The following is a 56824-nucleotide window of genomic DNA, read 5'->3' on the forward strand; positions in this document are numbered from 1 at the left end:
GTCCACACAACCGCCCATGATCGACGGTGGCTGCACCCGTTCACACACCACACCAAGCCCCAGCTCAGCCAAGGTCAACATCCCCGGCTGGAGTACTAGTTGCGGACTGAATGTCCACGTCAGGCTCACGTAGCGCTGAGTAGTTCGCAGATGCGGGGCATCCGCGGCGAAAAATGGCTTTGTGGTGCTTCGCATCTGCGGACGGTGTCTCGATTTCTGCGATAGCTCTCCCGCCTGCTACTGCCTAGTTGCACCGATACCGGTGCCTTTAAGGTGAATGGGTCGGCTGAGTGGCGGATTAGGAAGCGATATTTCGCGTACCGGCGAAGTCTCGGTTGCTGTTGGTGAGGGAGCCTGGGTCGAGCTTAGGCTTGGCGGTCTCACCCGTAGCGTTATAGCCTGATCGTAGGTGTCGACAGCGAAACGGTAGTCCTCGAAGGGACTCGCCGCTGCTGGCGTTCTGAGGTCAAGTCACGCCTTCGGGCCGACGTGCCGGTCGAGGGCGGCCACTGCCTCCCGGCGCGCCACCGACAGGGAGTTGCGGCGGTTCATCCGCCAGGCGATGCCGAGCCGGTCGAGCGCCTGCTGACAGAGGCCCATGATGTCGGCGGACTCGTTGGCGAACATGTAGCGCGGATAGACGTAGCGCTTGCCGCGCACGACCACCTGATTGGCGAAACGGCAGCCGTCGGAGTGGAACAGGCCGCGCAGGAAGTCGCCCGGATGGGCCTCGACGATGGGTCGCTGCCAGTCGGTCAGGACGATCGGCCGCTCGTGCTTCTTGCCGGGCCCGTGCTGCGGTAGTAGGCACGGCCAGTGCTTGCCGTAGCTCTGCACATTGACGCAGCCCGGTTTGGAGACCCGCTGCACCTTTTCGGCCAGCACCGCTCGCATGGCGTCGTCGCACGCTTCGATCAGGCCCGGCCAGCAGTCGCTGCAGGCGATCCGGAGTACCGGCACCCGGGCCTTGGTGACGAGGTGCCCGTCGCCGAGGTAGAGGCCGAGGAGATAGGCGTAGGCCGCCGGGTCTGCCGGAGCGTGCATGTCGTCACGACAGCGGAAGCATCGCAGTGCGGTGCCCTGCTGCTTCGGCACCGGCCGATCCTTGCACCAGTGGCGGACCGTCGGATAGGAGAGCCCCACGGTCCGCGCCACCTCGGCGACGGTGGCGCCGTCGAGGTAGAGACGCCGCGCCCGGGCGCGCAGTTCGGGTGGATGCACAGCCCTATGGTCGAACGCCTGTATGACATTTCTGGTGCCCTCGGTGGGATTCGAACCCACACTGTATGGAGTTTGAATCCATTGCCTGCTGCCAGTTGGGCTACGAGGGCGCTCCGTGATTCGGCCTCGACAGCCTACCCGCTAGGCTGAGGGCGGCGACACCCGGCAGGGCGGGTGTCGGGCTCGAACCGGTGGGAGTGGCTCGTGGGCGAGATGCAGGCGGACGCCGAGCGCAAGCGCGTTCTGATCGCCGAGGACGAGGCGCTCATCCGGCTGGACCTGGCCGAGATGCTTGTCGAAGAGGGCTACGAGGTGGTCGGCGAGGCCGGTGACGGCGAGACCGCCGTCAAGCTCGCCGAGGAGCTCAAGCCGGATCTGGTCATCCTCGACATCAAGATGCCGATCATGGACGGGCTGGCCGCCGCCGAGCGGATCGCCGGCGCGCGCATCGCCCCGGTGATCATCCTGACCGCGTTCAGCCAGCGTGACCTGGTGGAGCGGGCGCGGGCGGCCGGCGCGATGGCGTACCTGGTCAAGCCGTTCCAGAAGAGCGACCTGGTGCCGGCGGTGGAGATCGCGCTGTCCCGCTACTCCGAGATCGCCGCGCTGGAGTCGGAGGTCGCCGGTCTCACCGACCGGCTGGAGATCCGCAAGACCGTCGAGCGCGCCAAGGGTGCGCTGATGACCACGTACGGGATGACCGAGCCGCAGGCGTTCAAGTGGATCCAGCGCACCGCGATGGACCACCGGATGACCATGAAGGAGGTCGCCGAGCGGATCCTCGCGGAGACCGCCGGCGGCGAGGTGGAGCAGCCCGCGTCCTGACCTCCCGCGGAGGCGTCCGATCGATAGGATCGGATCCATGCCTTCCGCGCGCGCCCGGCCGGTCCTCGTCGCCGTCGTCGCCGCGCTGCTCCTGGTGGCCTGCCACGCGACTCCGCGACCGCTGCCCGAGCCCGCCCCCGTACGACCGCAGTGGCAGTCCGTCGATCTGGCCCTTCCCGCCGGCGCCACCGGACGTCCGGTGCTGCGCGACGTCGCGCGGTGCGCCGGCCGGTGGTACGTGGTGGGCGGGCTGGTCGATCCGGCGGGGGAGACCCGCCCGGCTGCGTGGTCCTCATCGGACGGCGTGACCTGGTCGCCGATTCCGGTGCGCGCGCAGACGTTCTACGGCCGCCAGCACGTGCTCTACGCGGTGGCGTGCCGCGACGACGGGATGGCGGCGCTGGGCGCGAAGACCGGTGGCGTGCACGGCAATCCGCGTACCGGAACGTGGGTGTGGCGTCCGGGTGGGCCGTTGCGGGAGATTCCGGCGGCGTTCGAGTTGTTCGGCGGCCCGCGCGCGGTGAGCGCGTCGCGGCTGGCGGCGGGTCCGGCCGGCTGGCTGGTCGCCGGGGCGCGCGCGGACGGTGCGGCGGTGTGGTCGTCGCCGGACGCGGAGGGGTTCGTCCTGCGCGAGGGGGTCGCGGAGCTGGCCGGCGACGGCCGGGGCCGGACGGCGGCGTACGACGTGGCGGCTGTGGGGCCGGGCTGGCTGGTGGTGGGGTCGTTGCTGCCGCCCGGCGGTACGTCCCGGACGCCGCTTTCGTGGTTCTCGGCCGACGGCCGGGTGTGGCGGCGGGTGGCTCTGCCGATGCCGGCGGGTACCTCCGGGGCGGCGGAGCGGGTGGTGCCGGCCGACGGCGGGCCGGTGGCGGTCGGCCCGGTGGGTGACCGCTTCGCCGTGTGGCGCGGGTGCGACGACTGCGGCTCGCCGTCCGCCGGTTCGGCGGGTGCGGCGCAGGGGTGGCGGCGGGTCGGCGGGTTCGGCTCGGCGGGCCCCGGGGTGTCGTCGGTGGACGCGCTCGCGGCGTCCGGTGGGCGGCTCGTCGCGGTGACCGGGGACGGGGGTCAGCGACGGCTCTGGATGTCGCGTGACGGCGGTGCGTCGTGGCTTCCGGTGATCACGCCGGTGCCGGTGCCGGACGGGGGCGACGCGGCGCTGACGGTGGCCGTCCGCGACGACGGGCTGCTCGTGGTCGCCGACGACGGAAAAACATCCCGTGCCTGGTGGGGGGCGTTGTCCGCCGTCGATCGGTAGCGGGTGGGGAGGGCCTGGCCCGTTACCGAGGAATAGTCGGTGAAAGCCTTTGCCCGCCTTCGCTTCTTACGCCGATGGGCTTGAATCCGCCACGGCGTGTAACGGTTCGGTCAACCCCGCTTTCCAGGTCTTACGCCACCGCTCGCGGTGGGATAACGTCCCGGCCCAGACCGGCGACGACGGTCTTGGTTCGTCCACCCCGCAAGGGCCAATCAGCGGCGGGTGGTTCGGATCATGGACGGAGGAGGGTTCGGGCCTTGAGGCAGAAGCTCGCACGCGTGATCGGCGGGGTCGCCATGCTGGCGCTCGTCGCCGGTGGCACCGCTTGTTCCAGCGGCAGCGACGATGAGGGTTCCGGGGGCAGCGCCTGCGGGAGCAAGATCGCTTTCTTCGGCGCGCTGACCGGTAGCTCGGCCGCGCTGGGCATCAACGAGAAGAACGGCGTCAAGCTGGCCGTCGACAAGTACAACAAGGAGAACCCGGACTGCAAGGTCGAGCTCGCCGAGCTCGACTCGCAGGGCAGCCCGGACCAGGCGCCGGGTCTGGCCCAGAAGGCGATCGACGACACCAAGATCCTGGGTGTCGTGGGTCCGGCCTACTCGGGTGAGTCCGAGGCCGCCGGCCCGCTGTTCAACGAGGCCGGTCTGGTCACCATCACCCCCTCCGCGACCAACCCGACCCTGGCCACCAAGGGCTGGAAGACGTTCTTCCGTGCGGTCGGCAACGACCTGAGCCAGGGCCCCGCCGCCGGCGTCTACATGAAGAACGTGCTCAAGGCCGACCGGGTCTACGTCATCGACGACCAGTCCGCCTACGGTGCCGGCCTGGCCGACGAGGTCAAGAAGGTGCTCGGCCCCGCGGTCGTGGGCAGCGACAAGGTCCAGGGCGAGGGCAAGCAGGTCGAGTTCTCCGGTGTGGTCACCAAGGTCAAGGCCGCCAACGTGAAGGCGGTCTTCTACGGCGGCTACTACCAGGAGGCCGGCCTGATCCGTAAGCAGCTCACCGCTGCCGGCGTCACCGCTCCGCTGGTCGCCGGTGACGGCGTGAACGACGGCGCCTACATCACCTCCGCCGGCCAGGCGGCTGCCGAGGGCACCATCCTCACCTGCCCCTGCCAGCCGTCCACCGAGGCGCGCGGCACCTTCGCCGCCGACTTCAAGGCGCTCAACGGCACCGACCCGGGCACCTACAGCGACACCGCGTTCGACGCGGCGAACATCCTGCTGGCCGGCATCAAGGCCGGTAAGACCACCCGTGCCGACCTGCTGGAGTTCGTCAAGGGCTACAACGGCGAGGGCGTGGCGTCCACCTACAAGTTCGTCGAGGGCGGCGAGCTCGACCCGGCGCAGGTCAAGGTCTGGGCGTTCAAGGTGCAGGGCGGCAAGGTCGTCCCGGACCAGGAGATCCCCAAGTCCTGATCGGTCGATCGCTGGGCTGGCGATTGAGTTGTGATCGCGGGTGCGGCCGGGAGCTGGCTCCCGGCCGCACCCTCTTTTTCTCTTGAGCGACGGAGCGTCCCTCCCTTGGACTTCGACGGATTGTTCTCCAACTTCGGGGAACTCACCACGACCGGCTTGACGCAGGGCGCCATCTACGCCCTGGTCGCGCTCGGCTACACGCTTGTCTACGGCGTGCTCAGGCTTATCAACTTCGCCCACTCCGAGGTCTTCATCGCCGGCGCCTTCGCCGCGATCTGGACCTGGAACGGCTTCGGACTCGACCAGAACTCGCAGGTCAGCGGCATCGGCTCGATCCTGTTCTACCTGCTGGTGGCGATGATCGTGGCGGCCATCGCCTCGGCGGGCACGGCGACTGTGATCGAACGGGTGGCGTACCGGCCGCTGCGGAAGCGCAACGCGCCGCCGCTGGCGTTCCTCATCACCGCGATCGGCGCCTCGATCGCCATCTCCGAGGCGTTCGGCGTCTACACCCGGCGTCTGCCGGAGGGCGCGCCCCGGCTGGTCAGCTCGGAGCCGCTGTTCCACATCGCCGGCGTGCCGATCGACGCGGTGCAGCTGCTCACGATCGGGTCCGCGCTGGTGATGATGTTCGCGCTGGACCAGTTCATCAACCGCAGCCGTACCGGCCGTGGCATCCGCGCGGTCGCCCAGGACGCCAACACGGCGGCCCTGATGGGCGTCAACAAGGACCGCATCATCCTGATGGTCTTCATCGCCGGTGGCACCATGGCCGGTGTCGCGGGCCTGCTCTACGACGTGCGGATCCAGACGCTGACCTACAGCGTCGGCTTCCTGCTGGGCCTCAAGGCGTTCACCGCGGCGGTGCTCGGTGGTATCGGCAACCTGCGCGGCGCGTTGGTCGGCGGCTTGCTGCTCGGCGTCGTGGAGAACTACGCCTCGGGCCTGTTCGGTAGTCAGTGGAAGGACTTCGCCGCGTTCGCGGTGCTGGTCGTGCTGCTGATGTTCCGGCCGACCGGTCTGCTGGGCGAATCACTGGGGAGGGCACGCGCATGACGACCACCATCGACCCGCCGGAGCGGCGGGAGACGGCGGCGGACAAGCTGCGGCAGGGTCGGCACGCGATCTCGGAGCGCTGGCATCACGCACCGCGCTGGGTGCGCTGGGTGCTGCTGGCCGCGGTCATCGTGTTCTTCTACGCGCTGCCGAACAAGGAGTTCTACCAGTACCTCGGGCCGATCCCGACGCCCGGGGCGAACTTCACCCAGGTGCTGTTCACGGTCTCGATCTACGTGCTGCTGGCGGTCGGGCTCAACATCGTGGTCGGCTTCGCCGGCCTGCTCGACCTCGGCTACTTCGGCTTCTTCGCCGTCGGCGCGTACACGGTCGCGGTGCTGACCTCGCCGAGCAGCAACCTCAAGACGCTGTGGCCGTGGCTGCTGGTGGTGCCGATCGCGATCGGCCTGACCATGGTCTCGGGCGTCATGCTGGGTACGCCGACGCTGCGCCTGCGCGGTGACTACCTGGCGCTGGTGACGCTCGGCTTCGCCGAGATGATCCGGATCGCAGCGGTCAGTTCCGAGTTCCTGAGGGGACAGCGGGGCTTCAGCGAGATCCCGCACCCGCCCGGCCAGTACGCCGACGGCCGGCCGTGGTTCGGCGTGCTCGACGCCCGCCCGTACTACTGGCTGGTGCTCACGCTGATCATCCTGGTGGTGATCGGGGTGCGGAACCTGACCCACAGCCGGGTCGGCCGGGCCTGGATCTCGATCCGCGAGGACGAGGACGCGGCCCAGCTGATGGGTGTGCCGACGTTCAAGTTCAAGCTGTGGGCGTTCGCCTCCGGCGCGGCCATCGCCGGCCTGGCCGGCGCGTTGTTCGCCGGTAAGCAGAACTTCGTCAACTCGCAGAACTTCGAGTTGCTCAACTCGATCATCATCCTGGCCGCTGTCATCTTCGGCGGCTCGGGCAACATCGTCGGTGCGATCGTCGGCGGTGGCCTGGTGGCGTACATGATCGAGCGGTTCCGTGGCATCGAGCTGTTCGGCATCGAGCTGTACGAGTACCGGTTCCTCTTCTTCGGCCTGGTGCTCGTGGTGATGATGATCTTCCGGCCGCAGGGCCTGATCCCGAACCGGCGACGAGCGGCGGAGTTCAAGGACCGCCGCAAGGAGGTGATCGTCGGTGAGTGACACCGAGCAGACCCCGGCCGTTCCGGCCCAGGCGGCGGCCCCCGCCGTCGAGACGGTCAACGAGCGGGAGCCGTTGCTGGAGGTCGACCACGTCACGCTGCGCTTCGGCGGTGTGGTGGCCCTCAACGACGTGGACTTCACCCTCTACAAGGGTGAGATCCTCGGTCTCATCGGCCCGAACGGCGCCGGCAAGACCACCTGCTTCAACGCGATGACCGGCATCTACCAGCCCACCGAGGGGCAGATCCGGTTCCTGGGCCAGAAGATCAGTGGCAAGAAGCGCCACCAGATCACCCGCATGGGCATGGCCCGTACGTTCCAGAACATCCGTCTCTTCCCGGAGATGACCGCGCTGGAGAACGTCCAGGTCGGCGCGGACGCGCACCACAAGACCAGCGTGATCTCCGCCCTGCTGCGCCTGCCGCGGCACTGGAAGGAGGAGCGCGAGGGCCGGGAGAAGGCCGAGCGCCTGCTGGAGTTCGTCGGCATCCGCAACCGGATGCACGAGTTCGCCCGCAACCTGTCCTACGGCGAGCAGCGCCGGCTGGAGATCGCCCGCGCGCTGGCCACCGACCCGAAGCTGCTCTGCCTGGACGAGCCGGCCGCCGGCTTCAACCCGGCGGAGAAGGAAGAGCTGCTCCAGCTCATCCGGCAGATCCGGGACCAGGGCGTGACGGTGCTGCTGATCGAGCACGACATGCGCCTGGTGATGGGCGTGACCGACCGGATCGTGGTCCTGGAGTTCGGAAAGAAGATCGCCGAAGGGCTGCCCGCCGAGGTGCGGGACAACCCGAAGGTGGTCGCGGCGTACCTGGGGGTGCCGGACGATGCTGCTTGAGATCGAGGACGTGAGCCTGCTCTACGGGCGGATCCAGGCGCTGCACGGCATCAGCCTGACCGTGGACGAAGGGGAGATCGTCGCGCTGATCGGCGCGAACGGCGCCGGCAAGTCCACCACCATGCGGGCGATCTCCGGCATCCGGCCGGTCGCCTCCGGCCGGATCAAGTTCGCCGGTGAGGACATCACCAAGCTCCGGGCCGACCTGCGGGTGCGGCGCGGGCTGTGCCAGGCGCCCGAGGGCCGGGGCATCTTCCCCGGCATGTCGGTGCTGGAGAACCTGGACATGGGCGCGTACACCCGGCGCGACAAGGCCGGCATCGCGCAGGACCTGGCCCGGGTGCTGGAGCTGTTCCCGCGGCTGGCCGAGCGGCGCAAGCAGCCCGGCGGCACGCTCTCCGGCGGTGAGCAGCAGATGCTCGCGGTCGGCCGGGCGCTGATGAGCCGGCCGAAGCTGCTGCTGCTCGACGAGCCGTCGATGGGTCTCGCGCCGATGCTGATCCAGCAGATCTTCACGATCATCACGGAGATCAACCAGCAGGGCACCACAATCCTGCTGGTGGAGCAGAACGCCCAGCAGGCGCTGGCGCGGGCCCACCGGGCGTACGTGCTGGAGACCGGCCGGATCGTCAAGAGCGGTTCCGGCGCGGACCTGCTGCACGACCCCTCGGTCAAAGAGGCCTACCTCGGCGTGGCCTGACCGACCCCTCGCAAAAGGAGTACAGCCATGTTCCACCCCAACCCCGGACGGCGGGCGGCGCTCGGCGTCGCCGGTGCGGCCGTCCTGCTGCTCTCCCTCGCCGCGTGCGGCGAGAAGGAGAACTCGGCCGAGCCGGGCTCCGGCCCGTCGGTGTCCGCCACGGCCGACTCCACCCTGGCCGCGAAGGTGCCGGACGCCATCAAGGCCGACGGCGTGATCAAGGTCGGCACCGACTCGACCTACGCCCCGGCCGAGTTCCTCGACGCCGACGGCAAGACCGTGGTCGGCTTCGACGTGGAGCTGTTCAACGCGGTGGCGCAGAAGCTGGGTCTCAAGGCCGAGTACGAGTCGGCGCCGTTCGACGCGATCCTGCCCGGCGTGGGTTCGGGCAAGTACGAGGTCGGCGTCTCGTCGTTCACCATCAACCCCGACCGTCTCAAGACCGTCAACATGGTGAGCTACTACTCGGCGGGCACCCAGTGGGCGACCAAGAAGGGCAACCCGGCCGGGGTCGACCCGGAGAACGCCTGCGGCAAGAAGATCGCCGTGCAGGTCGGTACGGTCCAGCTCGACGACATCACCGCCCGGTCGAAGAAGTGCACCGACGCCGGCAAGCCGGCCATCAAGATCGACCAGTACCAGGCGCAGAGCGACGCCACCGCCGCCGTGGGCAGCGGCAAGAACGACGCCATGCTGGCCGACTCCCCGGTCGGCGCGTACGCGGTGAAGCAGAGCAACGGCCAGCTGGAGGTGCTCGGCGACATCTACGAGTCGGCGCCGTACGGCTACGCGGTGAACAAGGACCAGCAGGCGTTCGCCGAGGTGCTCAAGGAGGCCGTGCAGGCGGTCATCGCCGACGGCAGCTACAAGGCCGCGCTCGCCAAGTGGGGTGTCGAGGGTGGCGCCATCACCAACGCTGAACTGAACCCGTCGGTCTGACCATGTCGGTCGACACATCCGGACGGGCACGGCCAGAACCGATCAAGGCCGTGCCCGTGCGGCACCCCGGGCGCTGGGTCGGCGTGGCGGTCATCGCCGTGCTGGTCGCGATGTTCGTGCACATGCTGGTCACGAACTCCGCGTTCCAGTGGTCGTTCATGGTGGACGAGATGTTCCGCCCGCCGATCATCGAAGGGCTGCGCGGCACCATCCTGCTGCTGATCACGTCGATGGTGATCGGCATCGGCCTGGGCATCGTCATCGCGATCATGCGGCTGTCGCCCAACCCGGTGCTGCGTGGCGTGGCCTGGGTGTACACCTGGTTCTTCCGGGCGGTGCCCCGGCTGGTGCTGGCGATCCTCTTCGGCAACCTCGGCATCCTCTGGTCGCGGCTGGAGTTCGGCCTGCCGTTCGACCGGCAGATCGGCGCCCTGTTCGGGCTGCACGACTTCGAGGCCCGGCTGTTCGGGTTCAGCGCGGTGGACATCCTCACCGGCTTCGTCGCCGGCATGCTGGCGCTGGGCCTGTCCGAGGCCGCGTACATGGCCGAGATCGTCCGGGCCGGCATCCAGTCGGTTGACGAGGGGCAGACCGAGGCGGCTCAGGCGCTGGGCATGAGCCGGGCGCAGATCCTGCGGCGGATCGTGTTGCCACAGGCGATGCGGGTGATCATCCCGCCGACCGGCAACGAGACCATCGCGATGCTCAAGGACACCTCCCTGGTGGCCTTCGTGCCGGTGTCGATGGAGCTGTTCTTCCAGCTCAAGGCCGTCGGTTCCCGGACCTTCCAGCCCTTCCCGATGTACGTCGCCGCAACCCTGTGGTACCTGCTGCTGACCAGCGTCCTGTTGGTGGGGCAGTACTACCTGGAGCGGCACTACTCCAAGGGGTTCGGACGCAGCGGGCGGGCTCGGCAGCGGCTACGAGGGCTCGCCGCGGAGAGCGGCAGCACCACGAGTGGGACGGCGCAATGACGGATATGACCGCTTCCCCGCAGACGCCGACCGCCGAGCCCGGGCTGATGGTGCGGGCCGAGCAGGTGCACAAGTCGTTCGGGCCGCTGGAGGTGCTCAAGGGCATCGACCTGGAGGTCCGCTCCGGCGAGGTGTGCTGCCTGCTCGGGCCCTCCGGCTCCGGCAAGTCGACGTTCCTGCGCTGCATCAACCACCTGGAGAAGATCGACGCCGGCCGGATCTGGGTGGACGGCGACCTGATCGGCTACCGGGAGCGCGGCGGCAAGCTGTACGAGATGCGGGACAAGGACGTCGCCGCGCAGCGCCGTGCCATCGGCATGGTGTTCCAGCGGTTCAACCTGTTCCCGCACATGACGGTGCTCCAGAACGTCATGGAGGCGCCGGTGCTGCTGCGCCAGGCCAAGAAGGCGCAGGCCCGCGAGCACGCCGCGCAGTTGCTGGACCGGGTGGGCCTGGGCGACAAGCTCGGCGCGTACCCCGGTCAGCTCTCCGGCGGCCAGCAGCAGCGGGTGGCGATCGCCCGGGCGCTGGCCATGCGGCCGAAGCTGATGCTGTTCGACGAGCCGACCAGCGCGCTCGACCCGGAGCTGGTGGGCGAGGTGCTGGACACGATGAAGGACCTGGCCCGCGACGGCATGACGATGATCGTGGTGACCCACGAGATCGGCTTCGCCCGCGAGGTGGGCGACCACCTCGTGTTCATGGACGGCGGCGTCGTGGTCGAGCAGGGCGACCCGCGCGAGGTGATCTCGGCGCCGAAGCACGAGCGGACCAAGGCGTTCCTGGCCAAGGTTCTCTGACCTCGGCCTCCGGTGCGGCGCGCGCCGCACCGGAGGCCGGAGTTGTCGGGCGTACGGACTAGAGTCGCAGCCGTGACAGCTACGACGCCGCGCCTGCTCCTCGTCGACGGACACTCCCTGGCATACCGGGCGTTCTTCGCCCTGCCTGTGGAGAACTTCTCCACCACCACGGGGCAGCCGACCAACGCCGTCTACGGCTTCACCTCGATGCTGATCAACGTGCTGCGCGACGAGCAGCCGACGCACATCGTCGTGGCGTTCGACGTCTCCCGCCGCTCCTTCCGCACCGACAGGTACGCGGAGTACAAGGCCGGCCGCAGCGAGACCCCGACCGACTTCAAGGGCCAGGTCAGCCTGGTCAAGGAGGTCCTCGCCGCGCTGCGCGTGCCGGTGGTCGAGAAGGAGGGCTACGAGGCCGACGACGTCATCGCCACGCTCGCCTGCCAGGCCCGCGACCAGGGCATGGACGTGCTGATCACCACCGGCGACCGGGACGCGTTCCAGCTCGTCGGCGAGCGGGTGACGGTGCTCTACCCGCGCAAGGGCGTCTCCGACCTGGCCCGGATGGACCCGGCCGCGGTCGAGGCGAAGTACGGCGTCACCCCGGACCGCTACCGCGACCTGGCCGCGCTGGTCGGCGAGACCAGCGACAACCTGCCGGGCGTGCCCGGCGTCGGCCCGAAGACCGCCGCCAAGTGGATCAACCTGTACGGCGGCGTCGAGGGCGTGGTGGCCCGCGCCGACGAGATCAAGGGCAAGGCCGGCGACAGCCTGCGCGAGCGGCTGGCCGACGTGATCCGCAACTACGAGATCAACTGCCTGGTCTCCGACCTGGATCTGCCGGTCCGCCCCGAGGACGCCCGCTGGCAGGGCTGGGACCGCGAAGCGGTGCACCAGGTCTTCGACACGCTCCAGTTCCGCATCCTGCGTGACCGGCTCTACCAATACCTGGAAGCGGTCGAGCCGGAGGCCGAGGCGGGCTTCGATCTCGCAGGCGAGGTGCTCACCGAGCCGGGCGCGCTCGCGGGCTGGCTCGGCACGCACGCCCCGGCGGGCGCACCGGTCGGCCTGGCGGTCACGCTCGACACCGGCCCCAACCGCCGGCACACCGCCACGGTCACCGCGATGGCGCTGGCCACCGCCGCCGGCGCGGGCGCCTGGTTCGACCCGAGCCGGCTGGACGCCGACGACGAGGCCGCGCTGGCCGGTTGGCTGGCCGACGCGGAGCGCCCGAAGGTGCTGCACGACAGCAAGCCGGCGGTGCTGGCGTTCGCCGCGCACGGCTGGGAGCTGCACGGCATCGCCCGCGACACGCAGATCGCCGCCTACCTGGCCCGCCCCGACCAGCGCTCCTACGACCTGACCGACCTGGCGCTGCGCTACCTGCACCGGGAGCTGCGCGTCGACGCGCCGGAGACCGGTCAGCTCACTCTCGACGGGCTCGGCGACGAGGGCGTGGCCGAGCAGAACCTCATGCTCCAGGCCCGCGCCACGCTCGACCTGGCCGACGCGATCGACGCCGAGCTGTCCCGCGACGGCGAGCAGTCGGCCCGGCTGATGGCCGGCGTGGAGCTGCCGCTGATGCGGGTGCTCGCCACCATGGAGCGCACCGGCATCGCCGCCGACACCGACTACCTCTCCGAGCTGGAGGCGCACTTCGCCGCCGAGGTGAAGGCCGCCGCCCAGGGCGCGTACGAGGTGGTCGGCCGGGAGTTCAACCTCGGGTCGCCGAAGCAGTTGCAGGAGATCCTCTTCACCGAGCTGGGCCTGCCCAAGACCAAGCGGATCAAGACCGGCTACACCACCGACGCCGACGCACTCCAGTGGCTGTTCGCGCAGACCGAGCACCCGCTTCTGCACCACCTGCTGCGGCACCGTGACGTCGCGAAGCTCAAGTCGACTGTCGACGGGCTGCTCAAGTCCGTCTCCGACGACGGCCGCATCCACACCACGTTCAACCAGACCGTGGCGGCGACCGGGCGGCTGTCCTCCACCGAGCCGAACCTGCAGAACATCCCGATCCGCACCGAGGAGGGGCGGCGGATCCGGCGCGCGTTCGTGGTCGGCGAGGGCTACGAGTGCCTGCTCACCGCCGACTACAGCCAGATCGAGATGCGGATCATGGCGCATCTGTCCTCGGACGACGCGCTGATCGAGGCGTTCAACTCCGGGCACGACTTCCACGCCGCCACCGCGTCCTCGGTCTTCACTGTCGAGGTCGGCGACGTGACCGCCGACCAGCGCCGCAAGATCAAGGCCATGAACTACGGCCTGGCGTACGGGCTCAGCGCGTTCGGCCTGTCCCAGCAGCTCGGCATCAGCGCCGAGGAGGCGCGCGGGCTGATGGAGAACTACTTCGCCGGGTTCGGCGGGGTCCGCGACTACCTCCAGGAGGTGGTGGCCCGCGCCCGCCAGGACGGCTACACCTCCACCATCCTGGGCCGCCGCCGCTACCTGCCCGACCTGGTCAGCGACAATCGGCAGCGCCGCGAGATGGCCGAGCGGATGGCGCTCAACGCCCCGATCCAGGGTTCGGCGGCCGACATCATCAAGGTCGCGATGCTGCACGTCGACAGCGCGCTGCGCGACGCCGGGCTGCGGTCGCGGATGCTGCTGCAGGTGCACGACGAGCTGGTCTTCGAGGTCGCCCCGGGCGAGCGGGAGACGCTGGAGGCGCTGGTGCGCAAGCAGATGGGCGAGGCGTACCCGCTGTCGGTGCCGCTGGAGGTCTCGGTGGGCGACGGCCGCGACTGGAACAGCGCCGACCACTGACGCCACCGCCGCCCCACCCGCGCCGGCCACCGCCGCCCGCCCGCCCACTCACCCGCCCCGGCGTTGATCAAGGAGTTCAGAGGCCGAGCAGGACGGGCATCGCGTTGACCGCGCCGTGCACCACGAGCAGCGGCCACATCCGGCGGTACCGCGACCACAGGTAGCCGAGGAACAGCCCGGCAACCCCCTGGTTCACGATCACCGACGCCAGGTCGACGGCGGGCCGGCCGCTGCCCTGGATGGCCACGTGCCAGGCCGCCCACACCAGCGACGCGAGCACGATCGCCGGCCAGCGTCCCAGCAGCGACTCCCACCGGGTCTGCAGCCACCGCCGGTAGAAGACCTCCTCCAGCAGCGCGTTCACCGCGAAGGCCACCAGCAGCGTGACGGCCAGCTCGACCGGCGTGACGGTCCGCCCCCAGTCGCTCGCCGGCACGGCCAGCGGCGTCGCGTAACTGAGCACCAGCCACACCGCCACCGGCAGCGCCGGACCCCACCGGTGGGCGGCGTCCGCCGGGGCCGGGCCCGGCCGCCACCGCGGCGGCCACCGGCGCGCGACCAGGAACACCACGGTGGGCACGCCGAGCAGCAGCGCCAGCTTCAACACGGTGTACGCGGGTTCGCCGCCCAGCAGCGGCATGACGGCGGCGAACGCGATCCCGGCCAGCAGCAGCGGCACCGCCTCGCGGTAGGGCGCGACCGGGTCCGGCCACCTCGGGTCGGGTGCGGGCGGGATCAGCCGGATCAGCGCGATCCCGGCCAGCGCCGGTATCCACCGGCTCCACATCGGTACGGTGCCGTCGTGGTCGGCGCTGTACCGGATGCCGGTGTTCCCGGTCACCACCAGGAGGAGCGCCGCGACGGCGACGAGCCCGAGGCCCGCCACGAGGACCACCCGCCCGGCACGGGGATGACGGCCGGCGGTCGGGACGTCTGTCGTCATCGCCGGCACGGTACCAACGCGCGGCTAACGGACCGGGCGGCTCAGCCCTTGAGCGGGTCGTGACCCCAGTTCATCAGCGACCAGCGCCACCTGGTGTCCCGGACGTCGCCTGCGGGCCGCTGCGCCAGGTGGCGGTGGACGTACCCGATCACCTTGCGCATGTGCTTGTAGTCGGCGGCGGTGAGGTCGGCGCGCTTGCGGCGCAGCAGGTCGACGATGCGCCGGCCGGAGTCGTGGCCGACCGACTCGCCGCCCTGGGTGCCCTTCTTGTGCCAGCCGACGTGCTTGGACTCCTCGCTCTCCAGCCAGCGGGACAGCTCGCCCGGCTTCATGTTCACCGCGTCGGTGAACTCCCGGTACGTCTGCTGCGGGTCCTCAGCGCGACTCATGGCGAAGCACCTCCGGGCGGTGGGCCACGTCGCGGCCCGAGTCGTCGTTGGTGATCCGGTACTGCGGTTGCTCGGGCGAGGCGTTCACCGTGTGCCCGCGTACGTGGGTGCGCTCGGTCAGCTTCTCCTTGACGACGCCGTACGCCCGGCCGCTGTGGCTGGCCCAGGAGACGTGGTCGCCGGTGCGGAACTCGTTCTCGGCCATGCCGCCCGGTTACCCGCGGCGGGTACCGAGTAACGGCGTGCTCAGGGCCGGATCTCCGCGATCGGCAGCTTGATCGCGAAGGGCTCGGACAGCTCGATCACCTCGCTGCTGTCGTCCACCAGCTCGTACTGCCGCTCGCCGCCGGGGCCGATCCGGTCACCGAGCCGGTACGCGTAGAGGTGCACCGGATCCTGCTCGATCCGCCAGTAGAACGGGATCCCCGCGGCGGCGTACTCGCCCGGCTTGGCGAACCGGTCGACCCGCCGGGTGCCGGGGGAGACGATCTCGACGGCCAGGACGACGTCCGCCGGTCGCAGGAGGGACCTGTCGCTCGGCAGCCCGGCGTGGTGGAGCAGGACGTCCGGTTGGCGGCTGGTGTTGGGGCTGAGCCCGACCCCGACGGCTTGGGACGCCCGCAGGTGAACCGGTGCGTGCGATCGAAGCCAGAGCCACAGCAGGCTGGAGATTGTCTGGTGGCCCAGGGTGGGGGAGGGTGTCACCTGGAAGACTCCGTCGACGAGTTCGACGCGGGGGGCGTCGTCCGGCAGGGTGAGCAGATCCTCCAGCGTGTAGTCCGCACGCTGCTGCCGCATCGGGTCCGGACACCAGGGGCCAGGTGATGTCGGGATGGGCTCGGCGCTCATGCGGCGAGCGTACCGCCGGGTGCCGGAGCCCGTGTCGCACCGGACGTGCGACGCGCTCAGTCCGCCGGCTTCTCCGCGACGAAGATCGCCGTGCCGGGGAACAGCCGCCCGCGCAACGGGCTCCACTGCCCCCAGATCCCCTCGTGCCCGGCCGGCCACTCCGGCTCCACCAGGTCCAGCAGGCGGAACCCGGCGCCGACCAGCTCCCGGATCCGGTCGCCGAGGGTGCGGTGCTGCTCGACGTACGTGGCCACCCCGTGCTCGTCCTGCTCGACGTAGGGGGAGCGGTCGAAGTACGAGTGCACGGCGGTCAGCCCGCCCTCGCCCGGGTCGTCCAGGAAGATCCAGCGCATGGGGTGGGTGACCGAGAAGACCCACCGGCCGCCGGGGCGCAGCACCCGGGCCACCTCGCGCATCGCCGCCGCCGAGTCGTCCACGAACGGGATCGCGCCGAACGCGGTGCAGACGGTGTCGAACGCGGCGTCGGCGAACGGCAGGGCGAGCGCGTCGGCCTGCACCAGCGGCACGCGTACCCCGGTGCGCCCGGCGGCCTCGGCGGCGTGCCGCAACATGCCGGCGGACAGGTCCAGCGCGACCGGCCGGGCGCCCTGGGCGGCGAGCCAGCGGGCGGCGGCGGCCGCCCCGGCGCCGAGTTCGAGGATCCGCCGCCCGGCGACCTCGCCGAGCAGCCGGGCGTCGGCCTCGCGCAGGCCCTCCGGGCACCAGACGAAGTCGGCGTCGCCGAGGAACGCGCCGTGCTCGGCCTGGTACGCGTCGGCGTCGGTGTCCCACCATCCGCGGTTCGCGCGGCGGATCTCCCCGGCGTCGACCCGTCGGCGGGTCACCCTGTCGTCGTCCACGGGTTCACGCTAGGTCCGGCGGCCCGGACCCGGTGCGGTGGGGTGGTGGCTGGGGCGGATGTGACGGACGAGACAGCTGTGGCACCTTACCGCGCAAAATCTCCGCTTTCGCAGCGGATGAGTTCGCGCGGACCCGGGAGGGCTTGCACGCTGTGGTAATGCAGCGGGTAGGCTAGACGATGCGCTCGCGGATCGTGTGCCTCGGCAGGGAGCAGGTGCGCGGTCACCGGAGCCACTAATGATCTTCTCGCGTCGATCGTTCGGTGTGCCCGGCGACGGATCCGTTGGCGCGGCAGAGTCACCGCGACACCCATGCCCGCTGTGACAACCCATCCGACCGGAGCAACCGCCCACATGACGAGCAGCATCGAGGCCACCTCGAGCGCCAACAAGGTCACCCACGACGACCTCGGCTCTGAGGAAGCTTTCCTCGCCGCGATCGACGAGACCATCAAGTACTTCAACGACGGCGACATTGTCGAAGGCACCGTCGTCAAGGTCGATCGGGACGAGGTCCTGCTCGACATCGGCTACAAGACCGAGGGTGTCATCCCCTCTCGGGAGTTGTCGATCAAGCACGACGTGGACCCGGCCGAGGTCGTTTCGGTGGGTGACCACATCGAGGCCCTCGTCCTCCAGAAGGAGGACAAGGAGGGTCGGCTGATCCTCTCCAAGAAGCGGGCGCAGTACGAGCGGGCCTGGGGCACGATCGAGAAGATCAAGGACGAGGACGGCGTCGTCCGCGGTTCGGTCATCGAGGTCGTCAAGGGTGGTCTCATCCTCGACATCGGCCTGCGTGGCTTCCTGCCCGCGTCGCTCGTCGAGATGCGGCGTGTGCGTGACCTGCAGCCGTACGTCGGCCGCGAGCTCGAAGCCAAGATCATCGAGCTGGACAAGAACCGCAACAACGTGGTCCTGTCCCGCCGTGCCTGGCTGGAGCAGACGCAGTCCGAGGTGCGCACCGAGTTCCTCAACAAGCTCCAGAAGGGGCAGGTCCGCAAGGGCGTCGTCTCCTCGATCGTCAACTTCGGCGCGTTCGTCGACCTGGGCGGCGTGGATGGCCTCGTGCACGTCTCCGAGCTGTCCTGGAAGCACATCGACCACCCGTCCGAGGTCGTCGAGGTGGGCCAGGAGGTCGAGGTCGAGGTCCTGGACGTCGACCTGGACCGCGAGCGGGTCTCGCTGTCGCTGAAGGCGACGCAGGAGGACCCGTGGCGTCAGTTCGCCCGCACCCACGCGATCCAGCAGATCGTGCCGGGTAAGGTCACCAAGCTGGTGCCGTTCGGTGCGTTCGTCCGCGTGGACGACGGCATCGAGGGCCTGGTCCACATCTCCGAGCTGGCCGAGCGCCACGTGGAGATCCCGGAGCAGGTCGTGCAGGTCGGCTCCGAGGTCATGGTCAAGGTCATCGACATCGACCTGGAGCGCCGCCGGATCTCGCTGTCGCTCAAGCAGGCCAACGAGGGCTTCGTCGAGGGCGAGGAGCACTTCGACCCGACCCTCTACGGCATGGCCGCGACGTACGACGACCAGGGCAACTACATCTACCCGGAGGGCTTCGACCCGGAGACGGGCGAGTGGCTCGAGGGCTACGACAAGCAGCGCGAGACCTGGGAGCAGCAGTACGCCGAGGCGCGTCAGCGCTGGGAGGCCCACACCAAGCAGGTGCAGACCTCCCGCGCCGCCGACGCCGAGGCCGCCGCCAACCCGGCTCCGGCCACCACCGGCACCACCACCTCGACCTCGGCCCCGAGCCGTCAGGCCGAGGAGCCGGCCGGCACGCTCGCGACCGACGAGGCGCTCGCCGCGCTGCGGGAGAAGCTCGCCGGCGGCAAGTGACCGGACGCTGACGCCTGTTCGTCCCACCGGACGAGCCGGCGACTGCCTCTGACGACGGGCCCCGTCCCCGCGTTCCGCACCAGCGGAGCGCCGGGGGCGGGGCCCGCGTCGTACGCCGGGAGGGTTTGGCATGCGGACGGCAGATCCGGTTGACTGTCCGGGTGCTGAAGGTGGGGCTGACCGGCGGAATCGGATCGGGCAAGAGCGCGGTGGCGAGCCGGCTCGCCACGCTGGGCGCGGTGATCGTCGACTCGGACCGCATCGCCCGCGAGATCGTCGCGCCCGGCACCGACGGGCTGGCCGAGGTCGTCGCCGCCTTCTCCGAGAAGGTCCTGGACGCCGACGGGGCGCTGGACCGGGCCGCCCTCGGCGCGCTGGTCTTCGGCGACGAGGCGGCCCGCCGCACGCTCGAAGGGATCACCCACCCCCGGGTACGCGCGCGCAGCGCCGAGCTGGCCGCCGCCGCCCCCGCCGACGCGATCGTGGTGAACGACGTACCGCTGCTGGCCGAGGTGGGACTCGCGCCGACGTACCACCTGGTGGTCGTGGTGCAGACGGCCGTGCCGACCCGGATGGCCCGGCTGACCCGCGACCGGGGCATGGCCCCGGCGGAGGCCGAGCGGCGCATCGCCGCGCAGGCCGACGACGCCACCCGCCGTGCGATCGCCGACGTGCTCCTGACCAACGACGGCACGCTCACCGACCTGCACGCCGCCGTGGACGCCCTCTGGCGGGACCGCCTGTCGCCCTACGAGCGCAACGTCCGCGAACGCCGCGCCGTCCCGCCCGACCCGGCGGCGCTCGCCGGACCGGACCCGACCTGGCCCGAGCAGTACGCCCGGCTGGCCGCCCGGATCCGCCACGCGGCCGGCGGTGAGATCCGGGTCGACCACGTCGGCTCCACCGCCGTGCCGGGACTCGCCGCGCCGGACGTGATCGACATCCAGGTGACTGTGTCCTCGCTGAACGAGGCGGACGGGCCGCTCGCGCAGCGGCTGGCCGAGGCGGGTTTCCCGCGGCTGCCGGGCGAGTGGTGGGACGCCCCGCGACAGCCGGAGCCGGTGCGCTGGGCCAAGCGGCTGCACGGCGGCGCGGACCCGGCGCGTCCGGTGCGCCTGCACCTGCGGGAGGCCGGTTCGCCCGGCTGGCGGTACGCGCTGCTGATGCGCGACCACCTGCGCGCCGACCCGGCGCGGCGGGCCGACTACCTCCAGGTGAAGCGGGAGCTGGCGGCCGCCGCGCCGGAGCACGCCGCCTGGGGCACGGTGACCGATCCCTGGTTCGACGAGGAGCACCTGCGCGCCGAGGAGTGGGCCGCGCAGACCGGCTGGCGGCCCTGACCGGGCCGTCCCGGCGGCGCCGGTTCGGCGGACCGCGGAGGCCGCGCCGGTTCAGCGCGACGTCGAGGCCGACGATCCGCCGCTGCCCGCCGTACGACCCGGCGTGAGGTCCAGCCGGATCCACACGCCCGGCCCGGTCCGCAGCTCCATCCGGTGCGGCACACCGCCCCGGTCCAGCCACAGGCGTCTGCCGCCCGGCACCTCGAACACGTCGACCGTCCGGTCGCCCAGCCGGTCCTCCCGGACCCGGACGGTGTCACCGGCGGGCGCGCGCCGGGCCGCCCGCAGCGCCGCGTCGAGCAGCCGGTCCAGGTCGTCGCCGGGCGGGCGCGCGGGGGCCGCGAGCAGCGCGGCCGGCACCGGTGCCGGGGGAGTGGCGGGCCCGTCGGGGGACCGCTGTACCTCGGCCACCCGTCCCGGCCGGACCCACCGGAGGGTACGCCTGCCGCTGCCCTCCTCGGTCACCGCGAGGTACGCCGACGGGCTCGTCCAGTCCACCGTGCCGGTGGCCCGCAGGTTCGCCGACGGGGCGAGCGGAGCGGCCACCGTCACCGCCGCGCCGCGCAGTGCCCGGAGCCGGGCGGGCAGCGCGGCCAGCCGGGCGACTTCGTCATCGGTGAGCGCCCGGGGCTGCCCGGGCCGGCCGCCGAGGGCGTCCACCGGATGCAGTGTGGGCCGGTCGGCGCGGGTCAGGTCGACGGTGACGGGTGTGCCGTCGGCCAGCCGGCCGGTGAGCCGGTGCAGCCGGGCGTCGGCGTCCACCCACAGCGTCGGCCGCGGGTCACCAGGCGGTGCGAGGGATGCCTGGAGCACGTCCACCGGGATGCCGCCGACCCGGTCGGCGCGTAGCCACCGGCCGTCGGCGGCGGGCCTGTCGACCCGGTCGGCGCCGAGCCCGATCAGCAGGTCGCGTACCGCGCCGAGGCCGTGCCCGCCGGCCGGGGACCGCATCCGCCACCGGTCCGCCGGCGGCACCAGCGGGGGCCGGGCCGGGGTGGGCAGCGCGCCGGGGTCGGGCCGCACCAGCAGCGCGGACGCGGTGGCCTGGACCAGGCCCCTGTCGTCGCCCGCGCCCGGGCCGCCGACGTCCAGATAGACCAGGGGGCGGGCCCAGTCGACCCAGCCGACCAGTTCGGTACGGGCGCCGCCGGCGCCGACCGTGACCCGGACGCCGGCGCGTACGTCGCGCAGGTTGGTGACCCGCAGCGCGGCCACCCGGTCGGCCTCGGCGGCGTTGAGCGGGCGCGCCGTCCCGGTGTCGTCGCCGCCGGGTACCCAGGTCAGCAGCCCGGCGACGAGCGTCGCGGCGGAGAGCGCGGCGGCTGCCACGAGCGCGGCGAGCGCGATCCGGCGCCGGTCCGGCCCGTCCGGCGGGTCGTCGGCGCCGTCCAGTTCCGGGTCGCCGCCCGGCCGGGTGGTGAGTGTGGGACGGCGGCCGGCGAGCGGGTCGGCGCGGCGGCGCCGGCCGGCCACGGTGGCGGGCCGGGTCGGTGCGCCGGTGCGGCCGCGGCGGTGGCCGCGACCCGGTTCCCGGGGTACGGCCTGGTCGCCGTCGCCACGTGCGGAGAGCCGGTGCGGGCGGCTCACGCCGCGCTGGCGGCCCGGCTCGTCGGCGGGCGGGGGCGTGCCGGTGTCGGGCTCGCGTCGCGGCCGGCGGTCGGGAGAGGTCCCCACGAGTGGAGAACGCGAGAGCGGGGTTTCGGTGACGAGCAGGGGCGCTCGCGGCGGCCGGTCAGCGCTGCGCGCGACCACCGTCGGCGCGCACGCCGGTCGTCCCGGGTGCTGCGGCCCTGGCGCCGGGGGCGACCGGCCCGCGAGGGGCGATCACCGGCCCGGTCGGCCGCCGCGAGCGGCCTACGGTACGAGGGTAGACCGGTGAGATGAGCCACACAATGGGAATATCGAAGCCGATCAGGGACGGTCGGTGGTCGTGGCCGGAAGTGTCGGACCGCGGGCGTACGGTTGGTGTCATGGCGCTCGACATTCCCCGGCTCGACGGCCGCTTCCAGGTCGTCAGTGAGTTCCAGCCGGCCGGTGACCAGCCGGCTGCCATCGACGAGCTTGAGCGTCGCGTGCGGCGCGGCGACCGCAACACGGTGCTGCTCGGCGCGACCGGCACGGGCAAGAGCGCCACCACGGCGTGGCTGGTCGAGCGGCTCCAGCGGCCGACCCTGGTGCTCGCCCCCAACAAGACCCTCGCCGCCCAGCTCGCGAAGGAGTTCGGCGAGCTGATGCCGCACAACGCGGTCGAATACTTCGTCTCCTACTACGACTACTACCAGCCCGAGGCCTACATCCCGCAGACCGACACCTACATCGAGAAGGACTCCTCGATCAACGAGGAGGTGGAGCGGCTGCGGCACTCGGCCACGATGTCGCTGCTCACCCGGCGGGACGTCATCGTGGTCGCCACCGTCTCGGCGATCTACGGCCTGGGCACGCCGGAGGAATACCTCGACCGGGCCGTGCGGGTCAAGGTCGGGCAGGAGCTGGACCGTGACCAGCTGCTGCGCCGGCTGGTCGACATTCAATACGCGCGCAACGACATGGCCTTCCAGCGCGGCACCTTCCGGGTCCGCGGCGACACGCTGGAGATCATCCCGGCGTACGAGGAGCTGGCGGTCCGGATCGAGCTGTTCGGTGACGAGATCGAGAAGCTCTACTACCTCAACCCGCTGACCGGTGACGTGGTCCGTGAGGTCGACAGCCTGATGATCTTCCCGGCCACGCACTACGCCGCCGGTCCCGAGCGGATGGAACGGGCGATCCGCGACATCGAGGCCGAGCTGGGCGAGCGGCTGGCCGAGCTGGAACGGCAGGGCAAGCTGCTGGAGGCCCAGCGGCTGCGCATGCGCACCACCTACGACATCGAGATGATGCGCCAGGTGGGCTTCTGCTCCGGCATCGAGAACTACTCCATGCACATCGACGGCCGGCTGCCGGGCAGCCCGCCGCACTGCCTGCTCGACTACTTCCCCGACGACTTCCTCACGGTGGTCGACGAGTCGCACGTGACCATCCCGCAGATCGGCGGCATGTACGAGGGTGACGCCTCCCGCAAGCGGATGCTCATCGACCACGGCTTCCGGCTCCCCAGCGCCGCCGACAACCGGCCGCTGCGCTTCGACGAGTTCCTGGAGCGGGTGGGCCAGATGGTCTTCCTTTCCGCCACCCCCGGCCCGTGGGAGCTGGAGCAGGCGCAGGGCGAGTTCGTCGAGCAGGTGATCCGGCCCACCGGCCTGATCGACCCCGAGGTGGTGGTCAAGCCGACCAAGGGGCAGATCGACGACCTCATGCACGAGATCAAGCTGCGTACCGAGCGGGACGAGCGGGTGCTCGTCACCACGCTCACCAAGAAGATGGCCGAGGACCTCTCCGACTACCTGCTGGAGAACGGCATCCGGGTGCGCTACCTGCACTCCGAGGTCGACACCCTGCGCCGTGTCGAGCTGCTGCGCGAGCTGCGCAAGGGCGACTACGACGTGCTGGTCGGCATCAACCTGCTCCGGGAGGGTCTCGACCTGCCCGAGGTCTCGCTCGTGGCGATCCTCGACGCCGACAAGGAGGGCTTCCTGCGCAGCGGCCGGTCGCTGATCCAGACCATCGGTCGCGCGGCCCGTAACGTCTCCGGCCAGGTCCACATGTACGCCGACAAGATCACGCCGTCGATGGCGGACGCGATCGACGAGACCAACCGGCGCCGGGCCAAGCAGATCGCGCACAACGAGGCGAACGGCATCAAGCCGGAGCCGCTGCGCAAGAAGATCCACGACATCCTCGACGACATCTACCGCGAGGCGGAGGACACCGAGAACAGCAACGTCGGCGGGGCGGTGCGGCAGTTGTCGCGGGGCAAGGCGCCGGTCAAGGAGACCCGCAGCCGCCGGGGCGCGGCGGCCACCCCGTCGCGGGAGGGGATGGCCCGGGCCGACCTGGCCAACCTCATCCAGGAGCTCAACGACCAGATGCTCGCCGCCGCGCGCGAGCTGCAGTTCGAGCTGGCCGCGCGGATCCGCGACGAGGTGGCCGACCTCAAGAAGGAGCTGCGCGGGATGGACGCCGCAGGGGTCCGGTGACCGGCGTGACGGCCGAGGCGGCGCGATGCTGACCGAGGCCGTCATCGGGCGGCCCGACCCGCGGCTGCGCCAGTGGGTGGACCGCTACCTCGGCTACCGCGAGGACGCGCCCGTCCCGCTCGTACGCCGGGAGGTGGCGGGCGCGTTCGTGGTGCTGATCCTCGGCTGGGGCGACCCCCTCGACGTGACCGACCCGCGTGCCCCCGGTGAGGGCGCGTATGCCGCCAACGCCTTCCTGGCCGGCCCGTTCGACGGCTGGTGCGCCACCCGGACGGCCGGAACCGGCACCGGGGTGCAGGTGCTGCTCACCGCCCCGGCGGCACGCCGCCTGCTCGGGCTGCCCCTGGCCGAGCTGACCAACCGGGCGGTGCCTCTCGACGCGGTGGCGGGCTGGCTGGCCCGGCTGCGCGACGAGCTGGCCGGCGAGCCGGGCTGGCCGGAGCGCTTCGCCCGGCTCGACGCCGCCCTGGCCGCACGGCTGGCGGCGACCGCGCCGCTGGACCCGCACCTGCTGGCGGCCTGGCGGCGTCTGGACGGCAGCGGGGGAGCGGTCGGCGTGACCACGCTCGCCGGGGAACTGGGCTGGTCCCGCCGCCACCTGTCGGTCCGGTTCCGGCGGGAGTTCGGCCTGCCGCCGAAGACCGTCGCCCGCCTGCTGCGCTTCGAGCGGGCGTACGCGAGCCTGGGCCGGACGCTGCTCACCGCGGACGCCGCCGTGCCGGACGACTCCGGGTGGGCGGAGCGGGCCGCCCGGTGGGGCTACTACGACCAGTCGCACCTGATCCGGGAGTTCCGCGAGTTCGCCGGCGCCACTCCGGCCGCGCTGACCGCACCCGGATCGCATTCGTCCAATCCGGCCTGACCGCCCCGGCGGCAGACTGACGTTCATGCGAAGCATCTATCCGGTCCTGCGGTATCCCGACGTGCGAGCCGCCGCCGACTTCCTCTGTTCCGCGTTCGGCTTCACGGTGCGCGAGGCCCACGAACTCCCCGACGGCACGATCGGCCACGCCGAGCTGGCGTACGGCGACGACCTGGTGATGCTCGGCCCAGGCCCGGCGCCGCGGTCCCGGCCCGCCGACGACGACTACCGCGTCTACGTGGCGCTCGACGACGTGGACGCGCACCACGAGCGGGCCCGGGCGGCCGGGGCGGAGATCGTCCGGGCGCCGTTCGACACCGACTACGGCTCCCGTGACTACGCCGCCCGCGACCTGGCCGGGCTGGTGTGGTCGTTCGGCACCTACCGCCCCTGAGCGCTCAGCCCGCACGGTTGCGCTGTGTGGGCGAGGTATTGCCGAGCGTGACGGTGATGCGTACGCTCCCTCCCGGGAGGCGTGCATGCCGTTGTCAGCAAGTCCTGTGGTCCGGAGGGCGAGGCTCGGCGTGGAGCTGCGCCGGCTGCGTCGTCGCGAGTCGCTCACGCTCGAACAGGTCTGCGCCCGGCTGGGCTGGGCGTCCACGTCGAAGCTGTCCCGCATCGAGCTGGGGCAGAGCCGGCCCGACCTGGCCGACGTGCTCGACCTGCTCGACGTCTACGAGGTGCCGTCACCGCAGCGCGACGAGCTGATCGTCATCGCCCGCGACGCCGCCACCGGCCGGGGCTGGTCGAAGGCGCTCGGCGAGATGGGGGAGCGCCAGCGGGCGTACGCCGAGCTGGAGGCGGGCGCGGAGCGCATCGTGGAGTACCAGTGCGTGCTCGTGCCCGGCCTGCTCCAGACCCCGGCGTACGCCCGCCTGCGCGTGTCGGCCGGTGCGGCACTCGGCGGGGAGGTGGACGTGGAGGCCGACGTGCGCGCCCGGGTGGCACGCCAGGAACTGCTGATCCGGCCGGACCCGCCGCACTACACCGCACTGTTGGACGAGCGTGTCTGCGACCCGGACGGCCTGCCCGCGGACGTGTGGCGCGACCAGATGCGGCATCTGCTCGCGCTCGCCGAACGGCCACGCGTCACCGTCCGGGTGCTGCGGTCCGCGGCGTCGAGCGGCGACGGGCCGCACCCGCTGGCGCCGTTCTCGTACTACGCCTACCCGGACCCGGAGGACCCGCGCACGGTGCTGGTGGAGACGCTCACCACCGACCTACGGCTGGTCGCCGAGGCGGATGTGGCCCACTACGAGCGGGTCATCGAGCGGCTGCTGGCAGCGGCGCTGCCGGCGGACGCCTCCGCCGAGCTGGTGGCCCGGCGGCTCGGCGCGGCGCCGGTGCCCCGGCCGCGCGATCCGCACGAGCTGGAGTGAGCCGCAGGGCCCGCCGCCGGTGAGGCGCGACCACCGGGCCCGGCGCCCCCGATGCCCGTCGGGACCGGTGGCCGCGCAGCGCGCAGGCTACGGCAGGGGTACGACAGTTCAGGCCGGAACGTCGATGAAGTGCTCGACCAGCGGCGGGCCGGCGAAGTGCGGGCCGATCAGCCCGCGCCACTGCGCGAACCGCTCGGTCTGGCGGAAGTTCACGTCGTGCGCCTCGACCGAGTCCCACTCGACGAGCAGCACGAACCGGGTGGGCGACTCCACGCCCCGGGTCATCCGAACGGAGCGGCAGCCTTCGGCGCCGGCGAGGATCGGCCGCGCCTGCGCGTAGGCGGCGGCGAACTCGTCCTCGTGTCCGGGCGTGACATCGATCAGCGCGACCTCAAGAACCATGCAGGCAGCCTGCCATGCCAGCCCGCCGCCGGTACGTCCCGGGTGACGTCCCGGCGCGCCGCCCACAAGGGATGGCTAGCCTCCTAGGACGCGCCGCGCGACGTGAGCCGCAGCACGTCGAGAGATCGACGGGTGGCCCGGAGATGCGCCACCTGGGTGCGATGGTGAACAATGGCGGCCGAGGAGGGGAGTATTCCCCCGCGACGGAGTCGTCAGCACGGAAGAGCGCCGGCACCCCCGGTGGCCCGACCCGGCTCCGCCGGTCGGAACCCGGCACCCGGGTTCCGGCGGAAGAGACCTCCGACAGTCACCCCTGTCAGCGTCGACGCACCCCGGCACCAACACCCGGCGTACGGTGTGCCCGACGCAGCGTGTCTGCCGGAGGATGGATTTGAACGTGTCCGCATTGGTGTGGGCGGTAACGCTGATCGCGATGATCGCGGTCCTGCTCGCCGACCTGTTCATCATCGGCCGGCGGCCGCACGAGCCGAGCGTCCGCGAGTCCAGCCTGTGGGTGGGCTTCTACGTCGGTTTGGCGCTGCTCTTCGGCGTGGTGCTCTGGCTGACCGCGGGGGGCCGCGTCGCAGGCGAGTTCTACACGGGCTGGCTCACCGAGTACAGCCTCTCGGTGGACAACCTCTTCGTCTTCGTGATCATCATGGCCCGGTTCGGGGTGCCCCGGCAGTACCAGCAGAAGGTGCTGCTCGTCGGCATCATCCTGGCGCTGATCATGCGTGGTGGTTTCATCGCGGCCGGCGCGGCGCTGATCTCCCAGTTCTCCTGGGTGTTCTACATCTTCGGCGCGTTCCTCATCTACACCGCGGTGAACCTGGCCCGGCAGGGCGAGCCGGACGAGGACGAGTTCAGCGAGAACCTGCTGATCCGGTGGAGCCGCAAGGCGCTCCCGCTGTCCCGGGACTACGACGGGGCGCGGATGACCACCCACGAGCACGGGCGGCGCCTGTTCACCCCGATGCTGATCGTGATGATCGCGATCGGCACCACCGACCTGATCTTCGCGCTGGACTCGATCCCGGCGATCTTCGGCATCACCCAGGAGCCGTACCTGGTCTTCACCGCCAACGTGTTCGCGCTGATGGGACTGCGGCAGCTCTACTTCCTGCTCGGCGGCCTGCTGGACCGGCTCATCTACCTCAGCTACGGCCTGGCGGTGGTGCTCGGCTTCATCGGCGTGAAGCTGGTGCTGGAGGCGCTGGCCGAGAACAACCTGCCGTTCATCAACGGCGGCGAGCACGTGGCGTGGGCCCCGCACATCCCGATCTGGCTCTCGCTCACTGTCATCCTCGGCACCCTGGCCGTGGCCACCGCTGCCAGCCTGGCGAAGTCGTCCCGGGACCGGCGCCGGGAACTGGCCCAGGCCCGCCGCTGACCCGCCCGTACCGTAGGGGCGCTCCCATCCCCGGGGGCGCCCCGCGGCGTGTCAGGGGTCAGACGCGGTAGGCGCCGACGAGGGTGGCGGTCCGGTCGGCCGGCAGCTCCTCCTCGACCACCCGGCGGGTCAGGTAGCAGGCGTGCAGCATCCGGCGCCGGCCGCCGCGCGGCTCGGCCGACACGATCCCGACGTGGTGGATGCGCCGGCCGGGCCGGGCGAAGAAGTAGAGGTCGCCGGGGCGTTCGGCGTCCAGCGGCACCCGCGAGGTCGCCGCCGCCTGGTCGTCGGCGTCGCGCGGCAGCGTGATCCCGTACCGCCGCCAGGCCAGGTGCACCAGCCCGGAGCAGTCGATGCCGTCGGTGGACATGCCGCCCCAGACGTAGACCAGGTCGCGCAGCCGTTCGGCGACCGCGAGCACCTTCTCGGCCTCGGGACGCTCGGCGGGCAGCGGCACCAGGTCGTCCTCCGCGGCCCAGAGCGGGTCGGCCCGCCCGGGTACGCGGACCGGGCGTCTGCCGTCCACCGGCGGGCCGGCCGGGGTGAGCCGGGTGCCGAGGACCACGCCGGTGAGCGCCGCGTCGCCGTCCGGCTCGGCGCGCAACGCGGTGTGGGCGACGTCGACAGTCAGCGGGGCGTCGGCGGCCGAGCCGGAACCGGCCGGACCAGCACCGGCCGGGCCGGTACCGACCGGTGCCGGTGCGGCCGGTCCTGGTCCGGACAGAGCGGGGCCGGCCGGGCCGACGTCGGTCGGATCAGGGCAGGACGGGTCGGCGTCGGCCGGATCGGCCAGGTGGGCGGCCCGCAGCCACCCCGGGTAGCCGTCGGCACCGAGCTTCGCCGCGGGCTGGCCCAGCGCCACCACCCGCACCCAGCCGTCCGGCCGGGTCTCGGTGACGCGCACCGGCTCGCCGAGCAGCAGCTGGGTCAGGACGCAGTCGCCGACGAGCTGGTCGCGGTCCATGCCCGCGATCCAGGCGGCCACGTCGGGGGAGCCGGCGAGGGCGGGGCAGTCGATCGGACGTACCGCCTCGGGCGCGGTCCAGAGGGTCGCCACCGGTACCCGTACGACGGCCCGGCGGCCGGGCTGAGGCGCCACGCGTACCCCTCTCTGCGGTGGTCGTCGGGGCGACCATATGAAAAATTCTGACGTTGCTCAAGCATGTGTCTGAATTTTAGCTTCACGCAGTCCGGTGACTCCCAGGCCCGGCGCGTCCGGCAGCAGCACGCTCGCGCCCTCGTACCGGATGCCGCCGCTGACCGGCGACCAGGCCAGCCACCAGGCGGCGTCGAGGTCCGACACGGCAGTGGTGCCGTAGGCGGCGACCAGGCTGGCCGCGGCGCCGACCCCCACCGGGCCCTCCATCATCGAGCCGACGATGGTGCCCATGCCGTGCGCGGCGGCCAGGTCGAGCAGCGTGCGGGCCGGTTGCAGGCCGCCGCACTTGGCCAGCTTCACGTTGACCATGTCGGCGGCCCGCCGCCGGATCACCTCGACCAGGTCGCGCACGTCGAAGACGGACTCGTCGGCCAGGATCGGCAGGTCCACCCGGTCGCTGACCCAGGCCAGCCCGTCCAGGTCGCGGCGGTGCACCGGCTGCTCGACCAGCTCCACGTCGAGCCCCGCGTCCTCGATCGCGCGGATCACCCGCACCGCCTCCCGGGGCGTCCAGCCCTGGTTGGCGTCCAGCCGGATCCGTACGTCCGGGCCGACCGCGGCGCGCACCGCGCGGACCCGGTCCAGGTCGCCGCGGGCGTCCGTGCCGACCTTGAGCTTGAGCACCGTGAACCCCTCGGCGCCGCGCCGCGCCGCCGTCGCGGCCAGGTCGACCGCGTCACCGGCGGCCAGCGTGACGTCGGTCGGCACGCGCAGCGCCGTGCCACCGAGCAGACGCACCAGGGGTACGCCGAGCCGCCGCGCGGCCAGGTCGTGCAGCGCCACGTCGAGCGCCGCCTTCGCCGACTCGTTGCCCACCACGGCGCGGTGCACCAGGGCACAGGCGGCCTGGAGGTCGTCGGCGTCGCGGCCGATCAGCAGCGGCGCGAGCAGTTCGCGTACGCACGCCTCGGCGCCCGCCACCGACGCGCCGGTGACCTGCCAGACCTGCGGCGCCTCCCCGAAGCCGGACCGGCCGTCGCCGTCGACCACCTCCACGACCAGGGTGTCCACGGTGGTGGTGCGGCGCAGCGCGGTGACGAACGGGGTGTGTAAGGGGGCCGACAGACGGTGGGTGCGTACCGCGGCGATCGTCATGTGGGGCACCCTATAGCCAACTGGCGGCGAGCAGGGGAGGGCCGATGGCCGGGCGGGAATGGGAGCTGGTGGGCGCGCCGAACGCGCGTGACCTGGGTGGACTGCCGACGACCGACGGGCGGCGGGTACGGGCGGGGCGGCTCATCCGCACGCCCGCGCTGGGCCGGCTCACCGACGAGGACCTGCCGGTGCTGGGCAAGCTGGGACCGGCGTGCGTGGTGGACCTGCGTGACGTCCACGAGCAGGCGGTGGCCCCGCCGGACCGGCTGGTCGGGGAGCCCCGCACCGTGCACCTGCCGGTCTACGACGCGGCGCACCCGGTGTTCACGTACGTCTCGGCAGTGTTGCAGGGCCACGACCTGGACGCGTACGCGGCGCTGGCCCGCGAGGGCATGCCGGGGGCGATGACGGCGATCTACCGCTGGTTCGTCACCGGGGAGTCGGCGCGGGCCGGGTTCGGTGCGGCGGTGCGGCTGGCCTCCGAAGGCGCGAACCTGCCGCTGCTGTTCCACTGCTCGGCCGGCAAGGACCGCACCGGCTGGCTGTCGGTGGTGCTGCTGACCGCGCTGGGCGTGGAGGATGAGGCGATCCGCGCCGACTACCTGGTGCACAACGAGCTGACCGAGAGCCTGCGCGAGGTGCTGCTGTCGGCGATGATCCAGCGCCGGCCGGACCTGGACCCGGCGGTGGCCCGGCCGCTGCTGGAGGTGCGCCCGGAATACCTGGACGCCGCCTACGACGAGGTGCGCCGCGCGCACGGCTCGTTCGACGCGTACCTGCGGGACGGTCTGGGGGTGACCGACGCGGACCGCGCCGCGCTGCGCGAGCGGCTGCTGGAGTAGCCGGGTCAGCCGGCCAGGTCGTGCCGGGCGGCCCAGACCCGCTCGGAGACGTGCGCGATCAGCCGGCAGGCGTCGTCGGAGACCTCATCACCGTCCGCGCCGCCGTCGGCCAGGTCGGTGGTGGTGCAGACGACGATCGTGTACGGCGGCGCGTCGTCCGGGAACACCACTCCCGCGCCGTGGCGTACGCCGCGTACCCAGCCGTTCTTGTGCGCGATCCGGGTGCCGTCGGGCAGCCCGGCGGCCAGGTCCTCGCGGTGTTCCTGCGCGACGAGCACGTCGAGCATGGCGGCGCAGCCGGCCGGCGAGGCGAGCCGGCCGGGCCGGGTCGCGCCGAGCGCCAGCTCACCGAGCACGGCGGCCAGGTCGGCGGCGGTGACCAGGTTGTCGATGCCGGAGTCGCGGGCGGCGAAGTCCTCGATGCCGCGGCCGGTGACGCTGTGCCGCGCCCCGGCGAGCGCCCACGCCTGCGCCACCGCGGGCAGCCCCACCTGGCCGATGCAGATGTTCGTGGCGAGGTTGCTGGACCGGATGATCATCCGTTCGGCGAGCCAGCGCAGTGGCGCCTCGCCGCCGACGCGGTCCCAGACCGCCTCGTCGTTGTCGTAGTCGCGGTCGTTGGCGAACCGGGGCACGCCCGGCAGCGCGGAGTCGAACGAGTTGCGCACCGGCACCGGCGCGTCCAGGTCGAGCCGGCCGGCCTCGGCGGCGCGGAACAGCGCCACCAGCACGGCGAGCTTCATCGTGCTCGCCGCGTAGTGGGTGGCGTCGGCCCGCCGCGTCCACGTGGGCCGCGCGCCGGGACGGCCCACGTACGCGGAGACGGTGCCGGGCACCCGGTCCAGGTGCGCGTCGAGGTCCTCCCAGATCATGTGCGCACCGTAGCCGATCTTCGGGGCGTACGCGGGGCAGCGGCGACCACGGGGGCGGGGCTAGCGTGCGGAGATGACGACCCCGTTGTACGACGACATCGCCGACTGGTACGAGGAGTACGCCAGCGAGACCTCGTCGGTCTACATGGACCGGGTCCGGTCGGTGCTGGCCGACCTGCTCGGTGACGGCCCGGGGCGGTGCGTGGACCTGTGCTGCGGCACCGGGGCGCACGCGGCCGAGCTGCGGCGTCTCGGGTGGACACCGGTGGGAGTGGACCTGTCCGGCGGGCAGCTACGCCACGCCCGCGCCCGGCTGCCGGTGGCCCGCGCCGACGCGACCGCGTTGCCGCTCGCCACCGGCGCCGTACCGGCGGTGGTCTGCGTGCTCGCGCACACCGACATGCCGGACTATCCGGCGGCGGTCGCCGAGGCGGCGCGGGTGCTGGCGCCCGGCGGCCGGCTGCTGCACGTCGGGGTGCACCCGTGCTTCGTGGGCGCGTTCGCCGACCGGTCCGAGCCGGAGCGGATCGTGATCGACGGCGGGTACGCCTCGCGGGACCGCACGGTCCGCTCGTGGAACGCGACCGGGGTGCGGGCGCGGGTGGGCGCGTGGCATCTGCCCCTGGCCGGCCTGCTGGACGCCGTGGCGGCCGCCGGCCTGCGGCTGACCCGGGTGGTCGAGTCCGGCTCCGGCCCGATCCCCGACGTCCTGGCCCTGGAGGCCACCAAACCCCACTGACCCCACCCCCACCCCCACCCTCGCCCTCGCCGCCTCGCGCCCACCCCGTCGATCATGAAGTTGGCGGCGGATTTGATCTCCTTGACTGCCGCCAACCTCATGATCGTCCGGCGGCGGGCAGCGGCGGGGCGGGCGGAGACGGGTGAGGGGAACGGTGGGGACGGTGGGGACGGGGGGAGCCCGGTCCGCCTAGGGCGGGCCGGGCTCCGGGTGGGGCTGGTGAGCTGGTGGATCAGCCGGCGTGCTTGCGGCGGGCGGCCATCCGGCCGCGCTGGGTCTGGTCCAGCACCACCTTGCGGATGCGCACCGCGGCCGGGGTGACCTCGACGCACTCGTCCTCGCGGCAGAACTCCAGCGCCTGCTCCAGGGACAGCTTGCGCGGCGGGATCAGCTTCTCGGTCTCGTCGGCCGTCGACGAGCGCATGTTGGTGAGCTTCTTCTCCTTGGTGATGTTGACGTCCATGTCGTCGGAGCGGGAGTTCTCGCCGACGATCATGCCCTCGTACACCTCGGTGCCCGGCTCGACGAAGAGCTGGCCGCGCTCCTGGAGGTTGGTCATCGCGAACGCGGTGACCGCCCCGGCCCGGTCGGCGACCAGCGACCCGTTGTTGCGGGTGCGCAGCTCGCCGAACCACGGCTCGTACGACTCGAAGACGTGGTGCAGGATGCCGGTGCCGCGGGTCTCGGTGAGGAACTCGGTCCGGAAGCCGATCAGGCCGCGCGCCGGGACCAGCCACTCCATCCGGATCCAGCCGGTGCCGTGGTTGACCAGCTGCTCCATCCGGCCCTTGCGGGTGGCCAGGAGCTGGGTGATGGCACCCAGGTACTCCTCCGGGGAGTCGATGGTCAGCCGCTCGACCGGCTCGCAGGTCTTGCCGTCGATCTCCTTGGTGACGACCTGCGGCTTGCCGACGGTCAGCTCGAAGGACTCGCGGCGCATCTGCTCGACCAGGATCGCCAGGGCCAGCTCGCCGCGGCCCTGCACCTCCCAGGCGTCCGGCCGCTCGGTGGGCAGCACCCGCAGCGACACGTTGCCGATCAGCTCCTTGTCGAGCCGGTCCTTGACCATCCGGGCGGTGACCTTGGCGCCCTTGACCCGGCCGACCAGCGGCGAGGTGTTGGTGCCGATGGTCATCGAGATGGCCGGCTCGTCCACGGTGATCAGCGGCAGCGGCACCGGGTTCTCGGCGTCGGCGAGCGTCTCACCGATCATGATCTCCGGGATGCCGGCGACGGCGATGATGTCGCCCGGCCCGGCGGACTCGGCCGGCTTACGCTCCAGGCCCTCGGTCATCAGCAGCTCGGAGATGCGTACCCGCTGGGTGCTGCCGTCGGTGCGGCACCAGGCCACGGTCTGGCCCTTGCTGATCGTGCCCTGGCGGACCCGGCACAGCGCGAGCCGGCCCAGGAACGGCGAGGCGTCGAGGTTGGTGACGTGCGCCTGCAGCGGCGCGCCCTCGTCGTACGCGGGCGCGGGAATGGTGTCCAGCAGGGTGCGGAACAGCGGCTCCAGGCTGCTGCTGTCATCCGGGACCGCGCCGTCGGCGGGCTGGGTCAGCGAGGCGATGCCGTCGCGGGCGCAGGCGTAGACGATCGGGAAGTCGATCTGCTCCTCGTCGGCGTCCAGGTCGAGGAACAGCTCGTAGGTGTCGTCCACGACCTCCTTGATCCGGGCGTCCGGACGGTCCACCTTGTTGATCACCAGGATGATCGGCAGCCGGGCGCGCAGCGCCTTGCGGAGCACGAACCGGGTCTGCGGGAGCGGACCCTCGCTGGCGTCGACGAGCAGCACGACACCGTCGACCATGGTCAGGCCGCGCTCGACCTCGCCGCCGAAGTCGGCGTGACCGGGGGTGTCGATGATGTTGATGGTGACGGCCTCCGAGCCGTCCGCCGGCAGGTACCGCACGCCGGTGTTCTTGGCGAGGATGGTGATGCCCTTCTCGCGCTCGAGGTCCATCGAGTCCATGACCCGCTCGGTGGTCTCACCACGGGCGCCGTAGGCGCCGGCCTGCCGCAACATGGCGTCGACCAGGGTCGTCTTGCCGTGGTCGACGTGGGCGATGATGGCGACGTTGCGGAGGTCGGTGCGTAGCTGCATACCCTCCATACTCCTGTCTGCGGTTGCCGGGGCACGCCTCGGGGTCACCCCGAGACAACCCGGATCTGCGTCGAAAGTGCTGTGCCGACCGTTCCAGCGACTGGCATGCTGACACCCGTGCGGGGTGTCCGATGCCTGACCTGCTGAGCTGGCTGCAGGAGCTGCCGCCCCTGCTGATCTACGTGGCCGCCGCGGCGATCGTCGCGGCGGAGACCGCGGTGATCGTCGGGCTGCTGATGCCCGGCGAGGCGACCCTGCTTCTGGTCGGCTTCCTAGCGTACGCGGGGACGCTGCGCCTCGCGCCCGTGCTGGTGGCCATGACCGCCGCCGCCGTGATCGGAGACACACTCGCGTGGCGGGCGGGCCGCCGGTACGGCCCCCGTCTGCGCGCCTCGGGCGTGGGTGCCCGGATCGGCGCGCACCGGTGGCGGCGCGCCGACTCGCTGCTGGAGCGCCTCGGCGGCCGGGGCGTGCTCGCGGCCCGCTGGATCGCGTTCGCCCGCACGCTGGCGCCCCGGCTGGCCGGGTCGGCCGGGATGCCGTACCGGCGGTTCGCGCCGTGGAACCTCGCCGGGGTCGCGAGCTGGGTCGGCGCCTCGGTGCTGGCCGGCTACCTGGCCGGTGAGTCGTACGAGCGGGTGTCGAAGCTGCTCGGCCGGGCCACCGGCGCGGTGCTGGCCCTGCTGCTGTGCCTGCTCGCCGTGGTCCTCGCGGGCCGCTGGCTGGGGCGCAACCCGGACCCGGTACGCGCGCTCACGGCGCGGGCCGCCGCGTTGCCGCCGCTGCGCTGGGTGCGGGCCCGGTACGGGGTGCTGTTCTTCCTGGTCGCCATGCGGGTCGGCCCGGCCTGGACGCTGCTGATCAACCTGGCGCTGGGACTGGCGCTGCTGTTCGTCGCCGGGCTGGCCGTGGCGGTCCTGCTGGAGGCGGTCGTCGCGCACAGCGGGCTCGGGGTCCTCGACGGGCTGGTCGCCGACTGGTTCGCCGCCCGGCGTACCCCCGGGGTGGTCGACACGGCGCTGCTGGCGGTGTCGGTCCTGCGCGGCTGGGTGCTGATCGCCGCGGTCGCCCTGGTCGCCGCGGTGGTGGCGCGGCGGGGCCGGGCGTGGGGGGCCGACCCGCTCGGGGTGCTGGGTACTGTCGGCGCCGCCGTGCCGCTGGTGCTGCTCGTCGTCGTCGCGGACCTGACCGGCCCGGGTGGCCCGGACCGCCCCGGTGACCTGTTCCCGACCCAGAACGCGGTGGTGACCGCGAGCTTCGGCACGCTCGCCTGGCTGCTGTCGCGGGGGGCCCGCTGGCCGGTGGGCGCGGCGGTGTGGACGGCCGCGTCGGCGGGGGTGGTCACTGTCACCGGCGCGCGGCTCTACCTGGGCTTCAGTACGGCGAGCGGCACCGTCACGGCGGTGCTGCTGGGCCTCGCGTGGACGACCGTCTTCGTGGTGGCGTGGGCGACCCGGGACCGGCTGGCCGACCGGGACGAGCGACCGGCCGGCGCGGACCGCGGCGAACGGCCGGCCGACGCGGTGGCGGGGGAGTCGCCGCCCCGGCCCCGGCGCCGCCGGTCCGCGTCGCGGGTACCCCCCGGACCCGTCGATCCTTGCTAGGGTGCGCCGACGGGGGACTACGGGGAGGTCCGATGCGGCGAGGACTCGGCCGGTGGGCCGTGACAGTGGTGGCGCTGCTCGCGGCGGCCACGCTGACGGCGTGCGGCGAGGAGGAACGGCCGGTCCGGGAGGTCGCTGCGGACCTGCCCACGGCGGCCCCGGCGGAGCAACCGCAGGAGGCGCCCGCCGACGCGCCGAGCGAGGAGCCGCCGGCGGTCGCGGCGATGGGCGGCCGGCCCAGCCCGAGCGCGTCGGCGAAACCGAAGCCGCGGGCCAAGCCGTCGCGCACGACCACGGCGCCGCTGGCCCGGCCGAAGCCGCCGACCGAGACCCAGGTGCCACCGGCGCCGCCGAAGCCGGTGGACGACGGCTGCAAGCCGAGCTACCGGGGCACCAAGGCCAGCCAGAGTCAGGTGAAGGCGGCGCTCGCCGACGCGGCGGCGCGGACGTACTGGCCGACGTCGGCGCCGGACATCCGCATCCCGTCGGCGCTGCTGAAGGCCACCGCCTGGCAGGAGAGCGGGTGGCAGTCCAACATCATCGCCTGTGACGGCGGGGTCGGGCTGATGCAGGTCATGCCGGCCACGGCGGAGTGGATGAACCAGCGCTTCGGCCAGTCGTACGACATCGACGGCTACCGGGACAACGCCTATCTGGGCGGCACCTACCTGGCCTGGCTGACCAAGTACATCGGCGACATGTACTTCGAGTCCGACTACCGGCTCGACGCCTCGCTGTGCACCGCCGAGCTGAACTCCTGCCTGCTCAACGCCGTGATCGCGGCCTACAACTACGGGCACGGCGCGGTCGCGCGGGAGGATCAGCCGCTGACCATCCCCAACCCGCAGTACGTGCGCAACGTGCGGGCGCTGATGACCGAGTGCGAGTGCCTGAGCTTCTGAGCGACCGGACGGACGGGCGGGGGCCGGCGTACGCGCCGGCCCCCGCCCGTGTCGTCAGTCCCGTGCGGTGACCGGCTCGGCCGGCGTCGCGGCGGGCGCGTCGGCGTCCCGGGTGATCCGCCCGGGCCACCAGAACCGGTCGCCGAGCAGGAACGCCAGCGCCGGCACCAGGACGGTACGGACCAGCAGCGTGTCCAGCAGCACGCCGATGCAGACGATGATGCCGATCTGGGTGAGCGTGATCAGCGGCAGCACGCCGAGCACCGCGAACACCGCGGCCAGCAGGATGCCCGCGCTGGTGATCACGCCGCCGGTGACCCGCAGCGCCGACAGCATGCCGTCGCGGGTGCCGGTGCGGCGCGCGTCCTCCCGGGCCCGGGTGACCAGGAAGATGTTGTAGTCGACGCCGAGCGCCACCAGGAACACGAACGCGAGCAGCAGCACCCCGCTGTCCAGCGCCGGGAAGTCCAGCACGTGGTCGAAGAGCAACCAGGCCGCGCCGAGGCTGGCGAAGAACGAGCCGATGACTGTGAGCACCAGCAGCAGCGGCGCCAGGAGCCCGCGCAGCAGCAGCACCAGCACCGCGCCGACCAGCAGCAGGATGAGCGGCAGGATCAGCTGGAGGTCCTTGGTGTTGGCCTCGTTCGAGTCGTAGGTGGCGGCGACCGAGCCACCGACCAGGGCACCGTCGGGGGCGTCCGCGCCCTCCACGGCGGGCGGTGCCGAGTCCGGTACGGCGGACACGGCGTCGCGCAGCGCCACCACGGCCCGGTCGGAGGCGGCGCTGCCCGGCTCGGCGGTGAGCACCACGTCGATCTGGGCGACCCGGTCCCCGGCGGCGCCGGGCCGCGCCGAGGCGACCCCGTCGACGCCGCTCGCCGCGGCGAGGACCGCCTGGGCGGCCTGCGGGGTGGTGAGCACCGCGACCGGCTGGGTGCTGCCGGCCGGGAACGCCCGGGCGAGCGTCTCGGCTCCGGCGACCGCCTCGGGCTTCTCGCTGAACTGCTCGGTCTCGGACAGCCCGGTGCGGATGCCCAGGCCGCCGAGGGCGAGGCCGGCGAGCAGCAGGACTGCGAGCGCGGCGACCGGCAGCGGCCGGCGGACCACCAGCTCGCCGAGGCGGCCCCAGATCCGGCCCTCGCGGGCGGCGCTGCCGACGCGGGGGACGAACGGCCAGAACAGGCCCCGGCCGAACAGCAGCAGCGCGGCGGGGAGCACGAACAGGGCGGAGAGCATGGCGAGGATCACACCGGTGGCGCAGGCCAGGGCGAGCGCCCGGTTGGTCTCCTGCTCGGACAGCAGCAGCGTGAGCACGCCGAGGACGACGGTGCTGCCGCTGGCCAGGATCGGCTCGGCGGTGCGGCGCAGCGCCGACCGCATGGCGGCGAACCGGTCCTCCTCGCGGCGCAGTTCCTCCCGGTAGCGGGCGATGAGCAGCAGCGCGTAGTTGGTGGCGGCGCCGAACACCAGCACGCTGGCGATGCCGGTCACCTGCCCGCTGGGCAGGTAGATGCCGAAGGCGGGGACGAGGGACTCCACCACGCGCAGCGTGATCTGCTCGGTGGCGCCCACCACCAGCAGCGGTACCAGCCACAGGAACGGGCTGCGGTAGGTGACGAGCAGCAGCACCGCCACCACGGCGGCGGTGACCAGCAGCAGGGTGGTGTCCGCGCCCTGGAACACCTTGCCCAGGTCGGCGGTGAACGCGGGCCCGCCGGTGACCTCGACGGTCAGCTCGCCGGGCAGGTCACCGACGGCCTCGCGGAGCTTCTCCACCTCGTCGACCACCGCCGACGGGCCGCCCTCGGTGGACAGCGGCACCGCGACCAGCGCCACAGTGCCGTCCGGGGAGACCTGGGCGGGGGAGACCCGCCCGCCGGCGGCGAGCGAGCTCAACTCGCCGCCGAGGCCGTCGAGCACGCTGCGGTCGGCCCCGCTCAACGGGGCCCGGTCGGCGCGGCTGACCACCACCAGGGCGGTCTGGGCGTCCTTGGAGGGCAACTGCTCCTGGAGCCGCTCGACCTGCGTCGACTGCCACTCCACGGACAGGCCGGTGTCGGAGACGGGCGCCGGATTGTCCGGCTTCGGTAGCCCGAAGGCGACCACGCCGACGACGAGTGCGGCGGCCAGCGTGAGCCAGGCGGCCAGCCGGCCCCGGACGACGCGGGTGAACAGAGACATCTGATGCCCTCACATATTGGTCGCGGGGGATTCTCTCTTAACGAGTATCTTGATGAGCGAGATTATCCGCGGTGGTTCTATGCTGCAACCGGAACTGTTCGACAGGGGGTGGCGGCAAGCGGTGGCGGCGCACAGGATGTACCGGCGACGTGACGACCCACGCGGGCGCATGGTGGCCGACATCACCAACGACCTGCGTCGTTACTCGGTCGACGCGCAGCACATCGGGCACGCGTTCGCCGGGCTGCACGGGCTCAACGCCACCGACCTGTACGCCCTGATCGCGGTCATGGAGGCCGAGCTGGTGGGCGACCCGATCACCCCCGGCCGGCTCGGCGAGGCGCTCAACCTCTCCTCCGGCTCGGTGACCGCGCTGGTCGACCGGCTGGAACGCGGCGGCCACATCCGGCGCGACCGGGACACCGCCGACCGTCGCAAGATCCTCCTGCACTACGCCGACCGCGGCGCGACGCTGGCGCAGAGCTTCTTCGGGCCGCTGGGTCGCCGTACCGACGAGGTGATGGACCGCTTCAGCGACGACGAGCTGGCCGTGGTGCACCGGTTCATGGCCGAGATGGTGCACTCCATGCGTACCCACCGGGACGAGATCCGCGCCGCTCCCCGTCGCGGCGACGCCTCCGGCCCGGCCGACTGATCATGCGGCTGGTCACCCGGGCCGCCACCGCGGCGCTGCGACTGCCCGCCGCCCGCACCGGGCGGGTCACCGTCACCCGGGACATCCCGGTCCGGGTACGCGACGGGGTGACGCTGCGCACCGACCACTACGCGCCCGGTCTGCCCGCCGCGCCGTGCGTGCTGATCCGCACCCCGTACGGGCGGGGCGGGCCGGTCCGGCTGCTGGGCCGCCTGATCGCCGAGCGGGGTTTCCACGTGGTGATCCAGTCGTGCCGCGGCACGTTCGGCTCCGGCGGCGAGTTCGCGCCGCTCGTGCACGAGCGCGACGACGGCCTGGACACGCTGGACTGGCTGCGCCGCCAGCGGTGGTGGACCGGCGCGTTCGGCATGTTCGGCGCCAGCTACCAGGGCTTCGTGCAGTGGGCGCTCGCGGCCGAGGCGGGCGACGAACTGCGCGCGATGGTCGCCGTGGTGACCGCGTCGGCCACCCGCGACTCCACGTACGCGGGGGAGTCGTTCGCGCTGGACACGGTGCTCACCTGGGCCGAGCTGCTCCAGGCGCAGACGGTGCCCTGGCTGGCCCGGCAGTGGGAGCTCAAACGCGGCCAGCCCCGGCTCGCCCGCGCCCTGGCGCACCTGCCGCTGGCCGAGGCGGACCGGGTCGCCACCGGCGTGACGGTGCCGTTCTTCCAGGAGTGGCTGCGTCACCACACGCCCGACGCCGACTACTGGCGTACCCGGGTCTTCGGCGACCGGATCGCCGAGGTCCGGGCCCCGGTGGCGATGGTCAGCGGCTGGCAGGACATCTTCCTGCCGGCCCAGCTCGACGACTACGCCCGTCTGCGGGCCGCCGGGACGCGGACCCGCCTGGTCGTCGGGCCGTGGACGCACGGCAGCCCGGGGCTGCTCCTGGCGTCGCTGCGGGAGGGCCTGGACTGGCTCGACACCCACCTGGCCGGGCGGCCCGGGCCGGAACGCGCGCCGGTACGGGTGCACGTCGGCGGCGACGGCGGCGGCTGGCGCGACCTGCCGGACTGGCCGCCACCGGCCACACCCGCGCGATGGCACCTGCGATCCGCCGGCGGGCTGGCCCCGGAACCGCAGGAGCACGGCGCACCGGACCGGATCTGGTACGACCCGGCCGACCCCACCCCGTCGCTCGGTGGCCCGCTGCTGGTGGCCCAGCGGGCCGGCGCGGTGGACAACCGGCCGGTCGAGGCGCGCCCGGACGTGCTCACCTACACCAGCGAGCCGCTGCGCGACCCGGTCGAGGTGGCCGGGCCGGTACGCGCCGAGATCCACCTGCGCAGCGAACTGTCGTACCTGGACGTGTTCGTGCGTCTGTGCGACGTGGACCGGCGCGGGCGCTCCTGGAACGTCTGCGACGGCCTGGTCCGCGTCGAGCCCGGGCGGTTCCCGCGCGATCCGTCCGGAGTGGTCACCGTGCCGGTGACGCTCTGGCCGACGGCGTACCGCTTCGCGTCCGGGCACCGGCTGCGGGTGCAGGTCTCCGGTGGCGCCCACCCCCGCTACGCGCGCAACCCCGGCACCGGTGAGCCGCTCGGCACCGCTGTGACCCTCCGTGCTGGCTGGCGGGAGATCCTCCACGATCGTGAGCATCCCTCGGTGTTGGTGCTGCCGCTCGTGCCGGCACCGTCCACAGCGGGCTGATAGTTCAAAAAAGCGCCCCTGAGCTGGGCACTTCTGCCTAACCGTGGTTAAGCTCGGAGCAAGTGCCCGGTGCCGTGCAGTTATCCGGCGGGGCGCGTCCGCGGATCGCATGTCATCACGCGGTGTGATTGTCGTGCCCTCGCCGGTCATCGATCGGAAGGGGAGCTGCCATGACGTCGGCCCCGGCGAACCTGCTGGCCGTCCGGAACCTGTTACTCACCTATCTCAACGTCGACAAGAACGCCGTACGCGCCGACGACCTGGAGCCGGCGGAGGTCGGCATCGTCGGCGACGTGAACCACCGCGGCGGCTACCACTGCGGCTCCGACCGGGTCGTCACGAACGACTACTCGGTGGTGGAGTCCAGCCGGGACCGGTCCGGGCTCACGTTGTACGCGTCAGCGCTGGACGTCGGCACGTTCTCGGTCCGCTCCGGCGGCGGCACGCACAACCTGCGGACCTTCTCCGCCTGGATGGTGGCGCAGTGCGCCGCGAACGCGGCCGACACCCGGGACATCCGGGAGATCATCTACTCCCCGGACGGGCGGACGGTGCGCCGCTGGGACCGGCTGGGACGGCGGACCGGCGGCGACAGCAGCCACCTGTTCCACACCCACTTCAGCTTCTTCCGCGACGCCACAAAGGCGGGGCGGGACCAGACCCCGCTGTTCCGCCGCTACCTCACCGCGATCGGGATGATCGCCGTCGTGAAACCGGAGGACGACATGGAACAGACCGACAAGCTCATCGGGAACACCGGCTCGAAGAGCCGTACGGTCGGCGACGTCCTGGCCGACCTGCAGAACCTGCGCAACTGGCTCATCTCGCCGGCGAACACCACCGGGCTGGTCAACCCGCCCATGGCGAACTCGCCGTTGCAGCAGATGCTGGCGATGCTGCGCGCCTGGCCGGCACTCGTGGCGCAGGTGAACGAGTTGTCCGGCAAGGACTTCACCGACGAGCAGCAGATCGTCTCCGGGGTGCTGGCCGGGCTACCGCCGGAGAAGATCGCCGAGGCCATCCCGCCGCAGATCGCCCGGGACGTGGCCGACGAACTGTCCCGCCGGCTGACCGCCTGACCGTCCGGCGCCGCGACCCTCGTGTCGCGGCGCCCCGGTCCGGCCCATTCGGCAAGAGATATTGCGCAACAGCTCTTGCGAATGTCAGACTCGCCGGATGGAACAGCCCACCGTCCGGCAGGTCACCGACTCGCGGGTGCTCGCCGCGCTCGCCCACCCACTGCGCCGCCGGCTCATGGACGTGCTCAAGGTGTACGGCCCGTGCACAGTCGGCATGCTCGCCGAGCACACCGGCCAGGCGCCGGCGAACGTGAGCCACCACCTCAAGGTGCTCGCCGCCGCGGACCTGCTGGTCGAGGCGCCCGAGCTGGCCCGCGACCGCCGGGAACGCTGGTGGCGGCTGCGCGACCGGGGGGTGCGCTGGTCCAACAGCGACTTCGACGACGACCCGGCGGCCCGGGTGGTGGCCGACGCGGCCAGCTCACTCAACCTGGAGCGGCACGCCGAGCTGGTCCGCGCCTGGCAGGCGGCGCCCGACGAGGCGCACGCCGCGTGGGGCGAAGGGCCGTTCAGCACCGACAAGTGGCTGCACCTGACCCCGGACGAGCTGGCCGAACTCAGCCGCGAGGTGATCGAGCTGCTGGCCCGGTGGGCCGACCGGACGGTGCCCGACGACGGGCGCCGCCGCGAACCGGTCTTCGTGTTCGCCCACGGCGTCCCGGGCCGGCCGTGACCGCCACCGCGCGGACGTCCGGCCCGGTCGACGCGCCGCCCGGCGGCTTGTTCCGGCACCGCGACTTCCGGCTGCTCTGGACCGCCCACACGGTCAGCGCCGTGGGCAACAACATGACCGTCGTGGCGCTGCCGCTGGTCGCGGTCGCGGTGCTCGACGCGACCACGTTCCAGGTGGCGGTGCTCACCGCGGCGGCGTGGCTGCCGTGGCTGCTCGCCGGGCTGCCGGTCGGCGCGTGGGTCGACCGCGTCCGCCGCCGGCCCGTGATGATCGCCGCCGACATGGCCGCCGCCGCGCTGTTCGCGAGCGTGCCGGTGGCCGCCCTGCTCGGCCTGCTCACCGTCGGCCACCTGCTGGTCGTGGCTCTGGGCGCCGGACTGGCCCGGGTCTTCTTCGAGACCGCCGACCAGGTCCACCTGCCCACGCTGCTGCGTCCCGGGCAGGTGCCCGAGGCCAACGCCCGCCTGCACGCCACCCAGACCGCGAGCTACCTGGTCGGGCCCGGGCTGGCCGGCCTGGTCGCCCAGCTCGTCGGCGCGGTGGCCGCGGTGGCGCTGGATGCGCTGAGCTTCCTGCTCTCCGCGCTGTGCCTGCGCCGCATCCGCGCGGCCGAACCCCGGCCGCACCGTCCCGCCGGGACGACGTCGCTGCGCCGCGAGGTCGCCGCCGGGCTGCGGTTCGTCGTCCGCGACCCGTACCTGCGGGTGCTGACGGTCTTCGGGGCGGCCAGCAACATCGGGCTCACCGGCTACCAGGCCGTGCTCGTGGTGTTCCTGGTCCGCTCGGCCGAGCTGCCCGCCGGGCTGGTCGGCCTCCTGATCGGACTCGCCAGCCTCGGCGGCGTGATCGGCGCCGCGCTGGCCGCGCGCCTGTCCCGGCGGCTCGGCAGCGCCCGGACGCTGCTGGTCGCCGGTGCCCTCACCGGCCCGCCCGCGCTGCTGATCCCGCTCGCCGGGCCCGGCGCGCGCACCGGCTGGCTGGTGCTCGGCGGGATCCTGGTGAGCCTCGGCGTCGCCGTCGGCAACGTGGTCAAGGGCAGTTTCCGGCAGACGTACACGCCGTACCGGCTGCTCGGCCGCGTCACGGTGAGCATGCAGCTGCTCAACTACGGGACGATTCCGCTGGCCGCCCTGCTCGCCGGGGCGCTGGGCGCGGCGTGGGGGCCGGGCGGCGCGATCCGGGTGATGACCGCCTGGCTGGCGCTGACCCCGCTGATCCTGCTGGCCGGGCCACTACGGAAACGGCGCGACCTGCCGGCCGCGCCGTTGTGAGGATGCACTGCGGCGGCGGTCGGAGCCCGACCGCCGCCACCGGCACGCGCTACATCGGACGAACGTTGTCCGCCTGCGGGCCCTTCTGCCCCTGGGTCACCTCGAACTCGACCTTCTGGCCCTCGTTCAGCTCGCGGTAGCCACTGCTCTGGATGGCCGAGTAGTGGACGAACACGTCCGGGCCTCCGCCGTCCTGCTCGATGAAGCCGAAGCCCTTTTCCGAGTTGAACCACTTGACCGTGCCGGTTGCCATGCGTCTCTCCCTGTTCAATGCGAGCGAGCACCGGCTCCGCGGCCGGTGATCGCCCTGTACCACCCTGACAGTAACCGTCCGGACCGGAATCCGCTGCCGGAAGCGCGCGGCGCGCCCGTGAATACGTGCGCGACCGGAAAAAGACCCCGCCGTCGGGCCGGGCACGGCATGCTTGCCCCGATGAGCAGGCAGACGGCTCTGGCCGACCTGGAGCAGGAGATCGCGGCGCCCGGCGGGGGCCCGGACCGCCTGCGCCTGGTCGGTACGCCGTTCGTGCCGGAGGTGCGCCTGTACCTGGCCGAGGACGCCATCCTGTGGTGGGCCCGGATGGAGGCCGCCGCCGGGCGGTCGCTGCCGCCGCCGTACTGGGCGTCGGTCTGGGCCGGTGGCCAGGCGCTCGCCCGGCACCTGCTGGACCACCCGGAGCTGGCCGCCGGGCGGCGGGTGCTCGACCTGGGCGCCGGCTCGGGGCTGGTCGCCATCGCCGCCGCGCTCGCCGGGGCCGACCAGGTCATCGCCAACGACATCGACCCGTACGCGGTGGCGGCGGTCACCGTCAACGCCCGGGCCAACCGGGTCCGGGTGACAGCCGACGGCGCCGACCTGCTCGACGGGGTGACCGGCGCCGACCTGCTGGTAGCAGGGGACGCGCTCTACGACGCGGGCCTGGCCGCCCGGGTCCTGCCCTACCTGCGGCGCTGCGCCGCGCACGGCGTGCAGGTGCTGGTCGGTGACCCGGACCGGGGCCACCTGCCGCCGGACGGGCTGGAACTGGTGGCGAGCTACCCGGTGCCGACCACCGAACCCTCGGTCGACTCCCCGGTACGCCGGGTGCAGGTGCTCCGGCCCCGATGAGCCCGGCTGACCCTAGGGGTCTGCCCGGCCAGGTGTCGGGGACCACTGGGGGATCATGCCCGATGTGCCCGCGTGCCGCCGCCGCATAGCGTGCAGCTCATGAACGAACTCGTGGCCGCCGCCGGTGAGCTGCCCACCACCCTGTTGATGGGGCTGCTCGGCGTGGTCATGCTCGCCGACGCCGTACCCCTGATCGGGGTGCTGGTGCCCGGCGACGCCGCGGTCCTGGCCGCGGTCGGCGCGGGTCGTCCGGCCGGTGGGGCGCTCACCGTCGCGGCGGTGGTCGCGGGCTGCCTGGCCGGCTGGTCGCTGAGTTTCTTCGCCGGCCGGCGCTGGGGCGGGCGGCTGCGGGACAGCCGGGTGGGCGGCTGGATCGGCGAGTCCCGCTGGGCCGCAGCCGAGACGCTGCTGCACCGCGGCGGAGGACGGATCGTGCTGGTGGCGCCGTTCCTGCCGGTGTTCAACGCGTTGCTGCCGCTGGCCGCGGGCGGGCTGCGGATGTCGTACCGGCGGTTCCTGGTCTGCGCGGCGGCCGGGGCGACCGCGTGGGCCGGGCTCTACGTGGCGCTGGGGCTCGCCGCGCGGGCGCTGACCGGCCTGCTCCCCGGGGCGCTCAACCCCACGGTGCTGACCATGGCGGTCGGGCTGCTGCTGGCCGGCCCGGTGCTGCTCGCCACCCGGCGCCGGCTGCGGGCGCTCACCGCCTGACCGCGCCCGGCCCGGCCGTCACGGGGGAGGCCGGGCCGGGCGTCCTCACCAGCCGCGGGCGCGCCACTGCGGCAACGCGGGCCGCTCGGCGCCGATGGTGCTGTCCTTGCCGTGGCCCGGGTAGAACCAGGTGTCGTCCGGCAGCCGGCCGAACAGCTTGGCCTCGACGTCGTCGATGAGCCGGCCGAAGCGCTCCGGATCCTGGTCCGTGTTTCCCACGCCACCCGGGAAGAGGGAGTCCCCGGTGAAGAGATGCGGGGTGCCGGCCGGGTCGCGGTAGAGCAGCGCGATCGAGCCCGGTGTGTGCCCGCGCAGGTGGATGACCTCCAGCCCGCAGTCACCGACCGGCACCGTGTCGCCGTCGGCGAGCCGCTCGGCCTCGATGGGCAGGCCCCCGGCGTCGTCGGCGTGCACCAGCGCGCGCGCCCCGGTCTTGGCCACCACCTCCTCCAGCGCGACCCAGTGGTCCATGTGCTGGTGGGTGGTCACCACGGCGGCCAGCCCGCCGTCGCCGACCAGCTCCAGCAGGCGCGGCGCCTCGTTCGCGGCGTCGATCAGCACCTGCTCGCCGGTGGCGTTGCAGCGCAGCAGATAGGCGTTGTTGTCCATCGGGCCCACCGACAGCTTGGTGACGGTGAGCCGGTCGAGCTCGCGCACGGCCGGCGGACCGCCGGGCGTGACGTCTCCGGTGTAGGTCATGACGATGTTCAGATCCATTCCGGTGGGTTCGGCAGGGGGCCGTCGGGTTCGACGGTGAGCAGCTCGCCCGCGCCCCGGCCGGTCAGCCAGGCGGCGAGTTCCGGCGCGGGGCCGGTGACCGTGGGCGCCCCCTCCGGGTCACCCACGACGAGTTCGGACGCCGCGCCGTCGAAACGCAGCACCATGGCCGGTGCGGCCGGGTTGCCGGCCAGCCCGGTCACCACCTCGTGCAGCAGCCGCTGGGCGAACGCCTCCGGCCAGTCCGCGGGCCGGTAACCGGCCGCCAGGTCGACGTGGTGCACCTCGACCTCGCGCAGCCGCCCCCAGACCAGCATCGCCGCCGGCCACGGGCCACGCCGGGTCTGCACCGTGGCGCCCCAGGCGTCCACGGGCATCGCCGCGACCGCCGCGTCGAAGCGCTGGCCGCTGCGGCGTACGTCGTCCAGCAGGTCGGCCGGGCCGCGGTCGGCGCCGGCGTCGATGTCGTCGGCGCGGGCCTGCGCCGAGGCGTACATCGGGATCTCCTCGCCGGTGCGTGCCGAGGTGAGCAGGTTGACGAACCCGTCGGCGTTGCGGGCCAGGTGGGTGAGCACGTGCGCGCGGGTCCAGCCCGGCAGCAGCGAGGGCGCCGCGACGTCCGCGGCGGTCAGACCGGACACGGTACGCAGCAGCCGGTCGTTCGCCTCGGCCAGCGGGCCGGTCAGCAGCAGGGGGTCGGCGGTCATCGCGTTCTCACCCGTCCGACCCTAGCGGGCCGGACCGGGCCGTGCCCGGGGGGAAATCGCTTTCGGCGCGTCGGCGTGCCACCTACCGTCGGGGCCGACGACATAGGGCCGGCGCCGGACGCGCCGGGCTCCACGTCGTCGAGTACGCGGCACCGGGAGTCGGAGGGGAGGTGGTGCGCATGCCGGTCGCAGCGCGTGTGTTCCGCCGTACCTCCCCTCGACACCGATGAGGACACCATGACTCTCGATCTGACCGCCCTCGGCTGGGACGCCGGCTGGGCGGCCCATCTCGACCGGCGCGCCGGCCACCGTCCCGGGCGGGTCGCCCGGGTGGACCGGGGCGTCTGCACCGTGCTGTGCCCGCAGGGGCCGGTGCGGGCCAGCCTCGGCGGCGGCGTGCTGTCCGCCGCCGCCCGCGATCTGACCGCGCTGCCCTGCGCGGGTGACTGGGTGCTGCTGTCCACCTGGCCGGACGGCCCGGTCACGGTGGAGGCGGTGCTGCCGCGGCGTACCGCGCTGGTGCGGCGTACCGCGGGCAAGGACGCCAGCGGCCAGGTACTGGCCGCCAACCTCGACGCCGCCGCGGTGGTCGAGCCGGTGCACCCGGAACCGGACGCCGCGCGGATCGAACGGCTGCTCTCCCTGGTGCACGAATCCGGGGCGGAGCCGCTCGTCGTGCTCACCAAGGCCGACCTGGCCGCCGACCCGGCGGCGGTGGCCCGGCAACTGGCCGACCTCGCGCCGGGGGTGCCGGTGCTGCCGGTCAGCGCGGAGCGGGGCACCGGCCTGGCGCCGCTGCGCAGGCACGTCGCCCCGGGGCGCACGCTCGGCCTGCTCGGCCCTTCCGGCGCCGGCAAGTCGAGCCTGGTCAACGCGCTGGCCGGGGCGGACGTGATGCGCACCCAGGCGATCCGCCGGGTCGACGGCAAGGGCCGGCACACCACCACCTGGCGGTCGCTGGTGCCGCTGCCGGGTGGGGGAGCGGTGCTGGACACCCCGGGCGTACGGGCGGTCGGCCTGCTCGACGGCGCGGCCGGCCTGGACCGGGCGTTCGCCGACATCACCGAGCTGGCGGCCGGCTGCCGGTACGCCGACTGCGCCCACGACGCCGAGCCGGGCTGCGCGGTGCGGGCCGCGATGGACGACGGCGAGCTGCCGGTGCGCCGCTGGGAGAGCTGGCGCCGGTTGCAGCGGGAGATCGAGCACGAGGGCGGTCGCCGCGCGGCCCGGCTGGCGGCCGAACGGCGGGGCGGATGGCGGGCCGGGCGGCGACGCACCGGACGTCCGGCGACCCCGCCCGCACCAGGGGCATTCTGAGCCGGCCCGGGCCGGTCGGGTGGACCTGCGTGGTTCCCGCCCGACCGGCCTGAGCTGGGGGAATGTTCGCGCGACGGAAGTTGTCATACGTCGGGGCTAGAGTTGCCGAGGCGTCTTTTCTGCGCCCGACAACCTGTGAAAACCACCCAGACCCGGCGTCTGGTGCACAGATCCGCCTCATATTCTTCTTCCGGGAGCACACGCACCGTGGCCGACCGACTGATCATCCGTGGCGCGCGCGAGCACAACCTGCGTGACGTCAGTCTCGACCTGCCCCGGGACGCCCTGATCGTCTTCACCGGGCTCTCCGGTTCGGGCAAGTCGAGCCTGGCGTTCGACACCATCTTCGCCGAGGGCCAGCGCCGCTACGTCGAGTCGCTGTCGTCGTACGCCCGGCAGTTCCTCGGCCAGATGGACAAGCCCGACGTCGACTTCATCGAGGGCCTCAGTCCCGCCGTCTCCATCGACCAGAAGTCCACCTCGCGCAACCCGCGCTCCACCGTCGGCACGATCACCGAGGTCTACGACTACCTCCGCCTGCTGTTCGCCCGCATCGGCGAGCCGCACTGCCCGATCTGCGGCGAGCGGATCTCCAAGCAGAGCCCGCAGCAGATCGTCGACCGCGTCCTGGCCATGGCCGAGGGCACCCGGTTCATGGTGCTCGCGCCGGTGGTGCGCGGCCGCAAGGGCGAGTACGTCGACCTGTTCGCCGAACTCCAGGCCAAGGGCTACGCCCGCGCCCGGGTCGACGGCGTGGTGCACCCGCTGACCGAGCCGCCGAAGCTCAAGAAGCAGGAGAAGCACACCATCGAGGTGGTGATCGACCGGCTCAGCGTCAAGCCGAGTGCCAAGCAGCGGCTGACCGACTCGGTCGAGGCCGCGCTCGGCCTGTCCGGCGGCCTGGTGCTGCTCGACTTCGTCGACCTGCCGGAGGACGACCCGGCCCGGGAGCGCCGCTACTCCGAGCACCTGGCCTGCCCGAACGACCACCCCCTCGCGATCGAGGATCTGGAACCCCGCGTCTTCTCCTTCAACGCCCCGTACGGCGCCTGCCCGGAGTGCACCGGCCTCGGCACCAAGAAGGAGGTGGACCCCGAGCTGGTCATCCCCGACCCGGAGCGCACGCTGCGCGAGGGCGCGATCCAGCCCTGGGCCACCGGCCACAACCTCGAATACTTTTTGCGGCTGCTGGAGGCGCTCGGCGAGGCCGAGCACTTCGACATCGACACGCCGTGGCGGGCGCTGCCGTCGCGGGCGCAGAAGACGATCCTGCACGGCTCCGACGACCAGGTGCACGTGCGCTACCGCAACAAGTACGGCCGTGAGCGCTCCTACTACACCGGCTTCGAGGGCGTGGTGCAGTGGATCGAGCGGCGGCACACCGACACCGAGTCGGAGTGGTCCCGGGACAAGTACGAGGGCTACATGCGGGACGTGCCCTGCGCGGCCTGCGGCGGCACCCGGCTCAAGCCGGAGGTGCTCGCGGTCACCCTGGCCGGCAAGAGCATCGCCGAGGTCTGCAACCTCTCCGTCGGCGAGGCGGCCGACCTGCTCGCCGGCATCGAGCTGACCGACCGGCAGAAGATGATCGCCGAGCGGGTCCTCAAGGAGATCAACGCCCGGCTGAAGTTCCTGCTCGACGTCGGTCTGGACTACCTCTCGCTGGACCGCCCGGCCGGCACGCTCTCCGGCGGTGAGGCCCAGCGCATCCGGCTGGCCACCCAGATCGGCTCCGGCCTGGTCGGCGTGCTCTACGTGCTCGACGAGCCGTCGATCGGCCTGCACCAGCGCGACAACCACCGGCTCATCGAGACGCTGCTGCGGCTGCGCGGCCTGGGCAACACGCTGATCGTGGTCGAGCACGACGAGGACACCATCCGGGTGGCGGACTGGATCGTCGACATCGGCCCGGGCGCGGGCGAGCACGGCGGCAAGATCGTGCACAGCGGGTCGGTGCCGGCGCTGCTGGACAACACCGAGTCGGTCACCGGGGCGTACCTGGCCGGGCGGAAGTCCATCCCGACGCCGGCCGCCCGCCGGCCGCAGACGCCGGGGCGCGAGCTGGTGGTGCACGGCGCGCGCGAGCACAACCTGCGCAACCTCACCGTGAGCTTCCCGCTCGGCCAGCTCATCGCGGTCACCGGCGTCAGCGGCTCGGGCAAGTCGACGCTCGTCAACGACATCCTCTACACCGTGCTCGCCAACCAGATCAACGGCGCCCGGCTGGTGCCCGGCCGGCACACCCGGATCACCGGCCTGGAGAACGTGGACAAGGTCGTCGGCGTGGACCAGTCGCCGATCGGGCGGACGCCGCGCTCCAACCCCGCCACGTACACCGGTGTCTGGGACCACATCCGCAAGCTCTTCGCCGAGACCACCGAGGCCAAGGTCCGGGGGTACGGCCCGGGCCGGTTCTCGTTCAACGTCAAGGGCGGGCGCTGCGAGGCGTGCTCCGGTGACGGCACGATCAAAATCGAGATGAACTTCCTGCCGGACGTCTACGTCCCCTGCGAGGTGTGCAAGGGCGCGCGCTACAACCGCGAGACGCTCGAGGTGCACTACAAGGGCAAGACGGTCGCCGAGGTGCTGGACATGCCGATCGAGGAGGCGGCCGAGTTCTTCTCCGCCATCCCGGCCATCCACCGGCACCTCAGGACGCTCGTCGACGTCGGCCTCGGCTACGTCCGCCTCGGCCAGCCCGCGCCGACGCTGTCCGGCGGCGAGGCGCAGCGCGTCAAGCTCGCCTCCGAACTCCAGAAGCGCTCCACCGGCCGCACCGTCTACGTGCTCGACGAGCCCACCACCGGCCTGCACTTCGAGGACATCCGCAAGCTGCTGATGGTGCTGGAGGGCCTGGTCGACAAGGGCAACACGGTCATCACCATCGAGCACAACCTCGACGTGATCAAGACGGCCGACTGGCTCATCGACATGGGCCCCGAGGGCGGCCACCGGGGCGGCACCGTGCTCGCCACCGGCACGCCGGAGGAGGTCGCCGAGGTGCCGGAGAGCCACACCGGGCAGTTCCTGCGGCCGATCCTCAAGCTCGACGGCGAGGCCAAGGGCGCCAAGGCGGCCACCACCCGGGCGGCCAAGGCCAACGGCAGCGCCAAGACGCGGACCCGCAAGGTCCCCGCCGGGGCGCGCTGACCCATCCGGTACGCGTTTTCGCAGGCCGGGCCGTCGGTGCCCGGTCTGTGACGCGCCAGTATGAACCGTGCCCCACGCTGGTGCGTGTTTCCGCAGTAAGCCGAGAGAAAGGCCGGATATGAGTGATGATCAGGCGCTGACCCGACCGGTCACCCAGAGCCGCCGTACCCTGCTCACCGGAGCCGGAGCGATCGGCGCGGCCGTGGTGCTCGCGGGCTGCGGCAGCGACGACGACGCGTCCCCCGGGCTCGCCCCGACCAGCGGCGGCCCGCCCGGCGCCACCGCGACCGGCGACGCCGGCGGCGGCGACCGGGACGGCGGCAGCGCGCTGGCGCGCACCTCGGACATCCCGGTGGGCGGCGGCGCCGTCTTCGCCAGCCAGGGCGTGGTGATCACCCAGCCCGAGGCCGGCCAGTTCAAGGCGTTCGACCCGATCTGCACGCACCAGCGCTGCCCGGTGTCGAACGTCGACGGCGGCACGATCAACTGCACCTGCCACAACAGCCGGTTCTCGATCGTCGACGGCTCGGTGAAGGGCGGCCCGGCCACCAAGCCGCTCGCGGCGAAGGAGATCAAGGTCGACGGCGACCAGATCACGCTGGCCTGACCCGTTCCGCGCCCCCGCCGGCCGGTCGTCGGCGGGGGCGCGGTGACGGTCGCGTGTCAGGGGTGCGGACTAGGCTTGACGCCGTGGCTGACCCCTCGACCTACCGTCCCGCGCCCGGCACCATCCCGGAGTCGCCAGGGGTCTACCGCTTCCGCGACGGCACCGGCCGGGTGATCTACGTCGGCAAGGCGCGCAACCTGCGCAGCCGGCTCAACTCCTACTTCGCCGACCCGGTCGGCCTGCACCAGCGCACCCGGCAGATGGTGTTCACCGCCGAGTCGGTCGACTGGATCACCGTCGCCACCGAGGTCGAGGCGCTCCAGCAGGAATACACCTGGATCAAGCAGTACGACCCCCGGTTCAACGTCCGCTACCGCGACGACAAGTCGTACCCCTACCTCGCGGTCACGCTCGACGAGGAATACCCCCGACTGCAGGTGATGCGCGGCGTGAAGCGCAAGGGTGTGCGCTACTTCGGGCCGTACTCCCACGCCTGGGCCATCCGCGAGACGCTCGACCTGCTGCTGCGGGTCTTCCCGGCGCGGACCTGCTCGTCCGGGGTGTTCAAGCGGGCCGGCCAGGTCGGCCGGCCCTGCCTGCTCGGCTACATCGGCAAGTGCTCGGCGCCGTGCGTCGGCAGCGTCACCGCAGAACAGCACCGGGAGATCGTCGACGGCTTCTGCGACTTCATGGCCGGCCGCACCGACAGCATGGTCCGGCGGCTGGAGAAGGAGATGCTCGACGCCAGCGAGCAGCTGGAGTTCGAGCGGGCCGCCCGGCTGCGCGACGACGTCGCGGCGCTGCGCCGGGCGATGGAGAAGCAGACGGTGGTGCTCGGCGACGGCACCGACGCCGACGTGGTCGCGTTCGCCGACGACCCGCTCGAAGCCGCCGTGCAGGTCTTCCACGTCCGCGGCGGCCGGGTGCGCGGCCAGCGCGGCTGGGTGGTGGAGAAGACCGAGGAGCTGACCACCGGCGACCTCGTGCACCACTTCTGCACCCAGGTGTACGGCGGCGAGCAGGGCGAGGCCGACGTGCCCCGCGAGCTGCTCGTCCCCGAGCTACCAGGCGACGCCGACGCGCTCGCCGACTGGCTCACCGCCCGCCGGGGCAGCCGGGTGTCGCTGCGGGTGCCGCAGCGCGGCGACAAGCGGTCGCTGCTGGAGACCGTCGAGCGCAACGCCAGGGACGCGCTGGCCCGGCACAAGCTCAAGCGGGCCGGTGACCTGACGACCCGCAGCCAGGCGCTCGACGAGATCGCCGACGCGCTCGCCATGAACACCTCACCGCTGCGCATCGAGTGCTTCGACGTGTCCCAGATCCAGGGCACCGACGTGGTCGCCAGCATGGTCGTGTTCGAGGACGGGCTGCCCCGCAAGAGCGAATACCGCCGGTTCATCGTGCGCGGCGCCACCGACGACCTGTCGGCCATGTCCGAGGTGCTGCGGCGGCGCTTCGCCCGCTACCTCGACGCCCGCGCCGAGACCGGTGAGCTGGGCGAGGAGACCGCCTCCGACCCCGACCGGCCCGGCATCGACCCGACCACCGGGCGGCCGCGCAAGTTTGCGTACCCACCGCAGCTCGTCGTGGTCGACGGTGGTCCGCCCCAGGTCGCCGCCGCCGCGAAGGCGCTCGCCGAGCTGGGCATCGACGACGTGGCGCTGTGCGGGCTGGCGAAGCGGCTGGAGGAGGTCTGGCTGCCCGACGACGAGTTCCCGGTGATCCTGCCGCGCACCTCCGAGGCGCTCTACCTGCTGCAACGGGTCCGCGACGAGGCGCACCGCTTCGCCATCACGTTCCACAGGCAGCGGCGCTCCAAGCGGATGACCGAGTCGGCGCTGGACAACGTCCCCGGCCTCGGCGAGGTACGCCGCAAGGCGCTGCTGCGGCACTTCGGCTCACTGAAGCGGCTGTCGTCCGCCACGGTGGAGGAGATCACCGAAGTGCCCGGGGTGGGCCGGCGTACGGCCGAGGCGATCCTGGCCGCGCTGGACGGCTCCACCACCACCACCACCACCGAAGCCGCCCCCCGCCCCTGACCCGTTCCCCGGCTCCTGCCCGTTCCTGCTCGCGCCCGTTGTCCGGCCCGCCGGCAACGCCCGAGTGGAACACCATGGGTGTCTCCGCCCGCATTTGACACCCATGACGTTCCACCGACGGCGCTGGTCCCGATGGGCGGAAGCGTCATTCCACCTCCTGGGAGGGTTCCGCGGGTGGTTTGGTGGGGGTTGTGTCGCCACGCGAGGGCGGGTGACCCGTCGTCCCCGCCCTCCCGCCCCGGCCTCGGCCTCGGCCCCGGCCCCGGCCTCGGCCCCGGCGATCTTGCACTTTGGGCCCGTGGGATGCCCGTTTCGTGAGGCGTGTCCGGCACCAAAGTGCAAGATCGCGCGCGGGCAGGGGTGGATCTTGGTGTTCGGAGCGGAGATCTCCGTGCACCCATCCGCGCGGCGCGGGCGGTTTGGTGAGTGGTGTCCGGTTCGCTGCGATGGGCGGGGGCCTGGCTGTGGTCGGTGCCATCGTCAGCGTGGAATCGGTGGCGGGCGCGGGGCGTTGTACATGGCTGACCGCCGAGGAACCGGGTCGAGCGCCGGACACCGGCCCGCCCGGCACCCGGGAGCGGATCGCCAGGTCAGGGAATCGGCCCGGCCCGGTCGTCGTTACATCCCCGAGCCGCGGAGCAGGCCCCCAGGGTCGCCCGCGCGCCAGCCCGGTTTCGACGGGCACCCCCAAGACTTTCCCCCTTTCGCGCGGCATCCCCCGCCGCGTCATCCCCCACTTCAGGGAGGCAACCATCATGGCTACCACTCTGCTGCGCAAGACCGTTCTGACCGCTGCCGGTATCGCCGCCACCGCCGGAGGCATCGCCGGCCCCGCGATCGCCGCCCACGCCGCCCCCACCACCAGCACCAGCGTGGTGGCGGACCGCAAGGGCCACGGCGAGCGGGAACTCGACGTCCGCTACGAAGCCCAGCCCAACTTCTACTTCTGCGGCCCCGCCGCCGCCATCACCCCCGTACTGAACAAGGAGACCGGCACCAAGGACGCCTACAAGTCGGTCGAGATCAGCACCCCCAAGGCCGACGACAAGCAGACCGACACCCTGCGCGCCGACATCGTCAAGACCGTCGACGCCGGCCGGGCCGTGGTCGCCAACATCGCCGGCACCGCCACCGACACCGACGGCACCACCCACTCCTTCGAAGGCGGCCACTACATCAGCGTCATCGGCTACCGCGACAACGGCAACACCGTCACCATCGCCGACAGCGCCGACCCCACCACCGCCACCTACCGCATGAACATCGACAACCTCGCCGACTGGATCGCCACCCGCGGCTACAGCACCAGCTAAGACAACACCGCCGCGCCGATGGCTGCAGAGCAAGAAAACGCAGCCAACGCGGCCAGCACGACCTCACGGA

General features: G+C 72.5%; 50 protein-coding genes, 1 tRNA gene and 1 pseudogene. 34 read left to right on the forward strand and 18 right to left on the reverse strand.

Annotated elements, in window-relative coordinates:
• From IF06_RS34455 to IF06_RS0125895, 3 genes are all read right to left on the reverse strand, one after another.
• Positions 1-195, reverse strand: a 195-nt coding sequence (locus IF06_RS34455) for a hypothetical protein (RefSeq protein WP_232236770.1), incomplete at its 3' end; no start/stop codon positions are given.
• Positions 196-471: 276 nt separating this feature from the next.
• Positions 472-1281, reverse strand: a complete 810-nt coding sequence (locus IF06_RS0125890) for a helix-turn-helix domain-containing protein (RefSeq protein ID WP_255368276.1) — start codon at positions 1279-1281, stop codon at positions 472-474.
• Positions 1254-1331 (reverse strand) — tRNA-Leu (locus tag IF06_RS0125895). The genes IF06_RS0125890 and IF06_RS0125895 overlap by 28 nt, the downstream gene beginning before the upstream one ends.
• 94 nt (positions 1332-1425) lie before the next feature.
• Between IF06_RS0125895 and IF06_RS0125900 the strand changes: the two genes are divergently transcribed.
• From IF06_RS0125900 to polA, 11 genes are all read left to right on the forward strand, one after another.
• Positions 1426-2046 carry an ANTAR domain-containing response regulator gene (locus tag IF06_RS0125900; RefSeq protein WP_013287522.1) on the forward strand — a complete coding sequence of 207 codons (621 nt, stop codon included), beginning with the start codon at positions 1426-1428 and terminating at the stop codon, positions 2044-2046.
• Positions 2047-2083: 37 nt separating this feature from the next.
• Positions 2084-3301 carry a hypothetical protein gene (locus IF06_RS0125905; protein WP_013287521.1) on the forward strand — a complete coding sequence of 406 codons (1218 nt, stop codon included), beginning with the start codon at positions 2084-2086 and terminating at the stop codon, positions 3299-3301.
• Between the two features lie 257 nt (positions 3302-3558).
• A complete protein-coding gene (locus IF06_RS0125910; RefSeq protein ID WP_030274113.1) occupies positions 3559-4719 on the forward strand; it encodes a branched-chain amino acid ABC transporter substrate-binding protein in 1161 nt (386 codons plus the stop codon).
• Positions 4720-4824: 105 nt separating this feature from the next.
• On the forward strand, positions 4825-5775 hold the full coding sequence (locus IF06_RS0125915) for a branched-chain amino acid ABC transporter permease (RefSeq protein WP_013287519.1): 951 nt from the start codon (positions 4825-4827) through the stop codon (positions 5773-5775).
• Positions 5772-6911 (forward strand): branched-chain amino acid ABC transporter permease, encoded by a 1140-nt coding sequence (locus tag IF06_RS0125920; protein ID WP_030274114.1) that lies wholly within the window; start codon positions 5772-5774, stop codon positions 6909-6911. The genes IF06_RS0125915 and IF06_RS0125920 overlap by 4 nt, the downstream gene beginning before the upstream one ends.
• A complete protein-coding gene (locus IF06_RS0125925; RefSeq protein WP_013287517.1) occupies positions 6904-7749 on the forward strand; it encodes an ABC transporter ATP-binding protein in 846 nt (281 codons plus the stop codon). Before IF06_RS0125920 ends, IF06_RS0125925 begins: the two co-directional genes overlap by 8 nt.
• Positions 7739-8449, forward strand: coding sequence for an ABC transporter ATP-binding protein (locus tag IF06_RS0125930; RefSeq protein ID WP_013287516.1), 711 nt, complete (start codon positions 7739-7741; stop codon positions 8447-8449). The genes IF06_RS0125925 and IF06_RS0125930 overlap by 11 nt, the downstream gene beginning before the upstream one ends.
• Positions 8450-8476: 27 nt before the next feature.
• A complete protein-coding gene (locus IF06_RS0125935) occupies positions 8477-9388 on the forward strand; it encodes an ABC transporter substrate-binding protein (RefSeq protein ID WP_030274117.1) in 912 nt (303 codons plus the stop codon).
• Positions 9389-9390: 2 nt separating this feature from the next.
• Positions 9391-10362 (forward strand): amino acid ABC transporter permease, encoded by a 972-nt coding sequence (locus IF06_RS0125940; RefSeq protein ID WP_030274120.1) that lies wholly within the window; start codon positions 9391-9393, stop codon positions 10360-10362.
• A gap of 5 nt (positions 10363-10367) precedes the next feature.
• Positions 10368-11162 carry an amino acid ABC transporter ATP-binding protein gene (locus IF06_RS0125945; protein ID WP_030274122.1) on the forward strand — a complete coding sequence of 265 codons (795 nt, stop codon included), beginning with the start codon at positions 10368-10370 and terminating at the stop codon, positions 11160-11162.
• Positions 11163-11234: 72 nt separating this feature from the next.
• Positions 11235-13934, forward strand: a complete 2700-nt coding sequence (gene polA, locus IF06_RS0125950) for a DNA polymerase I (RefSeq protein WP_030274124.1) — start codon at positions 11235-11237, stop codon at positions 13932-13934.
• Between the two features lie 76 nt (positions 13935-14010).
• Here the strand turns inward: polA and IF06_RS0125955 are convergent, their stop codons facing one another.
• From IF06_RS0125955 to IF06_RS0125975, 5 genes and pseudogenes are all read right to left on the reverse strand, one after another.
• Positions 14011-14877 carry a CPBP family intramembrane glutamic endopeptidase gene (locus tag IF06_RS0125955; RefSeq protein ID WP_030274126.1) on the reverse strand — a complete coding sequence of 289 codons (867 nt, stop codon included), beginning with the start codon at positions 14875-14877 and terminating at the stop codon, positions 14011-14013.
• Between the two features lie 44 nt (positions 14878-14921).
• Positions 14922-15266: pseudogene (locus IF06_RS0125960) on the reverse strand (DUF3140 domain-containing protein); the annotation flags it as partial.
• Entirely contained in the window at positions 15253-15471 is a 219-nt protein-coding gene (locus tag IF06_RS0125965) for a DUF2945 domain-containing protein (RefSeq protein WP_030274128.1), read from the reverse strand. The gene IF06_RS0125965 and the pseudogene IF06_RS0125960, both read right to left, overlap by 14 nt.
• A 41-nt stretch (positions 15472-15512) precedes the next feature.
• On the reverse strand, positions 15513-16064 hold the full coding sequence (locus IF06_RS0125970; RefSeq protein ID WP_013475852.1) for a Uma2 family endonuclease: 552 nt from the start codon (positions 16062-16064) through the stop codon (positions 15513-15515).
• Positions 16065-16171: 107 nt separating this feature from the next.
• The gene (locus IF06_RS0125975) at positions 16172-16975 is read right to left on the reverse strand and encodes a class I SAM-dependent methyltransferase (protein WP_030274129.1); all 804 of its coding nucleotides are present in this window, start codon (positions 16973-16975) and stop codon (positions 16172-16174) included.
• Between the two features lie 312 nt (positions 16976-17287).
• Between IF06_RS0125975 and rpsA the strand changes: the two genes are divergently transcribed.
• Together rpsA and coaE are read left to right on the forward strand one after the other, a co-directional pair.
• On the forward strand, positions 17288-18814 hold the full coding sequence (gene rpsA / locus IF06_RS0125980; protein WP_047893869.1) for a 30S ribosomal protein S1: 1527 nt from the start codon (positions 17288-17290) through the stop codon (positions 18812-18814).
• Positions 18815-18975: 161 nt separating this feature from the next.
• Entirely contained in the window at positions 18976-20154 is a 1179-nt protein-coding gene (gene coaE, locus IF06_RS0125985; protein WP_030274131.1) for a dephospho-CoA kinase, read from the forward strand.
• Positions 20155-20205: 51 nt separating this feature from the next.
• Here the strand turns inward: coaE and IF06_RS0125990 are convergent, their stop codons facing one another.
• Positions 20206-21828, reverse strand: coding sequence for a hypothetical protein (locus tag IF06_RS0125990; protein WP_232236772.1), 1623 nt, complete (start codon positions 21826-21828; stop codon positions 20206-20208).
• 296 nt (positions 21829-22124) lie between these two features.
• Here IF06_RS0125990 and uvrB point away from each other — a divergent pair, with 296 nt between their 5' ends.
• From uvrB to IF06_RS0126010, 4 genes are all read left to right on the forward strand, one after another.
• Positions 22125-24230, forward strand: coding sequence for an excinuclease ABC subunit UvrB (gene uvrB, locus IF06_RS0125995; RefSeq protein ID WP_013287500.1), 2106 nt, complete (start codon positions 22125-22127; stop codon positions 24228-24230).
• Between the two features lie 25 nt (positions 24231-24255).
• The gene (locus IF06_RS0126000; RefSeq protein ID WP_030274133.1) at positions 24256-25092 is read left to right on the forward strand and encodes a helix-turn-helix domain-containing protein; all 837 of its coding nucleotides are present in this window, start codon (positions 24256-24258) and stop codon (positions 25090-25092) included.
• 25 nt (positions 25093-25117) lie between these two features.
• Positions 25118-25486, forward strand: coding sequence for a VOC family protein (locus IF06_RS0126005; protein WP_013287498.1), 369 nt, complete (start codon positions 25118-25120; stop codon positions 25484-25486).
• Positions 25487-25571: 85 nt separating this feature from the next.
• The gene (locus IF06_RS0126010; RefSeq protein WP_030274134.1) at positions 25572-26471 is read left to right on the forward strand and encodes a DUF5753 domain-containing protein; all 900 of its coding nucleotides are present in this window, start codon (positions 25572-25574) and stop codon (positions 26469-26471) included.
• A 108-nt stretch (positions 26472-26579) separates the two neighbouring features.
• Here the strand turns inward: IF06_RS0126010 and IF06_RS0126015 are convergent, their stop codons facing one another.
• On the reverse strand, positions 26580-26873 hold the full coding sequence (locus IF06_RS0126015) for an antibiotic biosynthesis monooxygenase family protein (RefSeq protein WP_013287496.1): 294 nt from the start codon (positions 26871-26873) through the stop codon (positions 26580-26582).
• A gap of 391 nt (positions 26874-27264) precedes the next feature.
• Between IF06_RS0126015 and IF06_RS0126020 the strand changes: the two genes are divergently transcribed.
• The gene (locus IF06_RS0126020) at positions 27265-28263 is read left to right on the forward strand and encodes a TerC family protein (protein ID WP_013287495.1); all 999 of its coding nucleotides are present in this window, start codon (positions 27265-27267) and stop codon (positions 28261-28263) included.
• A 58-nt stretch (positions 28264-28321) separates the two neighbouring features.
• Here the strand turns inward: IF06_RS0126020 and IF06_RS0126025 are convergent, their stop codons facing one another.
• Positions 28322-29362 (reverse strand): C40 family peptidase, encoded by a 1041-nt coding sequence (locus tag IF06_RS0126025; protein WP_030274135.1) that lies wholly within the window; start codon positions 29360-29362, stop codon positions 28322-28324.
• Positions 29363-29419: 57 nt separating this feature from the next.
• Complete coding sequence (locus IF06_RS0126030; protein ID WP_013287493.1) at positions 29420-30517, reverse strand: mandelate racemase/muconate lactonizing enzyme family protein; 1098 nt, start codon at positions 30515-30517, stop codon at positions 29420-29422.
• A 44-nt stretch (positions 30518-30561) separates the two neighbouring features.
• Between IF06_RS0126030 and IF06_RS0126035 the strand changes: the two genes are divergently transcribed.
• Entirely contained in the window at positions 30562-31359 is a 798-nt protein-coding gene (locus tag IF06_RS0126035) for a tyrosine-protein phosphatase (RefSeq protein ID WP_030274136.1), read from the forward strand.
• 5 nt (positions 31360-31364) lie between these two features.
• On the opposite strand, the gene IF06_RS0126040 is transcribed toward IF06_RS0126035, so the two are convergent.
• Positions 31365-32231, reverse strand: a complete 867-nt coding sequence (locus tag IF06_RS0126040; RefSeq protein ID WP_030274137.1) for a serine hydrolase — start codon at positions 32229-32231, stop codon at positions 31365-31367.
• A gap of 73 nt (positions 32232-32304) precedes the next feature.
• Here IF06_RS0126040 and IF06_RS0126045 point away from each other — a divergent pair, with 73 nt between their 5' ends.
• A complete protein-coding gene (locus tag IF06_RS0126045; RefSeq protein ID WP_013287490.1) occupies positions 32305-32970 on the forward strand; it encodes a class I SAM-dependent methyltransferase in 666 nt (221 codons plus the stop codon).
• Positions 32971-33202: 232 nt separating this feature from the next.
• On the opposite strand, the gene typA is transcribed toward IF06_RS0126045, so the two are convergent.
• A complete protein-coding gene (typA, locus tag IF06_RS0126050; protein WP_013287489.1) occupies positions 33203-35071 on the reverse strand; it encodes a translational GTPase TypA in 1869 nt (622 codons plus the stop codon).
• A 131-nt stretch (positions 35072-35202) separates the two neighbouring features.
• On the opposite strand from typA, the gene IF06_RS0126055 reads away from it, so the two are divergent.
• Together IF06_RS0126055 and IF06_RS0126060 are read left to right on the forward strand one after the other, a co-directional pair.
• A complete protein-coding gene (locus IF06_RS0126055; protein ID WP_030274138.1) occupies positions 35203-36675 on the forward strand; it encodes a DedA family protein in 1473 nt (490 codons plus the stop codon).
• A 32-nt stretch (positions 36676-36707) separates the two neighbouring features.
• Positions 36708-37577 carry a lytic transglycosylase domain-containing protein gene (locus IF06_RS0126060; RefSeq protein WP_030274139.1) on the forward strand — a complete coding sequence of 290 codons (870 nt, stop codon included), beginning with the start codon at positions 36708-36710 and terminating at the stop codon, positions 37575-37577.
• 54 nt (positions 37578-37631) lie between these two features.
• Here IF06_RS0126060 and IF06_RS0126065 read toward each other — a convergent pair whose 3' ends face one another.
• Positions 37632-39758: an MMPL family transporter gene (locus tag IF06_RS0126065; protein ID WP_030274140.1), complete on the reverse strand. Its 2127-nt coding sequence runs from the start codon at positions 39756-39758 to the stop codon at positions 37632-37634.
• A 136-nt stretch (positions 39759-39894) separates the two neighbouring features.
• Between IF06_RS0126065 and IF06_RS0126070 the strand changes: the two genes are divergently transcribed.
• From IF06_RS0126070 to IF06_RS0126090, 5 genes are all read left to right on the forward strand, one after another.
• Positions 39895-40413, forward strand: coding sequence for a MarR family winged helix-turn-helix transcriptional regulator (locus IF06_RS0126070; protein ID WP_030274141.1), 519 nt, complete (start codon positions 39895-39897; stop codon positions 40411-40413).
• Positions 40414-40415: 2 nt separating this feature from the next.
• Complete coding sequence (locus IF06_RS0126075; RefSeq protein WP_036311607.1) at positions 40416-42065, forward strand: CocE/NonD family hydrolase; 1650 nt, start codon at positions 40416-40418, stop codon at positions 42063-42065.
• Positions 42066-42235: 170 nt separating this feature from the next.
• Positions 42236-43144 (forward strand): hypothetical protein, encoded by a 909-nt coding sequence (locus tag IF06_RS0126080; RefSeq protein WP_030274143.1) that lies wholly within the window; start codon positions 42236-42238, stop codon positions 43142-43144.
• Between the two features lie 97 nt (positions 43145-43241).
• Positions 43242-43817, forward strand: a complete 576-nt coding sequence (locus IF06_RS0126085; RefSeq protein ID WP_030274144.1) for an ArsR/SmtB family transcription factor — start codon at positions 43242-43244, stop codon at positions 43815-43817.
• Positions 43814-45088, forward strand: a complete 1275-nt coding sequence (locus tag IF06_RS0126090) for an MFS transporter (RefSeq protein ID WP_030274145.1) — start codon at positions 43814-43816, stop codon at positions 45086-45088. Before IF06_RS0126085 ends, IF06_RS0126090 begins: the two co-directional genes overlap by 4 nt.
• Positions 45089-45137: 49 nt before the next feature.
• On the opposite strand, the gene IF06_RS0126095 is transcribed toward IF06_RS0126090, so the two are convergent.
• On the reverse strand, positions 45138-45341 hold the full coding sequence (locus IF06_RS0126095; RefSeq protein ID WP_013287480.1) for a cold-shock protein: 204 nt from the start codon (positions 45339-45341) through the stop codon (positions 45138-45140).
• 180 nt (positions 45342-45521) lie between these two features.
• Here IF06_RS0126095 and IF06_RS0126100 point away from each other — a divergent pair, with 180 nt between their 5' ends.
• Positions 45522-46196 (forward strand): class I SAM-dependent methyltransferase, encoded by a 675-nt coding sequence (locus IF06_RS0126100; protein WP_013475868.1) that lies wholly within the window; start codon positions 45522-45524, stop codon positions 46194-46196.
• A 99-nt stretch (positions 46197-46295) separates the two neighbouring features.
• On the forward strand, positions 46296-46904 hold the full coding sequence (locus IF06_RS0126105; RefSeq protein ID WP_036311610.1) for a DedA family protein: 609 nt from the start codon (positions 46296-46298) through the stop codon (positions 46902-46904).
• Positions 46905-46949: 45 nt separating this feature from the next.
• Here IF06_RS0126105 and IF06_RS0126110 read toward each other — a convergent pair whose 3' ends face one another.
• Both IF06_RS0126110 and IF06_RS0126115 read right to left on the reverse strand, forming a co-directional pair.
• Positions 46950-47603 carry an MBL fold metallo-hydrolase gene (locus tag IF06_RS0126110; RefSeq protein WP_030274149.1) on the reverse strand — a complete coding sequence of 218 codons (654 nt, stop codon included), beginning with the start codon at positions 47601-47603 and terminating at the stop codon, positions 46950-46952.
• An 8-nt stretch (positions 47604-47611) separates the two neighbouring features.
• Positions 47612-48328, reverse strand: coding sequence for a maleylpyruvate isomerase family mycothiol-dependent enzyme (locus IF06_RS0126115; RefSeq protein ID WP_030274151.1), 717 nt, complete (start codon positions 48326-48328; stop codon positions 47612-47614).
• A gap of 237 nt (positions 48329-48565) precedes the next feature.
• Here IF06_RS0126115 and rsgA point away from each other — a divergent pair, with 237 nt between their 5' ends.
• The 5 genes from rsgA (at position 48566) to IF06_RS0126140 (ending at position 56754) form a co-directional block, all read left to right on the forward strand.
• Positions 48566-49645 (forward strand): ribosome small subunit-dependent GTPase A, encoded by a 1080-nt coding sequence (rsgA, locus tag IF06_RS0126120; RefSeq protein WP_013475871.1) that lies wholly within the window; start codon positions 48566-48568, stop codon positions 49643-49645.
• Positions 49646-49852: 207 nt separating this feature from the next.
• Positions 49853-52795, forward strand: a complete 2943-nt coding sequence (gene uvrA / locus IF06_RS0126125; RefSeq protein ID WP_013287474.1) for an excinuclease ABC subunit UvrA — start codon at positions 49853-49855, stop codon at positions 52793-52795.
• Positions 52796-52913: 118 nt separating this feature from the next.
• A complete protein-coding gene (locus tag IF06_RS0126130) occupies positions 52914-53402 on the forward strand; it encodes a Rieske (2Fe-2S) protein (RefSeq protein ID WP_013287473.1) in 489 nt (162 codons plus the stop codon).
• 83 nt (positions 53403-53485) lie between these two features.
• Positions 53486-55441, forward strand: coding sequence for an excinuclease ABC subunit UvrC (uvrC, locus tag IF06_RS0126135; protein ID WP_030274153.1), 1956 nt, complete (start codon positions 53486-53488; stop codon positions 55439-55441).
• 755 nt (positions 55442-56196) lie between these two features.
• The gene (locus tag IF06_RS0126140; RefSeq protein ID WP_030274155.1) at positions 56197-56754 is read left to right on the forward strand and encodes a C39 family peptidase; all 558 of its coding nucleotides are present in this window, start codon (positions 56197-56199) and stop codon (positions 56752-56754) included.
• The last annotated feature ends 70 nt before the right edge of the window (positions 56755-56824 follow it).

The sequence above is a fragment of the Micromonospora globosa genome, from assembly GCF_000717585.1.
Lineage (GTDB): Bacteria > Actinomycetota > Actinomycetes > Mycobacteriales > Micromonosporaceae > Micromonospora > Micromonospora aurantiaca.

Bases quoted from the DNA above. Each gene is read 5' to 3' on its own strand.
- IF06_RS0125955 (WP_030274126.1), bottom strand. From the start codon at position 14,877: ATGACGACAGACGTCCCGACCGCCGGCCGTCATCCCCGTGCCGGGCGG.
- IF06_RS0126075 (WP_036311607.1), top strand. From the start codon at position 40,416: ATGCGGCTGGTCACCCGGGCCGCCACCGCGGCGCTGCGACTGCCCGCC.
- IF06_RS0126055 (WP_030274138.1), top strand. From the start codon at position 35,203: ATGCCTGACCTGCTGAGCTGGCTGCAGGAGCTGCCGCCCCTGCTGATC.
- IF06_RS0126040 (WP_030274137.1), bottom strand. From the start codon at position 32,231: ATGATCTGGGAGGACCTCGACGCGCACCTGGACCGGGTGCCCGGCACC.
- rpsA (WP_047893869.1), top strand. From the start codon at position 17,288: ATGCCCGCTGTGACAACCCATCCGACCGGAGCAACCGCCCACATGACG.
- IF06_RS0126045 (WP_013287490.1), top strand. From the start codon at position 32,305: ATGACGACCCCGTTGTACGACGACATCGCCGACTGGTACGAGGAGTAC.
- IF06_RS0126080 (WP_030274143.1), top strand. From the start codon at position 42,236: ATGACGTCGGCCCCGGCGAACCTGCTGGCCGTCCGGAACCTGTTACTC.
- IF06_RS0126010 (WP_030274134.1), top strand. From the start codon at position 25,572: ATGCCGTTGTCAGCAAGTCCTGTGGTCCGGAGGGCGAGGCTCGGCGTG.
- IF06_RS0126005 (WP_013287498.1), top strand. From the start codon at position 25,118: ATGCGAAGCATCTATCCGGTCCTGCGGTATCCCGACGTGCGAGCCGCC.
- IF06_RS0126065 (WP_030274140.1), bottom strand. From the start codon at position 39,758: ATGTCTCTGTTCACCCGCGTCGTCCGGGGCCGGCTGGCCGCCTGGCTC.
- IF06_RS0125940 (WP_030274120.1), top strand. From the start codon at position 9,391: ATGTCGGTCGACACATCCGGACGGGCACGGCCAGAACCGATCAAGGCC.
- IF06_RS0125935 (WP_030274117.1), top strand. From the start codon at position 8,477: ATGTTCCACCCCAACCCCGGACGGCGGGCGGCGCTCGGCGTCGCCGGT.
- IF06_RS0126100 (WP_013475868.1), top strand. From the start codon at position 45,522: ATGAGCAGGCAGACGGCTCTGGCCGACCTGGAGCAGGAGATCGCGGCG.
- IF06_RS0126095 (WP_013287480.1), bottom strand. From the start codon at position 45,341: ATGGCAACCGGCACGGTCAAGTGGTTCAACTCGGAAAAGGGCTTCGGC.
- IF06_RS0126140 (WP_030274155.1), top strand. From the start codon at position 56,197: ATGGCTACCACTCTGCTGCGCAAGACCGTTCTGACCGCTGCCGGTATC.
- IF06_RS0126085 (WP_030274144.1), top strand. From the start codon at position 43,242: ATGGAACAGCCCACCGTCCGGCAGGTCACCGACTCGCGGGTGCTCGCC.
- IF06_RS0125970 (WP_013475852.1), bottom strand. From the start codon at position 16,064: ATGCGGCAGCAGCGTGCGGACTACACGCTGGAGGATCTGCTCACCCTG.
- IF06_RS0125965 (WP_030274128.1), bottom strand. From the start codon at position 15,471: ATGGCCGAGAACGAGTTCCGCACCGGCGACCACGTCTCCTGGGCCAGC.
- rsgA (WP_013475871.1), top strand. From the start codon at position 48,566: ATGACTCTCGATCTGACCGCCCTCGGCTGGGACGCCGGCTGGGCGGCC.
- uvrB (WP_013287500.1), top strand. From the start codon at position 22,125: ATGGCGCTCGACATTCCCCGGCTCGACGGCCGCTTCCAGGTCGTCAGT.
- IF06_RS0125920 (WP_030274114.1), top strand. From the start codon at position 5,772: ATGACGACCACCATCGACCCGCCGGAGCGGCGGGAGACGGCGGCGGAC.
- IF06_RS0126105 (WP_036311610.1), top strand. From the start codon at position 46,296: ATGAACGAACTCGTGGCCGCCGCCGGTGAGCTGCCCACCACCCTGTTG.
- IF06_RS0126070 (WP_030274141.1), top strand. From the start codon at position 39,895: ATGTACCGGCGACGTGACGACCCACGCGGGCGCATGGTGGCCGACATC.
- IF06_RS0125945 (WP_030274122.1), top strand. From the start codon at position 10,368: ATGACCGCTTCCCCGCAGACGCCGACCGCCGAGCCCGGGCTGATGGTG.
- typA (WP_013287489.1), bottom strand. From the start codon at position 35,071: ATGCAGCTACGCACCGACCTCCGCAACGTCGCCATCATCGCCCACGTC.
- IF06_RS0125905 (WP_013287521.1), top strand. From the start codon at position 2,084: ATGCCTTCCGCGCGCGCCCGGCCGGTCCTCGTCGCCGTCGTCGCCGCG.
- IF06_RS0126110 (WP_030274149.1), bottom strand. From the start codon at position 47,603: ATGACCTACACCGGAGACGTCACGCCCGGCGGTCCGCCGGCCGTGCGC.
- IF06_RS0126035 (WP_030274136.1), top strand. From the start codon at position 30,562: ATGGCCGGGCGGGAATGGGAGCTGGTGGGCGCGCCGAACGCGCGTGAC.
- IF06_RS0126115 (WP_030274151.1), bottom strand. From the start codon at position 48,328: ATGACCGCCGACCCCCTGCTGCTGACCGGCCCGCTGGCCGAGGCGAAC.
- IF06_RS0126030 (WP_013287493.1), bottom strand. From the start codon at position 30,517: ATGACGATCGCCGCGGTACGCACCCACCGTCTGTCGGCCCCCTTACAC.
- IF06_RS0126130 (WP_013287473.1), top strand. From the start codon at position 52,914: ATGAGTGATGATCAGGCGCTGACCCGACCGGTCACCCAGAGCCGCCGT.
- IF06_RS0126060 (WP_030274139.1), top strand. From the start codon at position 36,708: ATGCGGCGAGGACTCGGCCGGTGGGCCGTGACAGTGGTGGCGCTGCTC.
- IF06_RS0125930 (WP_013287516.1), top strand. From the start codon at position 7,739: ATGCTGCTTGAGATCGAGGACGTGAGCCTGCTCTACGGGCGGATCCAG.
- IF06_RS0126015 (WP_013287496.1), bottom strand. From the start codon at position 26,873: ATGGTTCTTGAGGTCGCGCTGATCGATGTCACGCCCGGACACGAGGAC.
- IF06_RS0126000 (WP_030274133.1), top strand. From the start codon at position 24,256: ATGCTGACCGAGGCCGTCATCGGGCGGCCCGACCCGCGGCTGCGCCAG.